Origin of the sequence: Acidovorax sp., assembly GCF_046339755.1 — a bacterium.
GTDB lineage: Bacteria > Pseudomonadota > Gammaproteobacteria > Burkholderiales > Burkholderiaceae_C > Acidovorax.
This window is the reverse complement of sequence record NZ_JBKDTZ010000324.1, coordinates 1-40,375: the sequence shown is the minus strand read 5'-3', so window position 1 is coordinate 40,375 and position 40,375 is coordinate 1. Positions and strand designations below refer to the sequence as shown.

The window sequence follows — 40,375 nt, the reverse complement described above, 5'->3', positions numbered from 1 at the left end:
CGCAGTGCGCTCTGATTGAACGCGCTCTGCCAAAGCCAGCACCCCATTGCATGGGCCGCCCCGCACCACCGGGGGTGTCCCCTCCCGACTTGTGCTGCAAGACGAGAGAGGGGGACGACGCGAAGCGTGTCAGGGGGTGTTAGCCAATATGTCCCCAGTAGATCAGGGCGTCGCGCTCTTCCACCGACAGCGACACCGTCGCCCCCACCGGCAGCAGCACCTTGGTCTCTACATGCCCGAACGGCAGGTTGGTCAGCACCGGGGCCTTGATCTGCGTGCGCAGCCAGTCCACCACCGATTGCAGTTTGTAGCCCTTGTCGTGCGGCACCAGCTTGAACTGGGTGAACTGGCCCAGCACCACGGCCTTTTGCTGCGCCAGCACGCCGGCGTGGAGCAGTTGCGTGAGCAGGCGTTCGATGCGGTAAGGGTGTTCGTTCACGTCTTCGAGGAACAAAATGCCGCCCTTCACCTGGGGCAGGTAGGGCGTACCCACCAGCGAGGCCAGCACGGCCAGGTTGCCGCCCCAGAGTTGGGCGCTCTTCACGTAGATGTCGGGTACGGCGGGCTTGCCGGTGGCGGCATCGGGCTTTTCGCGGGGCATGCGCCAGCCCGTGCCTTCGCCGTGGCCGGTGAGCAGGTCGTCGAAGCAGGCTTCCATGATGTCGTCGGGCTCGCCCTCGACACCGAAATCCGCGCCCAGTGCCGGGCCGGACCAGCTGATGGCACCGGTCTGCGCCAGCAGCGCATTCTGGAAGGCCGTGAAATCGCTCAGGCCGACGAACTTCATGCCCTTGGCGATGGCCTTGGCCACCGCTTTATAGCGGATGCCCGGCAGGATGCGCGAGAGCCCGTAGCCGCCGCGCGAGATCAGCGCCCCGTCGGCGCCGCGGGCGGCCGCACGGTGGATGGCCGCCAGGCGGGTGGCATCGTCACCGGCAAAGCGGGTGTGGCTGGCCAGCGCGTCCACATCCACCTCCACCTCGTGGCCCAGGGCCTTCAGGCGGGCGATGCCGCGCTTGAATGCGGCCTTGTCGCGCACGGCGCTCGACGGCGAGTAGATATAGATGTGCTTGGGGCCATGGTCATGGCCGCAGTCGCCATGGTGATGCCCGTGATGGTGGTGGTCGTGATCGTTGTTCAAAGCGTTCAGGCGCCGGTGTCGGGCCTGCTCCAGTGGATTCGGCGCTGGCTGCGCGAAAAGGCGCTGGCGTGCGGTCAGGGTGCGAAGTATTCCACAGCCCGCTCGGCAATGCTCCGGCCATGCTCCTGCACGAAGTGGCCGGCCTGTGGCAGCACGATGGGATCCGGGCAGCCGCGGATGTCTGCCCGCAGCGCCCGCATGGTCGCAGGGCCCAGTACCGGGTCCTGCGCGCCCACCGCCATCAGGCTCCGGCCTTGCCACTGCTGGCGCCAGAAATCACGCGCCTGGCGCGAGAGCGCGGCGCCCGGGTCACCGGGCCCCGCCGGCACGCACTCCGGGAACGCGCGCAGCGCGGCGCGGTAGCCCTTGTCGGGGAACGGCGCATCGTAGGCTGCGCATTCGGCCGCAGACAGTTGCGGGTTGCCGCGCGCCAGCAGCCGGCCCACGCCAAAAAGCGGCTTGTCGCGGCACATGGCGCGCCAGTCCACAAAGCCCTGCGGCAACGGCACATCGCCCGTGGCGAGCAAGGTGTTCATCACCAGCAGGCCGCCAAAGCGCTCCGGGCAGTCCATGGGCAGGGTCAGGCCCAGGATGCCGCCCCAGTCCTGCACCACCAGCACGGTGCGCTGCAGGTTGAGGCGCTCCACCAGCTCCAGCAGCACCTGGCGGTGCCATTCGAACTGGTGCACGGCTTCCTTCTTGGGCTTGTCGCTCTTGCCGAAGCCGATCAGGTCGGGCGCCACCACGCGGTCGCCCGCCGCCAGCCACACGGGCAGCATGTGGCGGTACAGATAGCTCCAGGCCGGGTTGCCATGCAGGCACAGCCAGGTGCGCGGCGCGTCCCGCGGGCCTTCGTCGAGGTAGTGCAGGCGCAGGCCGGCCAGGCTGGGCAGGTCGCTCACATACTGCGGCGACCAGGGGTAGCCGGGCAGGTCGGCAAAGGCAGCATCGGACGTGCGCAGCGCATCGTCGCGCAGCGGGTGGCGCGCCAGGTCATCGGCGAGCTGCTGGCTGCGCCGCGCGCCAAAGAAGCCGGTGAGCAGCGCGCTGCACTCAGGGGCCAGCACCCCGCCCTGCACCTGCGTCTGGTGGTTGATGGCGGTGTTGGCAAACAGGTCCAGCACCGAACCTGCGGCACCCGTCTTCGGCTCCGTGGCGCCATAGACCACACGCGCCAGGCGCGAATGCAGCATGGCGCCGCTGCACATGGCGCAGGGCTCCAGCGTGACGTAGAGGGTGCAGCCGTCGAGCCGGTAGTTGCCCAGCCGCTGCGCCGCCGCGCGCAAGGCCACGATCTCGGCATGCGCAGTCGGGTCGTTGGCCTGCACGGGGGCATTGCGGCCGGTGGCGATGACCTGGCCGTCCTGGACCACCACGGCGCCCACGGGCACCTCGCCCGCATCGGCCGCGGCGCGCGCCTCGGCCAGTGCCAGGCGCATGCCGTCTTCGTCGCTCAGCACCGCAGCAGCCATCACTTGTCGGCTTCAGGCAGCGTTTGCGTGCGCTGCTTCATGATGTCGTCCAGCTGCTGCTGGACTTGCTGCTGCACCTGCTGGCTCTGCTCGCGCACATTGCCCGTGGGGTTGATCAAGGGGGACGATGCCCCGGTGCCGGGGATGGGCGCCTGCTGCAGCGCAGCCGCGGGGGCGCGCGTGGATGAGAGCTGCTTCTTGGCCACGATGCCCACGATGGCCAGCACCACGATCAAACCGACCAGACCAAACAACCCACGCATGCCTTGCTCCCAGATACTGTGCAGCCTGCACTGTAAACCGGGATGCATCAGTGCGTCATGGGCAGGGCCGCTCCCATCAGGCCAAACAGTGCGCCGCAGGAACGGTTGAACTTGCGGCCCGTGCGCTGCAGCCAGGGGCGGATGCGGTGCGCCAGGCCGGCCAGACCAAGCTCCACCAGGCATTCCACCGCCGCGAAGGTGCCCGCCATGACCACGAACTGCAGCCACAATTCGCGCCCCGGCACGATGAACTGCGGTAAAAAGGCGCCATAGAACAGCAGCACCTTGGGGTTGGAGATGGCCGCCAGCAGCCCCTGGCGGAACAGCCGGCCGACGGTGATCGCCTGCCCGCCCCGAGCCGTCGGCAAGGCTTGCAGCTGCATGGCCGGCGCGCGCCACAGCTGGATGCCCAGCCACACCAGGTAGGCGCCGCCCACCCACTTCATCAACGTGAGCGCATGGGCCGACGACTGCAGCAGGGCGCCGATGCCCAGCATGGACAGCCCGATCAGGCAGAAAAAGCCCACCGCGCCCCCGCCAATGGTCCACAGCGTGCGTGCCCGCCCGTGCATCGCGCCATGGGCCAGCACCAGCAGGCTGTTGGGGCCAGGGGCCAGCGACAGGCCGACCACCGCGAGCAGGTAGACCAGCCAGATTTTCAGATCCATTTCAGCACCATCCTCTGAGACATGGCCTGCAGTCTAGGCGCGCATTGCTGCCTGGGCAGCATTCAATATGGCTATCATCCATACCAAATTGGACATCACCATGACCGCCGCAACCGCCAGCGCCCTGCCCCGCCCCGATGTGCGCCTGTTGCTGCTGCCGCTGCCCGGCTTCGCCCTGCTGCCCTTTGGCGGCTTTCTGGACAAGCTGCGTTTTTCGGCCGACGACGAGGACCGCAGCCGCCAGCGCTACTGCGCGTGGACCTTGCTGGGCATCGATGGCAACCCTGTAGTCTCCAGCAGCGGAGTACAGGTCGCCATGGATACCACGGCCAATGCCGTGGACCTGGCGGCGTTCGATTACCTGGTGGTCTTTGGCAGCCGCACGGTGCAGGCCTCGCGCGGGTACGTGCAGGCCTATGGCCCGGTGCTGCGCAAGGCGGCGGCGCGCGGCCTGCCGCTGGTGGCCATCGACAACGCCAGCTTTCTGCTGGCCGAGGCGGGCCTGCTGCGCGGCCACCGCGTGGCGCTGCACTGGCGCCACGTGGCCGAGTTCCGCGGTGCGTTTCCGCGCATCGCGGTGGCCAGCGAGCAGATCTACTGCTTCGACCGCGACCGCATCACCTGCGCGGGCGGCACGGCCGCCATCGACATGGCGGTGGAGCTGCTGTCGCGCCACTGCGGCCGGGTGCGCGCCTTCAAGGGCCTGGCCGACATGCTGGTGGACGCACCCCGGCACCAGGGCCACCAGCTGCAGTCCATGGACGGCGGCGGGCCCGACCTGGGCCGCCACCTGGCGCGCGCCGTGGCGCTGATGCGCAGTTCTATGGCCGACGGCATGACCGTGGCCGATCTGGCCCAGCGCATCGGCATCGGCCGCCGCCAGCTCGACCGGCTGTTCGCCGAGCGCTTTGGCATGAGCGCGCACGACCACTGGACCCGGATGCGCATGGAGCACGCCCACTGGCGCGTGACCCACTCGCACCACAGCCTGGCGGCCATTGCCGACGAGGTCGGCCTGGGCAATGCCAGCAGCCTGGCGCGGCTGTTCCGCAAGCACTACGGCACCAGCCCCGGTGCCATGAGGTCCTGAGAACTCCCCCCGCCCGGCGGATCAGCCGGAACCGCTTGCTGAGGGCTCTGGGGGCAGTTGCCTTTCGCGCAGCACGGCATTGATTTCAGCACCGAAGATCAGCGTGGTCGCGCTGATGTAGAGAAACACCAGCGTGGCCACCACGCCCGCGAAGCTGCCGTAGATGAGCACCAGCTTGCCGGCGGTGCGCAGCGAATACGACAGGGTCGCAGCGGCAGCCACCCACAGTGCTGCGCCCACCAAAGCCCCGGGCAGCACCGTGCCCAGGCGCTGCGGAATATCGGGCAGCCAGCCGTAGAGCAGCGCATACAGCAGCACCAGCGTCACATAGGCTGCGCCATAGCGCACGCTGTCGTAGAGCCAGACCACCTCCTGCCCCTCTGCCACGCTGGACACCACGAACTGCCAGATGCGCGGCATGATGATCACGGAGCTGAACACCAGCAGCATCCCCAGGCCGACGATGACCGTGAAGACCGTGACCTTGATGCGCGCCTTCCAGAAGGGCATGCCGCGCGCGATGCCGTACGAGCGGTTCAGGGCCGAGCGCACGGCCTGCATGCCCGAGGAGCTGGTCCACAGCGTCACCACCAGGCCCACCGTGAGCAAGGCCTCATTGCGCTGCGCCAGCACCTGGTGGATCACGGGCTGCATGGCATCGCGCACCACCTGCGGTGCATAGCCCATCACACGCTCGGCAAGCGCCGCTGCCTCACCGGGCTGCCCGAAGAAGCCCGCCGCTGCGGACAACAGTATCAGCAGCGGAAACATGGCCAGCACCGACGAGAACGCCAGGCTGCCCGCCTGGTTCGCGCTCTGGTGCAGGATGTAGTTGCGCACCGCCAGCACGAACACCCCCACCACGGGCAGGTCGGCGATGGCGCGGGCCAGCCACCGCAGGCCCGCCGTCATGGGTGCAATTGCCCTTCGACGGAGTCGTCCAGCGTCTTGCCGATGGCGGCGCCGATCACCATCTTGGTGGCCGCCACCAGGCTGCCGTGCTTGTTGTCCCAGTAGTAGCCCGACTGCGGCACCACTTCGATCACGGTGATGCGCGGGTCGCCCTTGCCCTCGGTGAACCAGGTCTTCATCAGCGGGTCCCACAGTTCGTCGATGAGGGCCTGGTCGCGGTGGATGCGGGCCGTGCAGTCGAGCACGAGAAAGCCTGCGTGCTTGGAGCCCTGCATGAAGATGCGCACCTGGGGGTCGGCCTCGATCTCACGGTTCTTGTGGCTGTCGGACGCGCTCAGGAACCACAGGCGGCCATGCTCGTCGACCTTCTCCACGCCCATGGGCCGGGTGCCGCGGGTCTCGCTGTGGGGTGCGTTGGTGCAAAAGAAGCAGGACTTCGCGTCCTCGGCCATCTCGCGGATGCGCCGCGTGGCCTCGGCCCCGCTCAGGTGCTGGTGCGTGTCTTCGGACTGGTTCTGGTTGATGGAATCCATGGTGCTTGCTGCTGGGGTGGTGGGTGGTCGGAATTGGGCCTCAACCTGAGGGCCAAGAATGTAGGAGGCCAGCCAATTGCCTGCCTCGCGCAGTCCCTGTTCTTCACGGATTCCCGATCGGGTGTAGGAAGAGCGCGCGACCCCTCCGGGCGGGCTTCCCAAATCGCAAGCGCTGGTTACAGTGAAAGCACACGTCCCGCCGGCCATGCGTGGCATGCCGCCGGCCCTGCGGCTACCGCGCACCGACCCATGAAAGGCCCGACCATGAAGACCCTTGCCCTCACCACTGCCTGCCTTGCGATGGTCACGCTGGCCGGGTGCAGCAGCAACGGACCCGCCCCCGTGGCGCGCACGGCGGCCGACGACCCCACCGCCACCTGCCTGGCCGCGCTGGACGGCGATGCGACACTGGCCGTGCTCAAGCCCCGCGTGGGCAGCCTGGCCGATGCGGACGCCCCGCCCCTGGCCCTGCGCAGCAGCACGGCCATGCCCACTGCCGAGGAGAAGAAAGCCATCCAGTCCTGGGCGGGCCTGCGCAAGGACTGCGTGAACCGGGGGGCGGAGTTCCGCCTCACCAACGCGCCACCGGCCTATGCAGACATCGTGGAGGAAGAGAACTCCCGCTTCACGGTGCTGCTGTCGCGCCTGTACGTCGGGCAGGCAGGGTATGGCGAATTCCTCAACGAACGCAGTCTGCTCGACCAGGAGATGATGAGCCGGCGCAACAACGCACGCGAGCAGCACCAGCGCGCCAATGCCCCCATCCGCCAGGAAGAGGCGGCGCGCCGCCGGGCGGAGCTCAGCGAGGCCCTGGTGCTGCTACAGATGCCCCAGTAGCGGGTGCTGTAGCGTCCGTGGTTCTCACAGCAGGCTTGCGATCAGCAGCCCTGCGGCCCCGCACGCCAGCAGAGAGGCCACGACCATGAGCGCGCCGTCGCGCAACAGCAGGGCCAGGCCGATGGGTGCGATGGCCGCCATGGGCGGCCGAACTGGCAAAGGGAAAGAGTTCGAGCGGCGGGACCATGCAGGCCAGCGCATGCCGGACAGCAACGCGTCCGCGGGTGCTGGGCCGCCAGGCCATGCACCAGGGTGCCTGCAACGCCTGCCATGTGATTCCCGGCGTTACAGGGCCGAGACGCATATGGGCCCGCCGCTCGCGGGCTTGCCGCCTACCTGGCAGGGCCCAAGTAAAAGGGCCGCGGCATTTCCGCGCTTCCGGACGCCAAGCGCCACCCGCGCCGCGGCCTTGAGAGATCTCCAGGCGCCCACAGGCTGGCAAGTTGACTGGCGTGGGATCGGCACATGCACCCCACTGTCGATGCCGGGCACCAGCCACCAAGTCAGCGACCGGCGACCCCGCCTGTAGAACGAACGGCAAGTTCCCCGGCCGGCCCGGTGGGAATCAGGACTCGGCCGTGAAGCCGATGGCCTTGACGATCGGGCCCCAGCGCTCGGTGTCGGCCTTGAGCGCCGCCGCCAGTTCGGCCGGAGTGGATGAACGCGCCTCCAGCCCCATCGCCGCCAGTCCGGCGATCACATCCTTGTCCACCAGCGCCGTGCGGATGGCCGCATTGGCCTTGGCCACCAGTTCGGCCGGTGCCTTGCCCGGCAGGAAGAAGCCGAACCATTCGTTGTAGGCCATGTCCTTGTACCCCTGCTCCACCAGGGTGCTCACGTTGGGCATGAATTTGTTGCGCGTGGCGCCCGAGGTGGCCAGCACGCGGATCTTGCCGCCTTGCAGGTGGGGCAGGAATTCGCCCACCGGGGCCGAGACCGCCGCGATCTGCCCGCCCAGCAAGTCCAGGATGGCGGGCTGCGAGCCACGGAAGCCCACATGGCGCATGTCCACCTTGCCGGCGCGGCTGATGAGTTCGCCCACGAAATGCGGCACCGATCCCGGCGCGGGTGAGCCGAAGTTGGCGCCCGTAGGGTTGGCCTTGCACCAGTCCAGGAACTCGGGCACGGTCTTCACCGACACGGGCACCTGCGGGCCCACGGCAAAGCCCATGTCGAACACCACGCCCAGCGAGACCGGGGTCACGTCGGCCACGGGGTCGTAGGGCAGCTTCTTGTAGGTGTGGGGGTAGATGCCCAGCATGGACATGGGGGTCACCAGCCAGGTGGCGCCGTCCGCGGGCAAGGTCTTGAGCGTGGTGATGGCGATCTGCCCGCCAGCGCCGGTCTTGTTCTCCACCACGGCCGACTTGGCGTAGCCGCCGGTGATCTGGGTGGCCACGCGGCGCGCCAGGGTGTCCACCGTGCCGCCGGCGGCAAAGCCGGCCAGGATCTTCACGGTGTCGATGGCCTGGGCCTGGGCCATCAAGGGCAGGCTGCCTGCGGCGCCGGCAAGGGCCCATTGCAGGGCGTCGCGGCGCGACAGGGATGTGGAAGCGGTCATGGTCGGTCTCCTCATTGTTTGTAATGGAACGGATTCAAGAACCTGTTCAAAGACCCCGGAGTTTATGCCGGTGCCTGCACCAGGTCATAGAGGGTCAGCCCTGCCCTGCGCACCGCGGCCCAGAACAATTTGGCATACAGGTCGTTGTCCGGGTCGGTCAGGCCCACATCACGCGACGAAACCGCCAGCGCCTGCGCCGCGATCAGCACATTGGCGCCGGCCATGGAGTCGGCCAGCACCTGCACCTCGCAGGCGCGCTGCAGCACGTAATTGAAGTAGAAGGCCTCGGGCACATTGCGGCCCGTCACCAGCAGGCCATGGTTGCGCAGGATCAGGCAGTTGCTGCTGCCCAGGCTCTGCACCAGGCGGCCTTGCTCGCCCGGGTGCACGGTGATGCCCTCGAAGTCGTGGTAGGCCACATTGCCGTTCAGGAAGGCCGAGTAGAAATTGTTGAACTTCAGCCCCTCTTCCTTGCAGGACACGGCCACGCCCGCCGTGTTGTGGGTGTGCATGATGCAGTGCGCGTCCGCCCGCGCGCCGTGGATCGCGCTGTGGATCACGAAGCCCGCGCGGTTGACCGGGTAGCCAGCCTCCCCCACGGGGTTGCCCTGCAGGTCGATCTTGACGAGGTTGTTCGCCGTTACCTCGCCATAGTGCAGCCCGAAGGGGTTGATGAGGTAGTGGCCGGCGTGCGAGGGCACGCTCAGCGTGATGTGGTTGAAGATCTCCTCGCTCCAGCCGCGCGCATGGAACACGCGATAGCACGCCGCCAACTGCACGCGCAGGCGCCACTCGTCGAGCTCCATGCCTGCCGGGCGGCTCGCCGCCAGATCTTTGTCATCGAACATTCCCATTCCCTCCCACAGCGTCAGGCGCTCTCGATCATGATTGTCCGGGATGCCCCCGCCGCAATGCGCTTTTGCCACTCGGCCGGCCCGGTGATGTGGGCACTGGTACCGCCGGCATCCACCGCCACCGTCACCGGCATGTCCACCACCTCGAATTCGTAGATGGCTTCCATCCCCAGGTCGGCAAACCCGAGCACCTTGGCGGTCTTGATGGCCTTGCTCACCAGGTAGGCGGCTCCGCCCACGGCCATCAGGTAGGCGCTCTGGTGCTTCTTGATCGCCTCAGCTCCACCGCCAGTTGGGTCGAATTGCCCAGGCCCGAGGACGAGAAGTTGAGCTTGCCGGGGTTGGCCTTGGCGTACTTGACCAGGTCGTCGAGCGACTTGAAACCCGTGGCCGGGTTCGCCACCAGGATGAAGGGCACGGTGCTGAGCATGCCCACGCCCACGAAGTCCTTCTCGGGATCGTAGGGCAGCGGCTTGTAGACGAACTTGTTGAGCACCATCTGCGAGACGCCGCCGAACATCAGCGTGTAGCCGTCGGCCGGCTGGCCGAGCACCTGCTGCGCGGCGATGATGCCGCCCGCACCCGGCTTGTTCTCCACCGTGATGGTGGCATTGATGGCCTTGCCCGCATGCTCGGCCCACAGGCGCGCCACGGTGTCGGAGCGGCCGCCCGCCTGCTGCGAGACCCCCAGGCGGATCGGGCGATTGGGGTCGTTGCTGGCATCCTGCGCCTGCGCAGCCGGCAGCGCGGCCAGCGACGACAGGGCGAGCACCACGGCCTTGGCGGCGAGGCAGAAAGATTTCTTCATATCGGCAGATCTCCAAGGGTGAACGGCAAGGATGTGGCAGCCGCATGAAAAACCGGCTGCATGCCAACGATTATTCGGCGCCCTCGCTCTGCGGACCAGTGAATTCGCACGATGGATCCATTAGCATTCACTCATGACTGCTTACGACCAAGTGGCCTGGGCGCGCCGGCTCAAGGTCAAACATCTGGAATCCTTCATGGTGCTGGACGAGGCCGGCACCCTGACCGAGGCCGCCGCACGCCTGCACATGACGCAGTCGGCCATGTCGCACTGGCTGGCCGATCTGGAGGAACGGGTGGGCACGCCCCTGGTCACGCGCGGGCGGCGCGTGCAGCTCACGCCGGCCGGCATCATCATGAAGCGGCTGGCCATCAGCGTGCTGGGCGACATCACCCGCACCCAGGCCGAACTGGGCGCCCTGGCCCAGGGGCGCACCGCGCGGCTGCACATCGGCAGCGTATGGGCGGGCGTGGCGCGCGGCATAACGCAGGCGCTGGTGGAGTTCCAGGCCCTGTACCCGTACATCTCGGTCACGGTGTCCGAAAGTCCGCTCACCCAGTTGCTCGAAGGCATCGACAACAAGCAGCTGGACCTGGCGGTGTGCTCGCTCGACTCACGCGCCTACAAGGAAGGGCTGGAGCACCGCGAGCTGTTCGACGACAACGTCTGCCTGGTGGTGGGCCGCGCCAGCCGCCACTGGGAGGCCAAGGGCCCCATCCGCCTGATCGACCTGGTCCACGATAACTGGATCATGCCGCCGCCGGGCACCCTCACCCGCTCACAGCTCGACGCCGCCCTGCTGGACGCCGGGGCCTCCTGGCTGCGGCCCAAGGTGGAAACCCCGGCCATCACCACCCTGCAGGCCCTGGTGCACCAGGGCGACTACATCGGCGTGTGCTCCGAGGCCATGGCCCGCTACCAGGTGGCCCTGGGCAATATGCGCATCCTGCCGCTGGACCGGACGATCCGCTTCGGGCCGGTGGGGGTGATCTGGGCGAAGGACAACACGGCGGAGGCGGTGAGGTTGTTTGTGGAGCATATTGCGCAGGTGGTGGGGCGGTCGGGTTGAATCACCGCAGCGAAAGCAGGCCGCTGAACAAGGTGACGAACCTGAAGGAAAACATGAAGGCAATCCATACCGCTTTTGCCATCTGGCGGAGCTGGAGATCAAGGGGGTGAGCCCAAGAAGGCTGACCTGTGAGCCGTGAAAGAAGCCGGCCAGGGACCGGCGTGGCCGCAATCGAACGCCCTGCAGCGGGTTTGGGGTGCCACCGGTTTTGACCCACGGCAATCCCGGCAAGCGGCTTGCGTGGTCCAATCCATGCCGCCCAATCACCGCTTCGCTCTTGCCATGTCCAGTCCCTCCCCCTTGGCCGCCGATCCCCCCGCTGCCCCCTCCCCGACCCAGGCCACCGCCTCCCCACCCGCCCCCCACACCCCCACCGAAGACGCCGTCGCCATCTTCACCGGCGTCCTCCTGATCTCCGTGGGGGTGGCCTTCTTCACCAGTGCCGGGCTGCTCACGGGCGGCACGGCGGGGCTGGCCTTCTTGGCTCACTACGCCACGGGCATTGGCTTTGGCAAGCTGTTCTTCGTGTTCAACCTGCCCTTTTACTGGCTGGCGCTGCGCAAGCTGGGACGGGCGTTCACGGTCAAGACCTTCATCGCGGTGCTGCTGCTGTCGGGGCTGACGGAGCTGCAGTCGCATTTCCTGCAGTTCGCGCAGTTGCAGCCGCTGTATGCCGCCATTGCAGGCGGCACCATCACGGGCGCGGGGTTCCTGGTGCTGTTCCGCCACCGCTGCAGCCTGGGCGGTGTGGGCATTGCCGCGCTGTATTTGCAGGACCGCTATGGCTGGCGCGCGGGCAAGATCCAGATGGCAGTGGACTGCGCCATTGTGCTGCTGGCGCTGTTCACGGTGGAGCCGCTGCGCGTGCTGGGGTCGATTGCGGGCGCGGTGGCGCTCAACCTGGTGTTGGCCATGAACCACCGGCCGGGCCGCTACATGGGGACATGAGTGGCCAGCAAAAATCTTCTGGCGTCGTTGCTGCGTCTTGTCGTACTACCCGTACTGCCTGCGACACAGCGCCTAGCCAGAATCGCTTCGCTGAGTTTTTCTGGCCACTCTCAGCGGGCAAGCTTTACGACACCGTGTCCGAAAAATCCGGCCGCACGTCCACCGGCGTCCACTCCATGTCGCCGCAGATGATGAGGCGCTGACCGTGGCGCTCCACGCTCACGGACAGGGTGATGCACATGCTCAGGCTCTGCATGGTGCGGTAGGGGCGCGTGACCTGGACCACGCCCACGTCGGCCAGCGCGCGGCGGAAGTACGGCCGGCGCGACCAGCGGGCGCCGGTGGTGTCGCGCAGCGGGGCGAAGGCATCGCGCTCGGCCAGCACCAGGCCGCGCCCGGGGGAGAACAGGTTCACGCCCACCTGGTGGCCGCTGGCGTCGAGCAGGTAGCAGACGTCGGCGTTGTGCAGCCCCAGAAAGCCGGCGCAGGCCTCGGCCAGGGTGGCGCCGGCCTGCATGCCCGCGCAGGCATGCTCCATGGCCTGCACGTAGGGCTGCAGGCGATTGCGGTAGGCACGGCGCTGCTCGTGCCAGCGGTCGCCGCACAGGGCCCAGGTGTCCTCGATCTCTTCGCTGGTATAGGCCGGGGGCAGCAGTTGCGCCGCAGGGCGGCCGAAGAAGTAGCCCTGCACGAAGTCGGTGTCGGAGTCGAGGGCGACCACGGCCTCCTCGCGCCGCTCGACGCCTTCCATGAGGACCAGGGCGCCGCATTCGTGCAGCAGCGAGACCATCTGCGTGGTCACGCGCCGCACGGTCTGGCTCTGCGCGGCCTTGACGACCACGCTGCGGTCCAGCTTGACCAGCGTGGGCGCGAGGGTGAACACCCGGTCGAAGTTGGAGTGGCCAGCGCCGAAGTCGTCGAGAGCGAGCAGAAAGCCCTGGGCCTTGAGTTCGCGCACCTGGGCTTCGAGGTCCACATGGTCGTCGATGGCGGTCTCCAGGATCTCCACCACGATCTGGTGCGGCGCCAGGCCCGACTGGCGGCAGATCTGCTGCAGGCGCTGCGAGGCCGACATGGCGTTGCCGCGCGAAAAGATGGAGGCGTCGACGTTCAGGAACAGCCAGTGTGACTGCGGCGGAAAGCGCGCAAAGCTGCCGGCGTGCAGCTCGCAGGCGGCCACATCGAGTGCGGTCTGCTCTTCGACCGACTGGCAACGGGCAAAGAGTTCGGGCGGCGACACGGGCGTGCCATCGGGCATGGTCCCCCGGAGCAGGGCTTCATAGCCCACCACGCGGCGATGGGCCAGGCTGAAGATCGGCTGAAAGTGGGACTTCAGTGCTATCGTCACGGCAGGGTCGCTTGGAAGGCTGCAGGCTGGGTTTGGAGCATGGTTTCGTCAGGTGGATGGATGCCTGCTTTTTCAACAGCCCGGTGGAGCCGCGCAAACAGGATTTTGCATGCGCTTCGGGAACCTGGTCGTCAGCCAGCCCAATGCCCTCAAGGCATTCGCAGCATCAGCATCTTCCGTGCCAAGCATGCTTGGGGATGTGAGCCACGCACAGGACAGGCAGGCGAGCGGGCGGACCTCACGCTACCCCTTGGCAGCATAGCGCTGCGCCATCAACTGCTCAAAATTTTCCAGCGGCACGGGCCGGCTGAACAGGTAGCCTTGCCACTGCGTGCAGCCGTGCTGCGCCAGGAATTCGCGCTGGGCCGCGGTCTCCACGCCCTCGGCGATGACGCCGATGCCCAGGCTCTGGGCCATGCCGATGATGGTCTGCACGATGAGCGCGTCGGTCTCCTGCAGGCCGATGTTGCGCACGAAGCTCTGGTCGATCTTGAGCTGGTCCAGCGGCAGCCGCGTGAGGTAGGACAGCGAGGACTGGCCGGTGCCGAAATCGTCCATCGAGAAGCCCATGCCCAGTGCGCGCAGCGCGTTCATGCGAGCGATGGTGTGCTCCACATTGTCCAGCGCCATGCTCTCGGTCAGCTCCAGCTTGAGGCGGTCGGCGCGGGCGCCGGTTTCGCTGAGCACGGCACACACCTGGTCCACGAAGTCGCCCTGGCGGAACTGTCGTGCGCTCACGTTCACGGCCAGCTGCAGGTGGCTGCGCGCGGGGTCGTCCTGCCATTGGCGCAACTGCCGGCAGGCAGTGCGCAGCACCCACAGGCCGATGCCGAGGATCTGCCCGGTCTCTTCGGCCAGCGGGATGAATTCACCGGGCATGACCAGGCCGCGCCCGGGGTGCTGCCAGCGGATCAGCACCTCGGCCCCGATGGCCTGGCCGCCCTGCCCCACCTGCACCTGGTAGTGCAGTCGGAACTGGTCCTCGGCCAGGGCGGTGCGCAGGTCGTTTTCCATCGCGGCGCGGGCCGTCACCGCGGCCTGCATGCGCGGGTCGAAAAAGCGCACGGCGTTGCGCCCGGCGGTCTTGGCCGCGTACATGGCCAAGTCGGCGCGCTTCATGAGCTCGTCCACCGACTGCTGCGCCTGCCCGCTGAACAGCACGGCGCCAATGCTGGGCGTGCTGTGCACATGGTGAAGCGCCAGCTGGTAGGGCTGGTTCAGCGCGGCCAGCACCTTGTTGCCCACGGTCTGGGTGTGCTCGGCGGCTTCGGTGGGCTCGCTGCTCATGCCCTTGAGCAGCAGCAGGAACTCGTCGCCGCCCAGGCGCGCCACGGTGTCGCCTTCGCGCACGCAGGCCTTCAGGCGCTGGGCGACCTGCTGCAGCAGCACGTCGCCCATGTCGTGGCCCAGGGTGTCGTTGAGGTTCTTGAAGTGGTCCAGGTCCAGGCACAGCAGCGCACCGTACTGGCCCGAGCGGGCGCTGCTGGCAAAGGCCTGCTGCAGCCGGTCCATCATCAGGCGGCGGTTGGGCAGCAGGGTGAGCGGGTCGTAGAAGGCCAGGTGCTCGATCTCCCTGGCTGCGGCCGCCTTCTGCGTGATGTCGCTCAGCGAGGCCACGTAGTGTGTGAGCCGCCCCTCGCCGTCCTGGACCGCCGTGATGCTCATCTGGTGCAGGCTCACCCGCCCGTCCTTGCAGCGGTTCCAGATCTCGCCGCTCCACTCGCCCACACTGTCCAGGGTCCGGCGCAGGCCGGTGAAGAAGGCCGCGTCGTGCTGGCCCGAGGCGAGAAAGCTGGCGCGCCGGCCCACGGCGTCGGCGCTGTCGTAGCCGGTGATCTTGGTGAAGGCGCGGTTGGTGCGCAGGATCACGGTGTCGGCATCGGTGACCAGCATGCCCTCCTGCGATTCGAAGGCGATGGCGGCGATGCGCAGCTCCCGCTCGGCGTTCTTGCGCGCTGTGATGTTGTTGCCGATGCCTCGGTAGCCCACGAAGGCACCGTCCGCATCGAACATCGGCGTGCCGCTGACCGAGACCCACTCCACCGCCCCTGAGGTGGACCGGCGCGGGTACTCGAAATCACGGAACTCGCGGTGCTCGCGCAAGGTCTGTTCATGCTGCGCCCAGTCGACCGCGATGCCCTCGGACGCAGCCACCGCGCCGCCGTCGTCGGTGGCCACCTCGTGGCGGGTCTTGCCCACATGCCACTGCGGGCCCGGCAGGTTGCGCGCTGCAGCCACGCCCTCCAGTGTCACGAAGCGCAGCTGCGCGTCCTGCTCCCAGTACCAGTCCGATGACAGCATGGTGAGCGTGCGAAAGCGCGCCTCGTTGTCTTCGAGCTGGCGGCGCACGCGGTACGACTCGGTGACATCGCTGAACACCAGCACCACCCCGGTGATCCCGCCTGCGGCATTGCGGATCGGGGCCGCGCTGTCGGCAATCTGGTATTCAGTGCCGCCGCGGGCAATCAGCGTGGTGTGGTTGGACAGCTCCACCACCAGGCCGCTGGCCATGACCAGTTGTACCGGGTCTTTCGATGGCTCGCGGGTGCGCGCGTTGACGATGCGAAAGATGTCCGTGAGCGGCCGGCCCCGCGCCTCGCGCAGCGGCCAGCCGGTCATCTGCTCGGCCACGCCATTCATGCGCACCACCTGCCCCGCGGCATCGGTGACCACCACCGCATCACCGATGGAGTCCAGGGTGATGGCCAGGTTTTCCTCGCTCTGGCGCAGCTCGCCTTCGGCCTGCTGGCGGGCCTGGGCCATGTGGTTGAAGCGCTGGGCCAGTTGGGCCAGCTCGCGAAACCCCGTCTCGGGCACCGCAGCCACCTGCTGGCCCTGGGCGAGTTGGTCGGTGGCCCGCAGCAGCCGTGCCAGCGGCTTGCCCACGCCGCGGCGCACGCCTTCGTGTGCCAGCACGAACGAGGCCAGCAACCCCAGCAGCAGAAAGCCGATATCACGCCACATCTGCCGTGCGATGCGGGCATACAGCGCATCGAGCGGCACCGACAGGCGCATGCTGGCCACCGGCCTGCCCTGGGATTCGAGCAGGGGCCGCACCACCTCGATGTAGCGGGCACCGTCCTCGGTCTCCAGCAGGCTGGCGCCGCCCTGCAAGGCCTGGGCGCCAGCCCCCGGCACGGGCAGGTCGGGCTGGGTGCCCAGCTCCTCCGGCTCGGGCGGATAACGCGCGAGCACCCGGCCATCGGGGCCGATCACGCGGGCCACGGCACCATCGGGCAGGCCCAGCTCATGCAGGCGGCGGCTCCACCAGTCGAGCGACACCACGGCCACGGCCGCGCCCAGCACGGCGCGGGTGTCGGGGTCGATCAGCGGTTGCGCAAAACTCACGCTGGCCACGCCCACCGCCGGGTCCACCTGGAAGCTGCCCACGGAGAACTCGCGCGCCACGATGGCCCGCAGGAAGTGGGGCTGGTCGGTCAGGTTCACCGGCACCCGGGCCGGCACGGCACTGCAGCGCAGGTCCCCGTCGGCGCGCGGCAGGCCGATGTTCACGTAGGTGGCGTTGAGCGCCAGCACCTCGGCCAGGTACTGCGAACAGTCGGGGGCATCGAGCTGCTGCGCCCGGCGGGTTGCGGCCAGCTGCTGCAAAAAGGTGCGGGTGGAGTCGATCAGGCTCTGCTGGCTGGAGGCCAGGGTACGGGTCAGGAGCAGCGCACTCGCGCGCGCCGCAGCCACCGACTCCTCGCGGCTGGCCTGCGCCTGGTAGGCCACCAATGCCAGCGCAGGCAGCGTGGCCACCAGGATCAGCAGCCGGATCCTGGCAGACAGGGAGCCCGTAGCCAACTGCGGCAAAGCACGCATGGGGCCTTTCGCGTAAGGACGTGGTTTTTGGGCCTGCCGGACGCATGGTCCCCGGCGAGGCTCGCAACCATACTAACATCTGGAAACATCTTAACCCTGGATCAGCGCTGGCGGCAGGCTTGCCCGCAATCCATGCGACAAACTGAGCCCTTGCGGAACTTGCGGAACTTGCGGAACTTGCGGTGCCAAGGTCTTATCATTGCACCATGCGTCGCGGCTTTCTGCTCTATTTGCTGATGGGGTTGCTGGTCCTTCGGGGCCTGGTGGGCACCGCCATGGCAGCAAGCATGGTGCCCATGCAGCACCATGCACCGGCGGCCACGGTGCAGGCCCAGGTGGCGGACCACCATGGGCAGCACGACCACCCTGGAGCCGCAACCCAGGCGGACCACGGCAGCCTGCACGGCGCCGCCCATGGTGGTGCCGATGCCACGGCCCATGCAGCCCCCCTGGCCTGCGATGGCAGCGCGGCTGCCAGCAACGGCTGCGCCACGCACAACCAGCACGCCAACTGCACAGCCTGCGAAATCTGCCACACCGCACTGATGGAGCCACCGGCATTGCCGGCCGCGCCCCTGCCGCCGGCGGCCAGCGCCGCCGCTGCTGCCGCCACGCCTTTCGACAGCGCCACCGCCGCGCTGGCCATCAAGCCCCCCATCGCCTGAAGCTGCCTGCGCAGGGCCTGTTCAGGCCTGTGAGAGCGCGCCTGCCACCCCTTTTTCGCCCACAAAGGTGCGCCTGGCGCGCCCTTGCTGTGGCGCCAAGCGTGCATGGCGCCTGACCGCCCCCTGAACGGCCCTCGCCCTGCGCCCGCCCGCACCCGCCCAGCCTGCACGCGCACGACGAGCACACCGCAGGCCATGGCGCCGTTCCATCTACCCTTCTGGAGACCGCACATGCGCGACCTCTTTGCCTTCGTTCTTCGCCGGCCCTGGCTGAACGCCCTGGTCCTGTGGCTGCCCGCCATGGCCGGGGCCGAGCCGCAGGCCACTGCCGGCCTGGCCCCTGCTGCCGCCCCCGCTGCAGACCATGCCCCCGTGGCTCACCGCACCCTTTCACCCATGCCACCGCTGCCAGACGCCGATGTGCTGCCGACCGAGTGGCGCGCCGCCCACCAGGCCGTGGCAGCTTTTCCGCGCGGCCATGCCGACATCGTGCGTTGGGAGGCCAGCCAGGGCAGCTCCGCGGCAACCGCCCAGCCGCAACACCACCAGGGGCACAAGCCATGAGCCCGCAGCCGCTTCCCCGCCTGGCGGCGCTGGCCCTGGCGAGCGCTCTTGCTGGCTGCGCCAGCGTTGCGCCCGATGGCCTGCGCGGCGATGTGCAGGCCCTGGCACAGCCTCGTATCGGTTTGACTGGAGTGGCCGATGCCGCCCTGCCCGCCGCCGACCCGGTCGCGCGCGAGCAGGCGCGCCAGGCCATCGCCGGCTGGCTGGCCCAGCCGCTCACGCAGGAGGCCGCCGTGCGCACCGCCCTGCTCAACCACCCCGGCCTGCAGGCCCGCCTGGCGGCGCTGGGCGTGGCCGATGCCGAACGCGTGCAGACCCTCACCCTGCCCAACCCGCAGTTCTCCATTGCCCGGCTCACCAACAGCCATGAGCGCGAGATCGAGCGCAGCCTGGCCTTCAGCCTGCTGGACCTGGTCACCCTGCCCTGGCGCAGCGCGCGCCAGGCCGAGCAATTGCAGGTCGCCACCGTGCAGGCCGCGCAGGAGGTGGTGGCCCATGCCGCCGACACCCGTCGCGCCTGGCTGCGCGCGGTGGCCGCCGAGCAGGTGGCCGCGGCGCATGAGCGCATGGTGGAGGCCGCCGAGGCCGGAGCCGAACTGGCCCGGCGCATGGCCCGGGTCGGCAACTTCAGCCGCCTGCAGCAGGCGCGCGAGCAGGCCGTGCTGCAGGAAGCCAATGCCCAGCGTGCCCGCGCCCGCCTGGCCGCCGCCACCGCGCGCGAGCAACTGGCGCGCAGCATGGGGCTCTGGGGGCCGCAGGTGCAGCAGTTCACCCTGCCCACGCAATTGCCGGCCCTTCCCGCCACGGCCCTGCCGGCCGACGGCATCGAAGCCACCGCGCTGCGCGAGCGCCTGGACGTGCAGGCCGCGCGCCGCCAGCTCGACACCGCGACGCGCCAGCAGGGCTGGGCGCGTGCAGGCGCCGTGTTCGGCGACATCGGCATCGCCTACCAGCGCAACACCGCAACCGAGCAGGACAGCGGCCACCGCGAGACCACGCGCGGCTGGGAGCTGGATGTACCCCTGCCCCTGTTCGACTGGGGAGGCGCCGCACGCACCCGCGCCCAGCTGCGTGTGGAGCAGAGCGCCGCCACCTTGCAGGACACGGCGGTGCGCGCCCGCAGCGAGGTTCGCAGCGCCTGGCTCACCTACCGCACCGCGCTCGACCTGGCGCGCCAGCAGCGCGATGAGGTGGTACCGCTGCGCCAGCTCATCACCGACGAGACCACGCTGCGCTACAACGGCATGCTGGCCAGCGTGTGGGAGCTGCTGGCCGAGGCACGCGCCAGCACGCAATCGGTGGCCGGGGCCATCGAGGCGCAGCGCGACTTCTGGCTGGCCGAGACCGATCTGCAACTGGCCCTCACCGGCACACCGCCCGGCGCCCTGCAAGGCCTTGCGGCCAGCAGCGCCACCCCATCCACCCCAGCAGGCCACTGATCCCTATGCAAAGACGCCATTTCTTCACGGCAGGCGCCGCCACGGCCATGGCCGCCACCACCGTCAGCCGCGTGGCCCTGGCCGCGCTGCCCGAACCCGTGCTGCAGGCCAGCGCCGACACCGCGCCGCCGCTGCACCCGCCCACGGGCCGGCCCTATGACCCCGTGGTCACCCTGAACGGCTGGACGGCGCCCTGGCGCATGAACGCCGGGGTCAAGGAGTTCCACCTGGTGGCCGAGCCCGTGGTGCGCGAGGTCGCGCCGGGCTTTGTGGTCAACATGTGGGGCTACAACGGGCAAAGCCCCGGCCCCACCATCGAGGTGGTGGAGGGCGACCGCGTGCGCATCTTCGTCACCAACCGCCTGCCCGAGCACACCACCATCCACTGGCACGGCCAGCGCCTGCCCAATGGCATGGACGGCGTGGGCGGGCTCAACCAGCCGGCCATCCAGCCGGGCAAGACCTTCGTCTACGAGTTCGTGGCACACCGCCCCGGCACTTTCATGTACCACCCGCACGCGGACGAAATGGTGCAGATGGCCATGGGCATGATGGGCCTGTGGATCACCCACCCCAGGGCGGCGCACCCGCACATCGCGCGGGTGCAGCGCGACTATGCCTTTCTGCTCAACGCCTTCGACGTGGAGCCCGGCGCGCGCACGCCCCAGGTCAACACCATGCTGGACCACAACATCTGGTGCTGGAACAGCCGCGTCTTCCCGGCCATCAGCCCGCTGGTGGCGCGCCAGGGCGAGCGCGTGCGCATCCGCGTGGGCAACCTCACCCTGACCAACCACCCCATCCACATCCACGGCCACGAGTTCGAGGTGACCGGCACCGACGGCGGCCCCGTGCCCAAGGGCGCGCGCTGGCCCGAGGTGACCACCGACGTGGCCGTGGGCCAGATGCGCCAGGTGGAGCTCATCGCCGACGAGCCTGGGGACTGGGCCTTCCACTGCCACAAGAGCCATCACACCATGGGCGCCATGGGGCACGACGTCCCCACCATGATCGGCGTGGACCACAAAGGCCTGGTCGGCAAGATCCAGAAGATCGTGCCCGACTACATGGGGATGGGCGAGCGCGGCATGGCCGACATGGGCACCATGGAGATGCCCCTGCCCGACAACACCTTCCCCATGATGACCGGCACCGGCCCCTATGGCCCACTGGAGATGGGCGGCATGTTCACCACCTTCAAGGTGCGCGCCAACCAGCCGGCGGGCGACTCCCGCGACCCGGGCCACTACGCACAGCCGACCGGCACGCAGGCCTATGAAGGGCAGGGTGCGCCGGCCGCCACGCTGACCCCGCCGCGCACCACCCCGCCGGGCACCGCGCCTGGCGCAGCCAACGCACGCAAACCCGCCGCCCACAGCGGCGGCCACCGGCACTGAGCCTTTGGAGCAGACCATGAACATCCTGTCCACATCCCGCCGCCTTGCCCTGCACCTTGTCGCTACCGCCGCCCTGCTGGCCGGCACGGGAACCGCATGGGCCCATGGCAACGCCACCCATGGAGCATGACGAGCCCTATATGTCGCATGTGGCGGCCAGTAAGCAAGGCCAGCTCGTCTGGCAATTCAACCGCCCCGGCCGCTTCGACTTTGCCTGCCTGATCCCCGGCCACTACCAGGCCGGCATGGTGGGCACCATCCACGTCATCCCGCGCAAGGGCTGACCTCGCATGAAAAAAGGAACTCCGATGACCCTCCCTTCGACCACCACCACCCGCCGTGCCTGGCTGACGGCCACGCTGCCGGTGCTCGCAGTCGCCGCACTGCCTTTGTCTGCTGGTGCAGCGGCACCCACACCCGTCGAGGTCTGGAAAGACCCGAACTGCGGCTGCTGCCAGGACTGGGTGGACCACATGCAGGCCAACGGTTTTGCCGTGAAGGTGCACGATACCGGCAACAACGCCGTGCGCGCCCGCCTGGGCCTGTCGCCCAAGCTGGGCTCGTGCCACACCGCCCTGGTGGGCGGCTACCTGGTCGAAGGCCATGTGCCCGCCAGCGACGTGCGCGCCCTGCTGCAGCAAAAGCCCGACGCCCTGGGCCTGGCCGTGCCGGGCATGCCCATCGGCTCGCCCGGCATGGATGGCCCGGCCTACGGCGGCCGCAAGGACAGCTACGCAGTACTGCTGGTTGCGCGCAATGGCAGCACCCGCGTTTTCAAGAACTACCCCGCAAAACAGAAAGCATCGACATGAACCACAGCACCACCAACCCACTGCGCACCGCCCTGCTCGCCACCACATTCCTCTTCAGCGCCGCAGTTGCGTGGGCAGGCGACGACCATGACCATGGCGAGGACCACGGCAGCCACGCAGCACCCACCGCGCCGCAGGCGGCCGCAGCCGCATCGGAGTTGACGGAAGGCGAGGTCGTGCGCTGGGACGCGGCCAGCGCCAAGGTCACGCTGCGCCACGGCCCCATCCGCAATCTGGACATGCCGCCCATGACCATGGTGTTCCGCGTCACCGACCCGGCCCAGGCCGCGCAGGTCAAGACCGGGGCCAAGGTGCGTTTTCGGGCCGAGCAGCAGGCGGGAGCCTATGTAGTGACGCGCATCGAACCGGCAACGCCCTGAGCCTTGGCCGTGTGGTGGGTGTTCCTACAATCTCCCTTCGATAGAAACGAAAGAAAGAGGAATCCGGTTCATGGAAGCCACACGACGAAATCTGTTGGCTGCGTTGAGTGCCTTGTCCAGCGCCCTGCTGGCATCGACACCAGGCATAGCCGCTGTTGCGGCGGGTGTGCAAGCCGGCATCCACCCCTGGCTGGAAGCCGGGGACACCGTGGTGGCGGAGGTGCTGGCCGATGGCAAGGCAGTGGGGCAGCTGGACCACCGCTCCACCAAGGCCGGCGTGCCCCGCCTGCCGGCCACCACCGTGGCCTTGCCCGCGGGCGTGCAGCGCCTGCAGCTGCGCGGCACGGTGACCGTGGCTGGCAAGGCCACCCGCTTTGATCGGACCTGGAAGCTGCGCGACCTGGCAAGCATGTCAGCCCCGCTGTACGAGCAGGGCAAGCCCTGGCCGGAGCGCGTGCGTGCACTGGCGCAGGCGATCCCGGTCCCTGAGGACGATGACGCTCCACTCATCGTGGCCTCCGCCCCACCGGCGGCCGGGGCCGTCTTGCAGTCCCTAAAAAAGCGGCTGGGGGCGCCCCTGCCTCCGGCGTTGGCACAGTTGCTGGCGACCTCCGACATTCGCCTGGGGCGATCGCACTTTCTGCGCCCGGCCGCCATGACCACCCTGCTCGACCTGATGCACGGCGACTTCGGCTACCCAAGCACCGGCAAGGATGCCCCGAGCAGTTTTCTACCGCCCGGCGTGCGCGACCGTTATGCACGCAGCCTGGCAGTGTTCGTCACGGTCGGTGACGGCATGGGCGCCCTGGCCTGGGACCCGAAAGGCCTCGCACCCGAGGAGCACACCCGCCTGGGCAGCACCCCAGGCCCCGCCACAGGCAGCGATGGCCTGTGGTTCTGGATGCACCAGGAGATGGCGGTCAAGCCCTCGCTGCTGCTGGACAAGGACAACCGCCCCCTGGGCACCGACCTGGCCCTGGCCAGTGTGTTCGAGCGCTACGCGCTGGCAGACCTGTTTCAGCCCATGACCGACGATGAGCTTGTGCTGGACAGCGCCACGCCCTTGGGCAACCTGCTGCAGCTGTACTTCGACCATGCGCGCAACCCGCGGCTCAGCCTGAACAGCTACAACGGCCACTACGGGCACTACACACAGTATTGACAGCCCGACTGGCTCTGCCGGGGAGGGACTTTCAGTTCCAGTACGGCAGGCGCAGCTCCAGTTCAGGCGCCACTTCGAGTACCTCCCGAAAGCGCCTGTTGGCCAGCATCTCCTCCACGTCGCGCCCGTAGCCGATGAACAGGCGCAGGCCCTCCAGGCCCGTGCCACCCAGGGGTGGCAAGATATTCAGCGGCACCGACTGCGCTTCACTGCCAAGCTGCACCTGGCTGGCCACGGCGGGTACCGGCCAGCGCAGCGGGCCCCAGGCGCCCTGCGCATCACGCTGCACCCAGACGCCCTGGCCCAGGGGCCCGGCCGATGCCAGCGCGTACACATTGGCGCCTGCCGGCGTGCCGGTGTTGCCGAATATGTCGCCCGTGAACGACAGGCTGCGCAGGTTGCCCGTGAGCAGCGTCTTCACCCGAAACGGCGGGCGGTTGGCCGTTGCCACATTCGGGGTGGCGGGGTCCAGGTCCAGGTCGCCGGTGCCGCTTTCACTGACCACAGGGATGGGCTCCGGGGCATTGGCGTAGGCACCCGATCCCAGTTGCCCCTGGCTGCCCTTGCCAAGGGCCCACACCGTGCCGTCGGCCAGGCGCATGTGGACCGTGCCGCCCCGCTGGGCGCCCAGAGCAAGGACACGGCGGTCCTCATCCACACCCATCGACACTTCAGCGATGGGCGCATGCAACTGCAAGCGCCGCCCCCGATGCTCGTTGAACAGCTTGCCGTAGCACTGCGCGGAGCCATCCTGCAGCACGGCACAGACGTTGAAATCGCCCGCGTGGATGGAGACCGCCTTTTGCGGCAGCGGCAGCACGATGGGAGTCCGCACCAGCCAATTGCCCCGGTTGAGCGCCGCGCTGTCCTGCCCGGAAATCCCGTGCATGTGCCGCGCACCCCAGAACCACACGGTGCCGGACGCGTCCAGCGCGTACGCGGCACCATAGCGCCCATCGGCGGTTGCCACCTGCGTGATGGTGCCCGGCAACCCCTCCATCTTGCGGGGTACCGACGACGCGATCAGGGACGGATGGAGATCGGAACCCTGGAACGGAGGGAAGATTTCGCGGCTACCGCCGATAGTCCAGACCGACCCGTCCACACCCAGGATGGCGCCATGCCCATTGCCCCCCACAGACACGCTGCGCGCACGCGGCACGCCAGCGGAGTCCCCCACCACGATGGGACGGCTGTGGGGGGCGGGATCGGTACCCCAGCCCCCTGAACTCCAGACCTTGCCATCCGCATCCACCGCAAGCCACTGACCCTGCGCCGCCGCAAGCCGGATGACCGGCACCCCCAGCGGAATGTGCGTGGGCGTCTGCACATAGCTGCGTTCCAGAAAGCTGGCCTGCCTGTCGTGCTGCACGGCACCCAGGCCCCAGCGGAAGATCCGTCCGTCCGCCAGCAGCGCGTGGCTGCCTGCATCGCTCGCGTGCACGCTGACGGCAGAGGACGGCAGGGCAAGCTTGCGCGGGCTGGCGATCGATTCGGCCCCACCGGCCGCATCGGAGGCAACTGCCAGGTGCAGGCTGGTGTTGGAACCCATGGCATGGAGCTTGCCGTCGCGCGTGATGTACATCAGCACCGGCAGCCCGCCCCCCACCGCGGTGTTGTTGCTGCTGGCATCGACCACGCCGGTGGCGACGCGCTCCATCGCCATGGGCGCGCCCCACGGAACCTCGCCCGGGGACACATACCGCCAGCGCCAGAGATCGCCGTCCGCCGTCCACCCCAGGGCGCCGTCACCGCCATGCAGCACTTTCTGAATCTTCACCCCGGCCTTCTCCAGATCCGGGTGGATGCTGTCGCGGATGGCGAAGGGATCGTAGGCCTGTACCCAACGCTCGGCCGGGCAGTAGGTGAGCCCTGCGGACGGCAGTCCGTCCGGGATGCGGTGGGGATCGCTGCCCCATCCCCACAGGCGGCCATCGGCATCCTTGGCGATCACGCGCGAGACCGGGCCCAAGGTTGGCATGCCGGGGCCCAGGTGGGTGATAGGCCCCTGGGCCTGGAAGAAGAAATCCACGATGGGCGGCACGCCGCGCATGGCCACCGGCACCGCAGCGCCGCTCGCGCAGGGCGCACCCTCGCCCCAGGACCACATCACGCCCTGCTCATCGAGCGCCACGGTGGCGCGCTGCTGGTGTTCGATGCGCACCAGCCGCGCAGGCACCTGTACGGAGCGCTCGGGCACGGTGGCATCCACGCCCGACGGCAGCGGCCCCCACCACCAGGGCTGCCCGTCCCTGTCGATCACGAAGGAGGGATCGGCATCGCCCCCGTTGGCGATGGATGTTGCCCCGCGAAACACCACATGGGGCATGGCCCGGTCAGCCCGCGTTCCGTCCCCCAACTGCCCCCTGGCATTGGTGCCCCAGCTCCAGACATTGCCTTCTTCGTCCAACACCAGGGCGTTGGTCCGGCTGGTGCGCACGGCCGTGGCCTTGGCCGGCAGGGGAATCTCGCGCGCCGTGCTGGCATAGATCGTCTTGCCCTGGCCCAGCTGGGCCAGGCGGTTGTCGCCCCAGGCCAGCACGCTGCCATCGGCCTGCAGCGCCAGGCCATGGCGCGCGCCGGTGGCAATGGTCTGCGCCCCTGCGGTACAGGGCAGGCCCAGGCCTGCCAGCAGCGCGGGCAACAGCAGGCGGCCCGCCGCCCGACGCCATGGTGGTGGTGTCGTCATGGTGATAGTCCCTTCCTCTCTTTGTCGGCCCAGGGCGAATGCCACACGCCACGGCGCCGTTGGAAAGCAAGCATCCTATGCGGCAGCGCACGGCCGCGCCCCACCCCAGCGGGATAGTTCAGGCCCTCAGGGGTAGGCCGGGGTGCACAGGTTCTCGGGGCACGGGTCCGCCGCGATGTCCAGCACGGCGCGCAGGCGCCGTGCGGCCAGCATCTCCTCCACGTCGCGCCCATAGCCGATGTAGATGCGCAGGCCCTCAAGCCCTGTGGCCGGGAACTGCTGCAGGATGTTGGCCAGCGCAGCCGACTGGGACTCGCCGGTGAGCTGCACGTTGCTGGCCACGGCAGGCACCGGCCAGCGCAGCGGCCCCCACTGGCCCTGGGCATCGAGCTGCACCCAGAGGCCCGAGGCGCCGCTCGCAGGTACGGCCATGGCGTAGACATTGCTCCCGGCAGGCGTGCCAGCGCTGCCGAAGACATCGCCACGCAGGGACAGCGCACGCAGGTTGCCCACCAGTTGCGTCTTCACGCGGAACGGGGGCCGCGCCGGGGCGGCACTGTTCGGCGTGCCCGGGTCCAGGTCCAGGTCGCTGGAGCCCGATTCGCTGACCACCGGCACGGGGTCGAAGGCGTGGGCATGGGCGCCGGACCCGAGCTGCCCCCACTGGCCCTGGCCCCAGGCCCATACGGCACCGCCAGCCAGGCGAAAGTGCACCGTGCCGCCCAACGCGCCATCGGCACCGATGGACACCTCGCGGATCGGCGCATGCAGCGTGAAGCGCATGCCCAGGTGCTCGCGGAAGATCTTGCCGTAACACTGGGCCGAGCCATCCTCCAGCACGGCGCAGAAGCTGCCTCCGCCGGCATGCACGGAGACGGCCTTGCCCGGCAGGGGCCGCACAAAGGGCGCCGGCACATCCAGGCCCGTGGGGGTACCGGTATCCACCGCTCCGCTCAGGCCATACGACTCCCTGCCCCGGAACCAGACCTGTCCCTGCCCGTCGAGCGCGAAGTGGGCCTCGCCGAAGCGCCCGGCAGCGATTGCCACCTGCCGGATGGGCGGCAGGCCGCCGAACTGGAAGGGAAGAAACACCAGGGGCCGGGTGCTGATGTCGGGATAGGCGACTGCGGCTGCCGCGGCGCTCCAGAGCGTTCCGTCCACCCCGAGGATGGCCGCCTTCCCGCCCGATCCGCTCATCACGATGTCCTTGACGACCGGCAGGCCCGAGGCGCGCGTGACGCGTATGGGCTGGAAGAAGTCCACCAGCCGGTACTCGTTGGCGATGGCCGTGGGGTCGATGCTCCAGACCTCGCCGTCCGCGGCCAGGGCCATCCAGCGGCTCTGCCCCACCGCCAGCTTCACTACGGGCATGGGGATGGCCAGTTGCGCAGGCCCCTGCGGCACGGTGTAGTGGTTGATGCCGGCGAACGGGTCGTACGGCGCTGCGCCGTAGCCCCAGTGGAACACCCGGCCGTCCTTGAGCAGCGCATAGCTGCCGCTGGTGTGCGCATGCACGCTGACGGCAGGGCCTGGCAGCGGAACCTTCTGCAAGTAGGCCCGGGCATCCACGCCACTGCTGGGGATGCCCAGGTGCAGGTGGATGTTGGATCCCTTGGCGTAGACCTTGCCGCCCTTGGTCACGTAGACCAGGCCCAGCGTTCCGTCGCCCTCCCAGGAGGAATAGTTGCCCGCGTCCACCACGTCCGAAGCCTCGCGGTTGAACTTGACGCCCGGGCCCTGGCTGCGCCACTGCCACAGATCCCCCTCCTGCGTCAGCCCCAGCGTGGTGCGGTTGTTCGAGGCCACGGCCTGCTCCATGTTCATGCCCAGTACCCGCGTGATCACCACGCCGGCGCGCACCAGCTCGGGCGGCACGTACAAGGGGACCGGTGCCACCGGACTGGTCCAGTCAGCGACATTGGGGGTCGGCACGGGGGGGCAGTGGCGGATGATCTCGCCCGGCATATAGCCCATGAAACCGTAGTACGCCTCGGAACCCCATTTCCAGGTCTTGCCGTCCCGGTCCACCGCCTGCACAAGGGACAGGGGCGTGCCAGCTCCCGCAGGGGTGGGTGCGCCGGAGAGGCTGGAGGCGCGCAGCCTTTCGAACGACAGCCCGAAATCCTTGAGGGGCGGCAGGCCGCGCATGGCCACCGGGCCGGTCTTGGCCGGCGAATCGGCGCAGGCCACGCCCTCGCCCCAGGACCACAGCACGCCCTGGTCGTCGAGCGCGGCAACGGTGGCCCCCCGAGGCACCAGCTTCACCAGCCGTGCGGGCACCTGGGCGGACTGCACGGGCGCCAGTGCTTCGCCCCCGCCCGGCAGCGGCCCCCATTGCCAGGGCTGCCCATCCCTGTCGAGCACGAAGGTGGGGGACGACGCCCCGCCGTTGACCACGATCTGCGCCGCATTGCGGAACACGATCTGCGGCGTAGGTCGGTCCGCACGGGTGCCGTCACCGAGTTCGCCACGGCGGTTGGTGCCCCAGCTCCAGATGTTGCCCTGGTCGTCGAGCACCAGCGCATTGGTGGTGCTGGTGCGCACGGCCACGGCCTTCGCGGGCAGGGGGATCTCTCGCGCCACCTCGGCATACAGGGTGCGCTCCTGGCCCAACTGCCCCAGCCGGTTGTCGCCCCAGGCGAGCACCGTGCCATCGGCCTGCAGCGCCAGGCCATGGCGCGCGCCGGTGACGATGGATTGGGACTGCGCGGCAGTGGCGGCCAATGCCAGTGCCAGCAGGCCGGCCAGGGATCGAAGAAGCGGATGGTGCATGCAATAGGCCTCGGAACAGGTGTTTGGCGGTAGCGTGAATCGGCTGGTCGGTTGCTCGGCCGGTAGGTTGATGGGCCATCAGTCTTCGGGCGCCAGCTCCAGCACCTCGCGAAAGCGCCGGGCGGCCAGCATCTCCTGCGCATCGCGCCCCTGGCCTACAAAAATCCGCATGCCGGCCAGACCCACGCCCGAAAGCTGCGGCAGGATGGGCAGCGCCGCCGACCGGGCTTCGCCGGCCAACGGCACATTGGACATGGCAGCTGGCACGGGCGATCCCAGCTGGCTCCACTGGCCTTGCTCGTCCAGCTGCATCCAGGAGCCGACGCCAGCGGTGGCACAGGCGCAGAGGTGTGTGGCTCCGCTGCCGGAGCCCGGGCCCGGGCTGCCGAACACTTCCGCATGGAACGAAAGCGTGCGCAGATTGCCTGCCATGCGCGTCTTCACGCGAAACGGAGGGCGCTTGCAGGCGAGCACGCTGCCATCGGCGGCAACGGCCAGGGCATGGCGTGCGCCGGTGGCGATGGTCTGAGCCGGTGCAGCCGTGGCGCCCAGCGCCAACAGCAGGCAGGAGATGGGTTGCAGAGCACGGAGTCGCATGCGGTGGTCCTGACAAGGGGATGGCCGTTGTGCCTGGAGAGCGCTGTGTGTTCAGTCTTCGGGCGCGAGCTCCAGTACCTCGCGAAAGCGCTGCGCCTGCAGCATCTCCTGCGCATCGCGCCCCTGCCCCACGAAAACCCGCACACCCGCCAGCCCCGTGCCCACGAACTGCGGCAGGATGGGCAGCGGCACCGACTGGCCTTCGCCGGCAAGCGGCACGTTGCTGGCGGCGGCAGGCACCGGCGCGCGCAGCAGGCTCCATTGGCCCTGCCCGTCCAGCTGCACCCAGGTGTCGAGGTCGGCGGTGGCGAAGGCGTAGAGGTTGGTGGTGCCGTTGCCCGCGCCACCGCCCGCTGCAGCGCCGAACACGTCCGCACTGAAAGACAGCGTGCGCAGGTTGCCCACCAGGCGGGTCTTCACACGGAATGGCGGGCGGCTGGCGGTGGCCACGTTGGGCGTGGCAGGGTCCAGATCCAGGTCGCCGGTGCCGGCCTCGTTGAGTACGGGCACAGGCTCTGCGGCATTGGCAAAGGTGCCCGAGCCCAATTGCCCGTAACGGCCCTGCCCCCAGGCCCAGACTGTGCCGTCGGCCAGACGCAGGTGCACCGTGCCGCTGCGTTTGCCGCGCGCCAACCCCAGCGTCTGCTCATCCGCGCCGATGGACAGCTCCCTGATCGGCGCATGCAGCCGCAACTGCTGGCCGAGATGCTCGTTGAAGAATTTGCCGTCGCACTGCGCAGAGCCATCTTCCAGGACCGCGCAGAAGCTCAGGTCATGGGTGCGGATGGCAGTGGCCTTCTGCCCCAGGGGCAGCAGCATGGGGGTGTTGACAGTGCGCTCGACGAATGGAAGGGCCGCGCCATCCTGGCCGGCGATTCCATAAAAAGTGCGGTCACCCCAGAACCACACTCCGCCCGAGGCGTCCAGGGCATACGACGCCTTGACGCTCACATCTCCGATAGAGGCCACCTGAACGATGGAGTGCGGCAGGCCCAGCACCTTGCGAGGAAGCGCCTGCCAGGCAAAGAACTCCGCCATGCCAATCCCGGGTGGGGGCGGGGCAATGCCTGCACCGCTGCCGACGGTCCACACGGACCCGTCGACTCCGAGGATCGCACCGTAGTCATAGCTGCCTACTGCGGCATCCCTCGCCAGCGGCATGCCGGTGGATCGGCTCACCATGGCCGCCTGGTAGGCATTGCCGGGCCTTATTTCACTGCCCCAGCCGTTGGAGCTCCAGACGCTTCCCGATGCATCCACCGCAAGCCATTGGTCCAACCCGACGGCCAGCTTCACGACCGGTGCAGGCAATGGGAAGTGGGTGGGCGTCTGCGAATAGTGCCCCATGTCGAAGTACCTGGCCAGGTCGAACACGGCAGCGCCCAGGCCCCAGGCAAAAATTCTTCCGTCGTTGAGCAGCGCATAGCTGCCTGTAGGCTGCGCATGCACGCTCGCGGCGCCCGCAGGCAAGGCCACGCGTCCCGGGCTGGACAGGCCATTGATCTGGCTTGCAGGTGTGGCCAAGTGTCCGCTGGTATTGGAGCCCATGCCGTAGAGCTTGCCATCGCGCGTGATGTACAAGAGACCAGGGCGCAGGTAGATCCCCTCGCTGGCATAGCCACTCGCATCGATCACATCGGTGGCGACGCGTCGCAAAGTCAGGCGCACGCCGGGAGCTTCCCCTTCAATCACGTCTTTCCATTGCCAGAGGTCCCCGCCCGCAGTCAGCCCCAGTGTGCTCCATGCGGCTGGAATCGTGCGCTGGATAACCACCCCGGAGCGCGCCAGATCCGGATGGGTCCGCAGCCGGTAAAAGAAGCCGCTGAGGTTCTGCGGCGTCTGCACGGGCGGGCAAAAGGTTTGCGGCGGCGGGGGTAAACTTTGCTGGCTGGGGAAGCCGGGCTCGGTCCCCCATTTCCAGACACGTCCGTCACGGTCCATTCCGTACACCAGCGACCGTGGAAACTGCGGATACTGGTTCAAAGGAGTTGCCCGGCTGGACGGATTCGCGGCGATGGCAATGTCCGTGATGGGAGTCAGGTCCGCCATGGCGACAGGGCCTGTGAATTCGGGCGAGGCCGCGCAAGCCACTCCCTCGCCCCAGGACCACACCCTGCCTTGCTCATCCAGCGCAATCGTGGTCTTCCCGCCTTGCTCAACCCGCGTGAGCCGCGCTGGCACCTGCGCAGCCCGACGTGGCAGCGCTGCGTCCTCCCCGGAAGGCAACGGGCCCCACCACCAAGGCTGCCCGTCCTTGTCGATCAGGAACGAGGGCAGGTATTCGTCGCCATTGGTGATGGCAGTGGCGCCGCGAAAAATGACCTTCGGTGTGCTCCGGTCCGCAAGCGTGCCATCGCCCAACTGCCCTTTGCGGTTGGTGCCCCAGCTCCACACGTTGCCATCGGCATCGAGGACCAGCACACCAGCGCTGCTGGCCCGCACGGCAACGGCCCTGGACGGCAGCGCGATCTCACCCGCCACCTCCGAATACACAACCTTGCCAAAGCCCAGCTGCGCCTGCCGGTTGTCGCCCCAAGCCAGCACGCTGCCATCGGGCTGCAGCGCCAGCCCATGTCGCGAACCCGTGGCAATGCTCTGCGCCTGCACGGCGCCCGATGAACCCAGGCCCGCCAGCAGGGCAGGCAGCAGACAGGCCAAAGCCCGACGCCAGTGGGGTGTCGTCATGGTGATCCTTCCTCTCTTGTTTTATCGCCCCATTGTGCTGCTCCGTCTTCGCAAGAGAGGTGATACCCGTCACGTTCAACCGCCCTTAGACGCACCGTTACATCGGGGCCGAAACAAGTCGATCTGCCGGACCGGCCGACTGCGGTTTTGCACCGCCCATAATCACAGGGCATGACGACCCCAAAGACAACTACCCCCCCCTCTTCCAGCCTCCACGCTAGCCACCACGACGCCGGCAGCATCACCCGCGTGCCCGGCATCGAGGTGGGCCATTTCACCGACACGCGCCGGCCCACGGGTTGTACCGTGATCCTGGCGCGCGACGGCGCAGTCGGTGGCGTGGATGTGCGCGGCGCGGCCCCGGGCACGCGCGAGACGGACCTGCTCGACCCCTCCAACCTGGTGGAAAAAGTGCACGGCATCATGCTGGCGGGCGGCAGCTCGTGGGGGCTGGACGCGGCCAGCGGCGCGGTGCGCTGGCTTGAAGAGCGCGGCATCGGCTTCGACGTGGTGGTGGGCCGCCTGCCGCTGGTGCCCAGCGCCGTGTTGTTCGACCTGCTGGTGGGCGACATGCGCATACGCCCCGATGCGGCGGCCGGCTACGCCGCGTGCGAGGCCGCCTCGCGCGCCGACCCGGCCGAGGGCAATGTGGGCGCGGGCACGGGGGCGGCCGTGGGCAAGATCTTCGGCATCCAGAATGCGATGAAGGGCGGCATCGGCACGGCATCGGTCACCGTGGATGGCGTCACCGTGGGCGCGCTCATCGCCTGCAATGCCTTGGGTGACGTAGTCGACCCCGACACCGCCCAGATCATCGCCGGCGCCCGCACCGACGATGGCAAACAACTGCGCGACACACGCCGCGCCCTGCTGCGCGGCGAGCTTCCCAAACCCCTGCTGGCCGGCACCAACACCACCATCGGCGTGATCGCGACCGATGCCACCATCACCAAGGCCCAGGCTCACCGCCTGGCCGTGGCCGCGCACGATGGCCTGGCCCGCAGCATCAACCCGGTGCACACCATGTCCGATGGCGACACCTTGTTCACGCTGGGCACGGGCGTCTCGGGCAAGAACCCGGGGATGATGGTGCTGTCGACCATGGCGGCCGAGGCGACTGCGATTGCCACGGCGCGCGCCGTGCGTGCGGCGCGGTCGATCACCACGGCCGAGGGCTTGCACCTGCCGTGTGCAGGTGATCTGAAGTAAGCGCCAGGGGCCTGGTTCAGCAGCCAGGCTGCGCACTCACACCACTTCGATGCGGTTGCGCCCATTCTTCTTGGCCGCATACAGCTGCCGGTCCACCGCCTCGATGAACTCCGACGGGGTGGCATAGTCGGCCGGTGTGGCCGTGCCCGCGCCGATGCTCAGCGTCACGCACTGGTCGTGCGGCGACTGGGCGTGGGCGATGGCCTGCTTCTGGATCAGGCGCTGGCAGCGCTCGGCCACCTTGAGAGCAGCGTTCGCATCGGCGCAGGGCAGCAGGATGATGAACTCCTCGCCGCCAAAGCGGGCCACCAGGTCGCGCGGGTTCTCCAGGGCTCGATCTGCGGCCCGATATAGGCGAACTTCATCGTCGCTCAGTCGATCTTCCAGGGGATGGCGCGGGTCGATTCCAGCAGGGTCTTGTAGACCACGCCGTCGCTGTCGTCGCCGCCGAGCCCCTTCACGTCGGACATGTCCATCTGCGTTCTCTCTTCGGCTTTTCTGCTGGATGATGCGTATCCGAGTGTCAGCGGACGGCCACTGGCTGGCTGTGTACTGTGGCAACCGCGTTCCAGTACCAGTAGAAGAATCCCCCCTGCGTCCGCAGCAGCGTGTGCGTGGTGATGCTGTTCTGGTGGATGTCGCCCCAGCAGGCACGGGCCGAGTTGCGGTTGTTGTGCAGGTCGATCACAGCCGCCGGGTCGCTGCTGGCCGGCTTGGGCGGCACATAGAGCGCACTGCCGCGCGGCACCCACAGGTCGGCCAGCCGGATCTTGCCCAGCGCCGGCCAGTAGCGGCCCACCGAGATCACCAGCGGCTTGGTCGGGTCGGTGGAGGCGAACACGTGCGGAAAGTCATGGTGCTCCAGGTCGGTGCAGACCACGCTGAGCAAGGCGTTGCCCGTGCCCTGGTAGGGCGACCAGTGGCCCGCGAAGGCACCGTATTCGTACTCCACCTGCTGCAGCTCGGTCACCGGGCTCTCGATCTGGACGGCCTGCCCGGGCTCCACCAGCGTAATGCCGAACGCCGCCGCGATGCTGCGCGTGGCCCACAGGGGTGCGAACACCACCTCCTCGGCCGCAAAGCCCAGTTGCGTCTCGACACCATAGGGCGGTGTGGGCTTGACGCCCAGCACATCGGCCACCAGGTACTCGTTGCCTACGGCCAGGGCTGGATCGGTGGCAGCCGGCACGAGCGGCTTGAGGCCCTCGGGCGGCTCTGTCAGGTAGACCGGCATGCCACCATCGTTGAAGAAGAACGGAGTTATGGCGGTATCGACCTGGGTTTCGTAGATGTCCTTGATGAACAGCGGGGCGTCGAGGTGGGATCCGGGCATCGGGGGTGTTCCTTTCGCGGCGGGCCTTGGCCGGTGGTTCGTTGGAGCACGCACAGGCCCCGCCGTCGCCAAGCCCGGCGCCGCGCAGGCACTATAGCCGCCCTCGATGACCTTGGCCCCATGCCCATGGCCGCACAATCAGCGCCGCGCGCGCCAGTACCAGAACAAGGCCACCTCGCGTGTGCCCGGCGCCAAGCCCCGGTACAGGTCCGCGTCGAAGCCCCTGAGCTCGAACCCGCAGGCGGCGTACAGGCGGCAGGCCGCCACATTGTTGTTCTGCGTCTCCAGCACCACGCCCGCCAGCTGCCGCGCATGCGACCAGGCGATGGCGTGCACCACCAGCGCCCGGGCAACCCCCTTGCGCCGGAACGCCTGGGCAACCAGCACATCGTCGATGGAGGCATGGCCGCTCCAGTGGCGCGACAGGTCCATCCCACCCGCGGGCTGGCCGTCCAGGTAGGCGACGAAGCTGTGCACCGCCTCACCGGCCAGCGCACCGTCAGATGCGCTGTCTCCCGGCCCTGCGCCGTGCGGCCCGTCGGCATAGGTCTTGACATAGAGGGGCACGGGGACCACCGCATAGCCAAGGCGGCCCTCCGTGAGCTGCAGGACCAGCTCGCTGTCCACGACGAAGCTGCGGTCCTCGGAGGTCCATGCGGGCACTTGGTGCGGTGCCACCTGCACGATGCGGATCCCGCCCCGCCCGTTCCCCAGGTTTTCTTCTCCGTTCGCCATCGATTTATACAAACCTCACAATAAAAACGCAACAAACTTGCGTTACCGACAGTGGCGCGACGCAATGCCCAATCCACCCGCGCAGGTGCGACTGTGCCCTGCCCTGCAAAGCCCCTTGGGGTTCCACTGCTGCACGCACTCATCCGCACCACCATGCTGCCCATCGATCCTCTCTCCTACGCAGCCTTTGTCGCCGCCAGCTCACGGCCGTGGGCCTGAACATCGGCACGCTCATGCACGCTGCAGCCGCGGCACTGGCCTGTCGGCGCTGCTGGCCACTTCGGCGCTGGCGTTCGCGGTGGTGAAGTACGCGGGGCGGCCTACCTCATCTACCTGGGCATCCAGGCGCTGCGCACGCGGGCAGGCCATGGGAGTGCGGCCACATTCCCTTCTCCACGCGCCACCAAGGCACCGCTCACGCAGGCCATCCTGGCGGGCACGCTCAACCCCAAGGTGCGCTGCACTTCCTGGCCTTCCTGCCCCAGTTCGTGGACCCGGCGCGCGGCTCTGTGGTGCTGCAGATGCTGATCCTGGGCGCCACCATGGCGGTGATGGACACACTGTACGAGCTGGCCCTGGTGTCCGTGCTCTACCGCATGCGCGACCGGCTGGTGCGCAACCAGCGCTTCATGGCCTGGCAATCGCGCATCTCGGGCGTGATCCTGATTGCGCTGGGATTGCGGCTGGCGGCGCAGCAGCGGTAGTCTGCCCTACGCCACCGCCCCGGGCTGCGCAGGCCAGCCGGCCAGCGCCTGGTCCACCACGGCGTCTAGCACCTCACGGCTGAACCCCGCCTTGGCCTGCACGGCCATGCCGTGCAGCACGGCGCACACATAAGCGGCCAGCGCGGCGCTGTTGGCGCTGGCGGGCAGGTCGCCGTCGCGCTGCGCCTGCTCGAAGCGCTCGCGCAACAGGGTTTCGCCATCTGCGCGCGCCTTGATCAGCGCACGCCGCACAGGCTCAGCATCGTCCGACCCCGCCAGCACGCCGTTGATGCCCAGGCAGCCCGTGTGGTCGGGGTAGCGGGTGTTGAGGTCCACGGCGTGGCGCAGCACGTACTCGGCCACGGCGCGCGCGGTGGGCTGCTCCAGGGCCACGGGGATGTAGTCCAGGTAGTGCTCGTAGTAGCGGTCGAGCGCGCGCAGAAACAGCGCCTCCTTGTTGCCGAAAGCCGAGTACAGCGCCGGCCGCTCCACACCGGTGGCCTCCACCAGGTCGGTGTACGACGCGCCCTCGTAGCCCTTGCGCCAGAAGACGCACAGCGCCGCATCGAGCGCCTTCTCCACATCGAATTCGCGGTGGCGCCCCATCAGCTGACCGCTTCCTGTTTTTTCATAACGATCGATATTAAACCGCTTGACCTCCGCTGTCCAATTTCATAACATTCGTTATAGTAACGATTGTTATGAATACAGCCAGCCCTTCCACACGGGCAGGAACCCATCCATCCACAGAAAGGTTTTCATCATGGGCAAGGCATTGACAGGCAAGGTCGCGTTGGTCACGGGCGGTTCGCGCGGGCTGGGGGCTGCCACGGCACTGGCGCTGGCAGACCAGGGGGCCGACGTGGCGATCAGTTACGTGGCATCGGCCGACAAGGCGCAGGCGGTGGTCGCGCAACTCCAGGCCAAGGGCGTGCGGGCCATCGCCATCCAGAGCGACCAGGCCGACATGGCAGCCGCCAAGCCGCTGGTCGCCAAGGTGCTGGCCCAATTGGGCCAGCTCGACATCCTGGTGAACAACGCGGCGATTGCCGTGCAGGGCAAGACGGTGGACGACCCCGCGCTGGACACGGTGAACCTGGACCGCCAGTGGCAGGTCAACGTCATGGGCACGGTGGCGACCACGCGCGCCGCCGCACCGGTGCTGGCAGACGGAGGGCGCATCGTCTTCATCGGCTCGCTGCTCGGCGGGCATGTGCCCTTCGCCGGTGCGGCCGACTATGCGGGCACCAAGGCCGCCATTGCCGGCTATGCCAAGGGCGTGGCGCGCGACCTGGGCGGTCGCAACATCACGGTCAACACCGTGCAACCCGGCGTCATGCCCACCGACATGGCGGCCGAGGTACTGGGCAACGGCGTGCCCGATGCGCTGATGGACCTGCACCCCATCCGCCGCATCGCCACGCTCGAAGAGGTAGCCGCGCTGGTCTGCCACCTGGCAGGGCCGAACGGGGGCTACATCACGGGCAGCGTGATCGACGTGTCGGGCGGACTGGCGATCTGAAGGGGGCGCACATGACAGCCACCACAACCCCCTCCCTGGCCCGGACGTTCGGCGCCCAATCCACTGCCGATGACGTGCTCGCAGGCCGCGACCTCACGGGCCGGCGCTTCCTCATCACCGGCGCTGCCTCGGGCATCGGCCTGGAAACGGCGCGGGCGCTGCTGGCCCACGGTGCCAGCGTCGTCGGCGCGGTGCGCGGCATCGCCCGGGCCGAGGCCGCCGCCAGCACCCTGCAAGGCGGCAACCGCCTCACCTGGGTGGAACTGGACCTGGCATCCCTGCACAGCGTGCGCGCGGGTGCCGACGCGCTGCTGAGCGCCGGTGCGAGATTCGACGCCCTCATCGCCAACGCCGGCGTGATGGCCACGCCGTTCCGCCGCACGGCCGACGGCCTGGAGCTGCAGTTCGCCAGCAACCATCTCGGCCATTTCGAGCTGCTGCGCCGCACCGAGCCGCTTCTCGTCGATGGCGGGCGCGTGGTGGTGCTGTCGTCCCAGGCGCACCGGGTGGCCGACGTGGACCTCGGCGACCCGAACTTCGAGCGCCAGCCCTACGACCCGTTCGTGGCCTACGGCCGCTCCAAGACGGCCAATGCCCTCTTTGCAGTGGAGTTCGACCGGCGCCACCGTGGGCGCGGCGTGCGCGCCGCCTCGGTGATGCCGGGCAACAGCTTCACCAACCTGCCGCGCCATTTCTCACAAGATGAGCTGCAGGGCCTGATGGAAACCGTGGGCAAGGCGCGAGCCGATGCGGGCCTGCCCCCGGGGGAACTGAAGACCATCGAACAGGCCGCCGCCACAACGGTGTGGGCCGCCGTGGTGGCCGACAAGGACGCCAGCGGCGGGCGCTACCTGGAGGACTGCGCGGTCGCCCCCGTCAACGACACGCCCAACCCGTTTGCCGACAGCGTGCGCTCGTATGCGCTCGACGCTGAGCGCGCCCGGCAGCTGTGGGACGCCAGCGAAGCGCTGGTGGCGGGCCGATGACCACCCTCGGCATCTGGGGTCAGCCTGCGGGCACATCCGGCCGCCTGGCGCTGGCGGTGTCGAGCGACCACCCCGATGCAGTGCAGTGGGTGCAGCGGCTGTACGACCAATTCGGCTTCGACAACGTGGACAACAGCCCGCTCAGCGCATCGTGGCGCATCGCGCCAGGCCAGCCGGCGTGGAAGCAGGAGCGCCAGACGCGGGCGGAGCTGGTGGCCAACCTCGCCAGGGCGCAGCGCCCAAGCGGCCCTGCAGGGACAGGCCTCGCTGTGAAATAGGTCGGCAGCATGCATGCGCTGCCGGCCGGCGCCTTGCATGCCGCGAATGAGTGCCCAACCATCTCCAGCAACACGCACAGGCGGCAAGTTCCAGCCTGTGCGCAGGGGGTGCTCGGCAGGCGCTGGGCACACGCCGTTTTCCCAGCAGCCATCCCGTGGGCTGGTTTGGGGAGTGAACGTGCATTTTCAGTAGCGGCGCAGTGTCTCATTCCGCACGAAAGATGGCGTCATATGGCCTTTCTGGCTGCGCAATGCACAGTGCCGCCCCTATGATCGCCGCGTTGTTCCGCAGGTGCGCGGTGCATGCCACCCCTCATTTGCGGAGAACCTATGGCCGTCGCCAGACAAGAGCAAGCGCTGCTCATCAAGCTCGTCATCAGCATGCTGGGCATTGCCCCAGGCAGTGCCTACCTGCCCGTGGTGGAAAAGGGCTTCGAGGACCTGGGCCGCAATCTTTCCGATACGGCCTCGGCGCTGGCAGGCCTGCCGCAGTTCAAGGCGCTGTACCCGGCCGGCATGAGCGGCGAGGCCTTCGCAACCCACTTCCTCGCCGGCATGGGCCTGCAGTCCGATGCCGGGCTCCATCGCCTGGCAGCGGACCTTTTCAACGCGGGCACGTCGCCGCAGCAGATCATCCTTGCAGCCGTGCTGGCCCTGGAATCACCCGCGCTGCCGCCGCAGTACGCCCCAGCGCGCCGGTTGCTGGAGAACAAGGCGCAGGTGGCCTATTACCACGCCCAGATCCTGGGCCGTGCAGAAACCGACTTCGCAGCCCTGGCCAAGGTGCTGGACAAGGTGACCCAGGACCCGGCCTCGGTGGAGGCGGCCAAGCTGGTGCTGAGCCAGCCGCCGGCATCGGGTGGCGGTGACGGCGGGCCCCCGCCCTTCGCCGCGACCAAGGGCGTGGGCGACATCGCATCGATCACCGGCGCAGGCACCCAGATCAGCGTAGCCGAAGCGGGCGGTACCTTCACCTTCACCAGCAGCGGCGGCGTCACCGGCACCGCCACGGTAGCCGGACCGCTGGCCGGCATTGCCGTGCCCGGGGGCTCGACCCTGGCCATCGACAGTGCACTGGCGGACGGCAAGGCCTTCTCCGGCGCGGGCACCACCCTGGTGG

36 protein-coding genes and 3 pseudogenes are annotated in these 40,375 nt (G+C 68.6%); 18 read left to right on the top strand and 21 right to left on the bottom strand.

Annotated elements, in window-relative coordinates:
• Nucleotides 1-139: 139 nt before the first annotated feature.
• The 4 genes from ACK59X_RS28845 to ACK59X_RS28830 all read right to left on the bottom strand — a co-directional run bounded on the left by ACK59X_RS28845 (nucleotide 140) and on the right by ACK59X_RS28830 (nucleotide 3,544).
• Nucleotides 140-1,141 carry an LD-carboxypeptidase gene (locus ACK59X_RS28845; RefSeq protein WP_409961963.1) on the bottom strand — a complete coding sequence of 334 codons (1,002 nt, stop codon included), beginning with the start codon at nucleotides 1,139-1,141 and terminating at the stop codon, nucleotides 140-142.
• A gap of 74 nt (nucleotides 1,142-1,215) precedes the next feature.
• Nucleotides 1,216-2,613, bottom strand: coding sequence for a tRNA adenosine(34) deaminase TadA (gene tadA / locus ACK59X_RS28840; protein WP_409961961.1), 1,398 nt, complete (start codon nucleotides 2,611-2,613; stop codon nucleotides 1,216-1,218).
• Nucleotides 2,613-2,876: a hypothetical protein gene (locus tag ACK59X_RS28835; RefSeq protein ID WP_409961959.1), complete on the bottom strand. Its 264-nt coding sequence runs from the start codon at nucleotides 2,874-2,876 to the stop codon at nucleotides 2,613-2,615. The genes tadA and ACK59X_RS28835 overlap by 1 nt, the downstream gene beginning before the upstream one ends.
• A 47-nt stretch (nucleotides 2,877-2,923) precedes the next feature.
• Nucleotides 2,924-3,544, bottom strand: coding sequence for a LysE family translocator (locus ACK59X_RS28830; RefSeq protein WP_409961957.1), 621 nt, complete (start codon nucleotides 3,542-3,544; stop codon nucleotides 2,924-2,926).
• 100 nt (nucleotides 3,545-3,644) lie between these two features.
• Here ACK59X_RS28830 and ACK59X_RS28825 point away from each other — a divergent pair, with 100 nt between their 5' ends.
• On the top strand, nucleotides 3,645-4,634 hold the full coding sequence (locus ACK59X_RS28825) for a GlxA family transcriptional regulator (protein WP_409961955.1): 990 nt from the start codon (nucleotides 3,645-3,647) through the stop codon (nucleotides 4,632-4,634).
• A 21-nt stretch (nucleotides 4,635-4,655) separates the two neighbouring features.
• Here ACK59X_RS28825 and ACK59X_RS28820 read toward each other — a convergent pair whose 3' ends face one another.
• A complete protein-coding gene (locus ACK59X_RS28820) occupies nucleotides 4,656-5,546 on the bottom strand; it encodes a YihY/virulence factor BrkB family protein (protein ID WP_409961953.1) in 891 nt (296 codons plus the stop codon).
• Nucleotides 5,543-6,079, bottom strand: a complete 537-nt coding sequence (locus ACK59X_RS28815; RefSeq protein WP_409961951.1) for a pyridoxamine 5'-phosphate oxidase family protein — start codon at nucleotides 6,077-6,079, stop codon at nucleotides 5,543-5,545. The genes ACK59X_RS28820 and ACK59X_RS28815 overlap by 4 nt, the downstream gene beginning before the upstream one ends.
• Before the next feature lie 264 nt (nucleotides 6,080-6,343).
• Here ACK59X_RS28815 and ACK59X_RS28810 point away from each other — a divergent pair, with 264 nt between their 5' ends.
• Complete coding sequence (locus ACK59X_RS28810; protein ID WP_409961949.1) at nucleotides 6,344-6,916, top strand: hypothetical protein; 573 nt, start codon at nucleotides 6,344-6,346, stop codon at nucleotides 6,914-6,916.
• Between the two features lie 565 nt (nucleotides 6,917-7,481).
• Here the strand turns inward: ACK59X_RS28810 and ACK59X_RS28805 are convergent.
• The 4 genes and pseudogenes from ACK59X_RS28805 to ACK59X_RS28790 all read right to left on the bottom strand — a co-directional run.
• Nucleotides 7,482-8,477 (bottom strand): Bug family tripartite tricarboxylate transporter substrate binding protein, encoded by a 996-nt coding sequence (locus ACK59X_RS28805; RefSeq protein WP_409961948.1) that lies wholly within the window; start codon nucleotides 8,475-8,477, stop codon nucleotides 7,482-7,484.
• Between the two features lie 62 nt (nucleotides 8,478-8,539).
• On the bottom strand, nucleotides 8,540-9,325 hold the full coding sequence (locus ACK59X_RS28800) for a class II aldolase/adducin family protein (protein ID WP_409961946.1): 786 nt from the start codon (nucleotides 9,323-9,325) through the stop codon (nucleotides 8,540-8,542).
• A 20-nt stretch (nucleotides 9,326-9,345) separates the two neighbouring features.
• Nucleotides 9,346-9,609 (bottom strand): annotated as a pseudogene (locus ACK59X_RS28795) (fumarate hydratase C-terminal domain-containing protein); the annotation flags it as partial.
• Nucleotides 9,600-10,139: pseudogene (locus ACK59X_RS28790) on the bottom strand (Bug family tripartite tricarboxylate transporter substrate binding protein); the annotation flags it as partial. The pseudogenes ACK59X_RS28790 and ACK59X_RS28795, both read right to left, overlap by 10 nt.
• 133 nt (nucleotides 10,140-10,272) lie before the next feature.
• On the opposite strand from ACK59X_RS28790, the gene ACK59X_RS28785 reads away from it, so the two are divergent.
• Both ACK59X_RS28785 and ACK59X_RS28780 read left to right on the top strand, forming a co-directional pair.
• On the top strand, nucleotides 10,273-11,208 hold the full coding sequence (locus ACK59X_RS28785; RefSeq protein WP_409961944.1) for a LysR family transcriptional regulator: 936 nt from the start codon (nucleotides 10,273-10,275) through the stop codon (nucleotides 11,206-11,208).
• Nucleotides 11,209-11,490: 282 nt separating this feature from the next.
• Nucleotides 11,491-12,156, top strand: coding sequence for a YitT family protein (locus ACK59X_RS28780; protein ID WP_409961943.1), 666 nt, complete (start codon nucleotides 11,491-11,493; stop codon nucleotides 12,154-12,156).
• A gap of 124 nt (nucleotides 12,157-12,280) precedes the next feature.
• Here the strand turns inward: ACK59X_RS28780 and ACK59X_RS28775 are convergent, their stop codons facing one another.
• Both ACK59X_RS28775 and ACK59X_RS28770 read right to left on the bottom strand, forming a co-directional pair.
• The gene (locus ACK59X_RS28775) at nucleotides 12,281-13,504 is read right to left on the bottom strand and encodes an EAL domain-containing protein (RefSeq protein ID WP_409961941.1); all 1,224 of its coding nucleotides are present in this window, start codon (nucleotides 13,502-13,504) and stop codon (nucleotides 12,281-12,283) included.
• 243 nt (nucleotides 13,505-13,747) lie between these two features.
• Nucleotides 13,748-17,326, bottom strand: coding sequence for an EAL domain-containing protein (locus ACK59X_RS28770; protein ID WP_409961939.1), 3,579 nt, complete (start codon nucleotides 17,324-17,326; stop codon nucleotides 13,748-13,750).
• 206 nt (nucleotides 17,327-17,532) lie between these two features.
• On the opposite strand from ACK59X_RS28770, the gene ACK59X_RS28765 reads away from it, so the two are divergent.
• The 8 genes from ACK59X_RS28765 (at nucleotide 17,533) to ACK59X_RS28730 (ending at nucleotide 23,745) form a co-directional block, all read left to right on the top strand.
• Nucleotides 17,533-17,991, top strand: coding sequence for a hypothetical protein (locus tag ACK59X_RS28765; RefSeq protein ID WP_409961937.1), 459 nt, complete (start codon nucleotides 17,533-17,535; stop codon nucleotides 17,989-17,991).
• 231 nt (nucleotides 17,992-18,222) lie between these two features.
• A complete protein-coding gene (locus ACK59X_RS28760; protein WP_409961935.1) occupies nucleotides 18,223-18,555 on the top strand; it encodes a hypothetical protein in 333 nt (110 codons plus the stop codon).
• Nucleotides 18,552-19,994: a TolC family protein gene (locus ACK59X_RS28755; protein ID WP_409961933.1), complete on the top strand. Its 1,443-nt coding sequence runs from the start codon at nucleotides 18,552-18,554 to the stop codon at nucleotides 19,992-19,994. Before ACK59X_RS28760 ends, ACK59X_RS28755 begins: the two co-directional genes overlap by 4 nt.
• Before the next feature lie 5 nt (nucleotides 19,995-19,999).
• On the top strand, nucleotides 20,000-21,391 hold the full coding sequence (locus ACK59X_RS28750; protein ID WP_409961931.1) for a multicopper oxidase family protein: 1,392 nt from the start codon (nucleotides 20,000-20,002) through the stop codon (nucleotides 21,389-21,391).
• A 104-nt stretch (nucleotides 21,392-21,495) separates the two neighbouring features.
• Nucleotides 21,496-21,675 carry a plastocyanin/azurin family copper-binding protein gene (locus ACK59X_RS28745; protein ID WP_409961929.1) on the top strand — a complete coding sequence of 60 codons (180 nt, stop codon included), beginning with the start codon at nucleotides 21,496-21,498 and terminating at the stop codon, nucleotides 21,673-21,675.
• A gap of 24 nt (nucleotides 21,676-21,699) precedes the next feature.
• A complete protein-coding gene (locus ACK59X_RS28740) occupies nucleotides 21,700-22,203 on the top strand; it encodes a DUF411 domain-containing protein (protein WP_409961927.1) in 504 nt (167 codons plus the stop codon).
• Nucleotides 22,200-22,583, top strand: coding sequence for a copper-binding protein (locus tag ACK59X_RS28735; RefSeq protein ID WP_409961925.1), 384 nt, complete (start codon nucleotides 22,200-22,202; stop codon nucleotides 22,581-22,583). Before ACK59X_RS28740 ends, ACK59X_RS28735 begins: the two co-directional genes overlap by 4 nt.
• 70 nt (nucleotides 22,584-22,653) lie before the next feature.
• The gene (locus ACK59X_RS28730; RefSeq protein WP_409961923.1) at nucleotides 22,654-23,745 is read left to right on the top strand and encodes a hypothetical protein; all 1,092 of its coding nucleotides are present in this window, start codon (nucleotides 22,654-22,656) and stop codon (nucleotides 23,743-23,745) included.
• A 31-nt stretch (nucleotides 23,746-23,776) separates the two neighbouring features.
• Here ACK59X_RS28730 and ACK59X_RS28725 read toward each other — a convergent pair whose 3' ends face one another.
• The 4 genes from ACK59X_RS28725 to ACK59X_RS28710 form a co-directional block, all read right to left on the bottom strand.
• A complete protein-coding gene (locus ACK59X_RS28725) occupies nucleotides 23,777-26,434 on the bottom strand; it encodes an RCC1 domain-containing protein (RefSeq protein ID WP_409961922.1) in 2,658 nt (885 codons plus the stop codon).
• A 126-nt stretch (nucleotides 26,435-26,560) separates the two neighbouring features.
• Complete coding sequence (locus ACK59X_RS28720) at nucleotides 26,561-29,206, bottom strand: RCC1 domain-containing protein (protein WP_409961921.1); 2,646 nt, start codon at nucleotides 29,204-29,206, stop codon at nucleotides 26,561-26,563.
• Nucleotides 29,207-29,284: 78 nt separating this feature from the next.
• On the bottom strand, nucleotides 29,285-29,803 hold the full coding sequence (locus ACK59X_RS28715; protein ID WP_409961920.1) for a hypothetical protein: 519 nt from the start codon (nucleotides 29,801-29,803) through the stop codon (nucleotides 29,285-29,287).
• Nucleotides 29,804-29,854: 51 nt separating this feature from the next.
• Entirely contained in the window at nucleotides 29,855-32,488 is a 2,634-nt protein-coding gene (locus ACK59X_RS28710; RefSeq protein WP_409961919.1) for an RCC1 domain-containing protein, read from the bottom strand.
• 171 nt (nucleotides 32,489-32,659) lie between these two features.
• Here ACK59X_RS28710 and ACK59X_RS28705 point away from each other — a divergent pair, with 171 nt between their 5' ends.
• Nucleotides 32,660-33,697 carry a P1 family peptidase gene (locus ACK59X_RS28705; protein ID WP_409961918.1) on the top strand — a complete coding sequence of 346 codons (1,038 nt, stop codon included), beginning with the start codon at nucleotides 32,660-32,662 and terminating at the stop codon, nucleotides 33,695-33,697.
• 36 nt (nucleotides 33,698-33,733) lie between these two features.
• Here ACK59X_RS28705 and ACK59X_RS28700 read toward each other — a convergent pair.
• From ACK59X_RS28700 to ACK59X_RS28685, 4 genes and pseudogenes are all read right to left on the bottom strand, one after another.
• Nucleotides 33,734-34,030, bottom strand: a pseudogene (locus ACK59X_RS28700) (diguanylate cyclase domain-containing protein); the annotation flags it as partial.
• A gap of 190 nt (nucleotides 34,031-34,220) precedes the next feature.
• Nucleotides 34,221-35,030, bottom strand: a complete 810-nt coding sequence (locus ACK59X_RS28695; protein ID WP_409961917.1) for a hypothetical protein — start codon at nucleotides 35,028-35,030, stop codon at nucleotides 34,221-34,223.
• Between the two features lie 138 nt (nucleotides 35,031-35,168).
• Nucleotides 35,169-35,765 (bottom strand): GNAT family N-acetyltransferase, encoded by a 597-nt coding sequence (locus ACK59X_RS28690; protein WP_409961916.1) that lies wholly within the window; start codon nucleotides 35,763-35,765, stop codon nucleotides 35,169-35,171.
• Nucleotides 35,766-35,996: 231 nt separating this feature from the next.
• Entirely contained in the window at nucleotides 35,997-36,134 is a 138-nt protein-coding gene (locus ACK59X_RS28685; RefSeq protein ID WP_409961915.1) for a hypothetical protein, read from the bottom strand.
• Between the two features lie 119 nt (nucleotides 36,135-36,253).
• Between ACK59X_RS28685 and ACK59X_RS28680 the strand changes: the two genes are divergently transcribed.
• On the top strand, nucleotides 36,254-36,469 hold the full coding sequence (locus ACK59X_RS28680) for a hypothetical protein (protein WP_409961914.1): 216 nt from the start codon (nucleotides 36,254-36,256) through the stop codon (nucleotides 36,467-36,469).
• 6 nt (nucleotides 36,470-36,475) lie between these two features.
• Here the strand turns inward: ACK59X_RS28680 and ACK59X_RS28675 are convergent, their stop codons facing one another.
• The gene (locus ACK59X_RS28675) at nucleotides 36,476-37,075 is read right to left on the bottom strand and encodes a TetR/AcrR family transcriptional regulator (RefSeq protein ID WP_409961913.1); all 600 of its coding nucleotides are present in this window, start codon (nucleotides 37,073-37,075) and stop codon (nucleotides 36,476-36,478) included.
• A 157-nt stretch (nucleotides 37,076-37,232) separates the two neighbouring features.
• Here ACK59X_RS28675 and ACK59X_RS28670 point away from each other — a divergent pair, with 157 nt between their 5' ends.
• From ACK59X_RS28670 to ACK59X_RS28655, 4 genes are all read left to right on the top strand, one after another.
• The gene (locus ACK59X_RS28670) at nucleotides 37,233-37,991 is read left to right on the top strand and encodes an SDR family NAD(P)-dependent oxidoreductase (protein WP_409961912.1); all 759 of its coding nucleotides are present in this window, start codon (nucleotides 37,233-37,235) and stop codon (nucleotides 37,989-37,991) included.
• Nucleotides 37,992-38,002: 11 nt separating this feature from the next.
• Nucleotides 38,003-38,977, top strand: coding sequence for an SDR family NAD(P)-dependent oxidoreductase (locus ACK59X_RS28665; protein ID WP_409961911.1), 975 nt, complete (start codon nucleotides 38,003-38,005; stop codon nucleotides 38,975-38,977).
• Entirely contained in the window at nucleotides 38,974-39,255 is a 282-nt protein-coding gene (locus ACK59X_RS28660) for a hypothetical protein (RefSeq protein ID WP_409961910.1), read from the top strand. Before ACK59X_RS28665 ends, ACK59X_RS28660 begins: the two co-directional genes overlap by 4 nt.
• Nucleotides 39,256-39,585: 330 nt before the next feature.
• A partial coding sequence (locus tag ACK59X_RS28655; protein ID WP_409961909.1) for a hypothetical protein occupies nucleotides 39,586-40,375 on the top strand: 790 nt, incomplete at its 3' end.

Bases quoted from the DNA above. Each gene is read 5' to 3' on its own strand.
- tadA (WP_409961961.1), bottom strand. From the start codon at position 2,613: ATGGCTGCTGCGGTGCTGAGCGACGAAGACGGCATGCGCCTGGCACTG.
- ACK59X_RS28780 (WP_409961943.1), top strand. From the start codon at position 11,491: ATGTCCAGTCCCTCCCCCTTGGCCGCCGATCCCCCCGCTGCCCCCTCC.
- ACK59X_RS28690 (WP_409961916.1), bottom strand. From the start codon at position 35,765: ATGGCGAACGGAGAAGAAAACCTGGGGAACGGGCGGGGCGGGATCCGC.
- ACK59X_RS28755 (WP_409961933.1), top strand. From the start codon at position 18,552: ATGAGCCCGCAGCCGCTTCCCCGCCTGGCGGCGCTGGCCCTGGCGAGC.
- ACK59X_RS28675 (WP_409961913.1), bottom strand. From the start codon at position 37,075: ATGGGGCGCCACCGCGAATTCGATGTGGAGAAGGCGCTCGATGCGGCG.
- ACK59X_RS28800 (WP_409961946.1), bottom strand. From the start codon at position 9,325: ATGTTCGATGACAAAGATCTGGCGGCGAGCCGCCCGGCAGGCATGGAG.
- ACK59X_RS28685 (WP_409961915.1), bottom strand. From the start codon at position 36,134: ATGGCCTGCCCGCGTGCGCAGCGCCTGGATGCCCAGGTAGATGAGGTA.
- ACK59X_RS28805 (WP_409961948.1), bottom strand. From the start codon at position 8,477: ATGACCGCTTCCACATCCCTGTCGCGCCGCGACGCCCTGCAATGGGCC.
- ACK59X_RS28695 (WP_409961917.1), bottom strand. From the start codon at position 35,030: ATGCCCGGATCCCACCTCGACGCCCCGCTGTTCATCAAGGACATCTAC.
- ACK59X_RS28815 (WP_409961951.1), bottom strand. From the start codon at position 6,079: ATGGATTCCATCAACCAGAACCAGTCCGAAGACACGCACCAGCACCTG.
- ACK59X_RS28710 (WP_409961919.1), bottom strand. From the start codon at position 32,488: ATGACGACACCCCACTGGCGTCGGGCTTTGGCCTGTCTGCTGCCTGCC.
- ACK59X_RS28785 (WP_409961944.1), top strand. From the start codon at position 10,273: ATGACTGCTTACGACCAAGTGGCCTGGGCGCGCCGGCTCAAGGTCAAA.
- ACK59X_RS28750 (WP_409961931.1), top strand. From the start codon at position 20,000: ATGCAAAGACGCCATTTCTTCACGGCAGGCGCCGCCACGGCCATGGCC.
- ACK59X_RS28715 (WP_409961920.1), bottom strand. From the start codon at position 29,803: ATGCGACTCCGTGCTCTGCAACCCATCTCCTGCCTGCTGTTGGCGCTG.
- ACK59X_RS28665 (WP_409961911.1), top strand. From the start codon at position 38,003: ATGACAGCCACCACAACCCCCTCCCTGGCCCGGACGTTCGGCGCCCAA.
- ACK59X_RS28835 (WP_409961959.1), bottom strand. From the start codon at position 2,876: ATGCGTGGGTTGTTTGGTCTGGTCGGTTTGATCGTGGTGCTGGCCATC.
- ACK59X_RS28770 (WP_409961939.1), bottom strand. From the start codon at position 17,326: ATGCGTGCTTTGCCGCAGTTGGCTACGGGCTCCCTGTCTGCCAGGATC.
- ACK59X_RS28765 (WP_409961937.1), top strand. From the start codon at position 17,533: ATGCGTCGCGGCTTTCTGCTCTATTTGCTGATGGGGTTGCTGGTCCTT.
- ACK59X_RS28825 (WP_409961955.1), top strand. From the start codon at position 3,645: ATGACCGCCGCAACCGCCAGCGCCCTGCCCCGCCCCGATGTGCGCCTG.
- ACK59X_RS28725 (WP_409961922.1), bottom strand. From the start codon at position 26,434: ATGACGACACCACCACCATGGCGTCGGGCGGCGGGCCGCCTGCTGTTG.
- ACK59X_RS28740 (WP_409961927.1), top strand. From the start codon at position 21,700: ATGACCCTCCCTTCGACCACCACCACCCGCCGTGCCTGGCTGACGGCC.
- ACK59X_RS28730 (WP_409961923.1), top strand. From the start codon at position 22,654: ATGGAAGCCACACGACGAAATCTGTTGGCTGCGTTGAGTGCCTTGTCC.
- ACK59X_RS28720 (WP_409961921.1), bottom strand. From the start codon at position 29,206: ATGCACCATCCGCTTCTTCGATCCCTGGCCGGCCTGCTGGCACTGGCA.
- ACK59X_RS28810 (WP_409961949.1), top strand. From the start codon at position 6,344: ATGAAGACCCTTGCCCTCACCACTGCCTGCCTTGCGATGGTCACGCTG.
- ACK59X_RS28820 (WP_409961953.1), bottom strand. From the start codon at position 5,546: ATGACGGCGGGCCTGCGGTGGCTGGCCCGCGCCATCGCCGACCTGCCC.
- ACK59X_RS28670 (WP_409961912.1), top strand. From the start codon at position 37,233: ATGGGCAAGGCATTGACAGGCAAGGTCGCGTTGGTCACGGGCGGTTCG.
- ACK59X_RS28760 (WP_409961935.1), top strand. From the start codon at position 18,223: ATGCGCGACCTCTTTGCCTTCGTTCTTCGCCGGCCCTGGCTGAACGCC.
- ACK59X_RS28745 (WP_409961929.1), top strand. From the start codon at position 21,496: ATGGCAACGCCACCCATGGAGCATGACGAGCCCTATATGTCGCATGTG.
- ACK59X_RS28735 (WP_409961925.1), top strand. From the start codon at position 22,200: ATGAACCACAGCACCACCAACCCACTGCGCACCGCCCTGCTCGCCACC.
- ACK59X_RS28705 (WP_409961918.1), top strand. From the start codon at position 32,660: ATGACGACCCCAAAGACAACTACCCCCCCCTCTTCCAGCCTCCACGCT.
- ACK59X_RS28830 (WP_409961957.1), bottom strand. From the start codon at position 3,544: ATGGATCTGAAAATCTGGCTGGTCTACCTGCTCGCGGTGGTCGGCCTG.
- ACK59X_RS28660 (WP_409961910.1), top strand. From the start codon at position 38,974: ATGACCACCCTCGGCATCTGGGGTCAGCCTGCGGGCACATCCGGCCGC.